General features: G+C 72.6%; 39 protein-coding genes. 17 read left to right on the forward strand and 22 right to left on the reverse strand.

Features of this window, described 5'->3' with window-relative positions:
* Positions 1-98 precede the first annotated feature (98 nt).
* Complete coding sequence (locus DW297_RS13175) at positions 99-1,568, reverse strand: MFS transporter (RefSeq protein ID WP_136033114.1); 1,470 nt, start codon at positions 1,566-1,568, stop codon at positions 99-101.
* 61 nt (positions 1,569-1,629) lie between these two features.
* On the opposite strand from DW297_RS13175, the gene DW297_RS13180 reads away from it, so the two are divergent.
* The gene (locus DW297_RS13180; protein ID WP_136033116.1) at positions 1,630-2,697 is read left to right on the forward strand and encodes a threonine aldolase family protein; all 1,068 of its coding nucleotides are present in this window, start codon (positions 1,630-1,632) and stop codon (positions 2,695-2,697) included.
* Positions 2,698-2,703: 6 nt separating this feature from the next.
* Here the strand turns inward: DW297_RS13180 and DW297_RS13185 are convergent, their stop codons facing one another.
* The 7 genes from DW297_RS13185 to DW297_RS13215 all read right to left on the reverse strand — a co-directional run bounded on the left by DW297_RS13185 (position 2,704) and on the right by DW297_RS13215 (position 10,084).
* Positions 2,704-3,426, reverse strand: coding sequence for a FadR/GntR family transcriptional regulator (locus DW297_RS13185; RefSeq protein WP_136033118.1), 723 nt, complete (start codon positions 3,424-3,426; stop codon positions 2,704-2,706).
* 14 nt (positions 3,427-3,440) lie between these two features.
* Positions 3,441-4,883, reverse strand: a complete 1,443-nt coding sequence (locus DW297_RS13190) for an aldehyde dehydrogenase family protein (RefSeq protein WP_136033120.1) — start codon at positions 4,881-4,883, stop codon at positions 3,441-3,443.
* A 1-nt stretch (position 4,884) separates the two neighbouring features.
* Positions 4,885-6,270 carry a glutamine synthetase family protein gene (locus DW297_RS13195; protein WP_168442862.1) on the reverse strand — a complete coding sequence of 462 codons (1,386 nt, stop codon included), beginning with the start codon at positions 6,268-6,270 and terminating at the stop codon, positions 4,885-4,887.
* The gene (locus DW297_RS13200) at positions 6,255-7,019 is read right to left on the reverse strand and encodes an SDR family NAD(P)-dependent oxidoreductase (protein WP_136033124.1); all 765 of its coding nucleotides are present in this window, start codon (positions 7,017-7,019) and stop codon (positions 6,255-6,257) included. The genes DW297_RS13195 and DW297_RS13200 overlap by 16 nt, the downstream gene beginning before the upstream one ends.
* 32 nt (positions 7,020-7,051) lie before the next feature.
* Positions 7,052-7,825, reverse strand: coding sequence for a gamma-glutamyl-gamma-aminobutyrate hydrolase family protein (locus DW297_RS13205; RefSeq protein WP_136033126.1), 774 nt, complete (start codon positions 7,823-7,825; stop codon positions 7,052-7,054).
* A gap of 14 nt (positions 7,826-7,839) precedes the next feature.
* Positions 7,840-9,324, reverse strand: coding sequence for an APC family permease (locus tag DW297_RS13210; RefSeq protein WP_136033128.1), 1,485 nt, complete (start codon positions 9,322-9,324; stop codon positions 7,840-7,842).
* 154 nt (positions 9,325-9,478) lie between these two features.
* Positions 9,479-10,084: a DUF4916 domain-containing protein gene (locus DW297_RS13215; RefSeq protein ID WP_136033130.1), complete on the reverse strand. Its 606-nt coding sequence runs from the start codon at positions 10,082-10,084 to the stop codon at positions 9,479-9,481.
* Positions 10,085-10,156: 72 nt separating this feature from the next.
* Here DW297_RS13215 and DW297_RS13220 point away from each other — a divergent pair, with 72 nt between their 5' ends.
* Positions 10,157-10,837, forward strand: a complete 681-nt coding sequence (locus tag DW297_RS13220) for an alpha/beta hydrolase (RefSeq protein WP_136033132.1) — start codon at positions 10,157-10,159, stop codon at positions 10,835-10,837.
* Here DW297_RS13220 and DW297_RS19110 read toward each other — a convergent pair.
* A complete protein-coding gene (locus tag DW297_RS19110) occupies positions 10,810-11,157 on the reverse strand; it encodes a hypothetical protein (RefSeq protein WP_205828297.1) in 348 nt (115 codons plus the stop codon). The genes DW297_RS13220 and DW297_RS19110 overlap by 28 nt on opposite strands.
* Positions 11,158-11,441: 284 nt before the next feature.
* Here DW297_RS19110 and DW297_RS13230 point away from each other — a divergent pair, with 284 nt between their 5' ends.
* A complete protein-coding gene (locus DW297_RS13230; RefSeq protein ID WP_136033134.1) occupies positions 11,442-13,136 on the forward strand; it encodes an ABC-F family ATP-binding cassette domain-containing protein in 1,695 nt (564 codons plus the stop codon).
* A gap of 49 nt (positions 13,137-13,185) precedes the next feature.
* Here the strand turns inward: DW297_RS13230 and DW297_RS13235 are convergent, their stop codons facing one another.
* Positions 13,186-13,881: a DUF1361 domain-containing protein gene (locus tag DW297_RS13235; RefSeq protein ID WP_136033136.1), complete on the reverse strand. Its 696-nt coding sequence runs from the start codon at positions 13,879-13,881 to the stop codon at positions 13,186-13,188.
* The gene (locus DW297_RS13240; protein ID WP_136033138.1) at positions 13,878-15,860 is read right to left on the reverse strand and encodes an acyltransferase family protein; all 1,983 of its coding nucleotides are present in this window, start codon (positions 15,858-15,860) and stop codon (positions 13,878-13,880) included. Before DW297_RS13240 ends, DW297_RS13235 begins: the two co-directional genes overlap by 4 nt.
* 126 nt (positions 15,861-15,986) lie before the next feature.
* Here DW297_RS13240 and DW297_RS13245 point away from each other — a divergent pair, with 126 nt between their 5' ends.
* The 4 genes from DW297_RS13245 (at position 15,987) to DW297_RS13260 (ending at position 22,692) form a co-directional block, all read left to right on the forward strand.
* Positions 15,987-20,564, forward strand: coding sequence for an ATP-dependent helicase (locus DW297_RS13245; protein ID WP_136033140.1), 4,578 nt, complete (start codon positions 15,987-15,989; stop codon positions 20,562-20,564).
* 56 nt (positions 20,565-20,620) lie between these two features.
* Entirely contained in the window at positions 20,621-21,430 is an 810-nt protein-coding gene (locus DW297_RS13250; protein ID WP_136033142.1) for an EI24 domain-containing protein, read from the forward strand.
* Entirely contained in the window at positions 21,430-22,203 is a 774-nt protein-coding gene (locus tag DW297_RS13255) for a DNA-formamidopyrimidine glycosylase family protein (RefSeq protein ID WP_136033144.1), read from the forward strand. The genes DW297_RS13250 and DW297_RS13255 overlap by 1 nt, the downstream gene beginning before the upstream one ends.
* A gap of 81 nt (positions 22,204-22,284) precedes the next feature.
* Positions 22,285-22,692 carry a DapH/DapD/GlmU-related protein gene (locus tag DW297_RS13260; RefSeq protein ID WP_136033147.1) on the forward strand — a complete coding sequence of 136 codons (408 nt, stop codon included), beginning with the start codon at positions 22,285-22,287 and terminating at the stop codon, positions 22,690-22,692.
* Between the two features lie 52 nt (positions 22,693-22,744).
* Here the strand turns inward: DW297_RS13260 and DW297_RS13265 are convergent, their stop codons facing one another.
* The 3 genes from DW297_RS13265 to DW297_RS13275 form a co-directional block, all read right to left on the reverse strand.
* Positions 22,745-24,313, reverse strand: a complete 1,569-nt coding sequence (locus DW297_RS13265; protein ID WP_168442863.1) for a metallophosphoesterase — start codon at positions 24,311-24,313, stop codon at positions 22,745-22,747.
* 143 nt (positions 24,314-24,456) lie between these two features.
* Positions 24,457-25,116, reverse strand: coding sequence for a LuxR C-terminal-related transcriptional regulator (locus DW297_RS13270; RefSeq protein WP_136033150.1), 660 nt, complete (start codon positions 25,114-25,116; stop codon positions 24,457-24,459).
* Complete coding sequence (locus DW297_RS13275) at positions 25,109-26,341, reverse strand: ATP-binding protein (RefSeq protein ID WP_136033152.1); 1,233 nt, start codon at positions 26,339-26,341, stop codon at positions 25,109-25,111. The genes DW297_RS13270 and DW297_RS13275 overlap by 8 nt, the downstream gene beginning before the upstream one ends.
* Positions 26,342-26,455: 114 nt before the next feature.
* On the opposite strand from DW297_RS13275, the gene DW297_RS13280 reads away from it, so the two are divergent.
* Genes DW297_RS13280 through DW297_RS13295 form a run of 4 tightly spaced genes read left to right on the forward strand, consistent with a single transcriptional unit; the run spans position 26,456 to position 29,867 of the window.
* Positions 26,456-28,039: a PspC domain-containing protein gene (locus DW297_RS13280; RefSeq protein ID WP_136033154.1), complete on the forward strand. Its 1,584-nt coding sequence runs from the start codon at positions 26,456-26,458 to the stop codon at positions 28,037-28,039.
* Positions 28,036-28,347 carry a hypothetical protein gene (locus tag DW297_RS13285; protein WP_136033156.1) on the forward strand — a complete coding sequence of 104 codons (312 nt, stop codon included), beginning with the start codon at positions 28,036-28,038 and terminating at the stop codon, positions 28,345-28,347. The genes DW297_RS13280 and DW297_RS13285 overlap by 4 nt, the downstream gene beginning before the upstream one ends.
* 10 nt (positions 28,348-28,357) lie before the next feature.
* The gene (locus DW297_RS13290) at positions 28,358-29,110 is read left to right on the forward strand and encodes a LysR family substrate-binding domain-containing protein (RefSeq protein WP_136033158.1); all 753 of its coding nucleotides are present in this window, start codon (positions 28,358-28,360) and stop codon (positions 29,108-29,110) included.
* A gap of 40 nt (positions 29,111-29,150) precedes the next feature.
* A complete protein-coding gene (locus DW297_RS13295) occupies positions 29,151-29,867 on the forward strand; it encodes a glutamine amidotransferase-related protein (protein ID WP_136033159.1) in 717 nt (238 codons plus the stop codon).
* A gap of 15 nt (positions 29,868-29,882) precedes the next feature.
* Here the strand turns inward: DW297_RS13295 and DW297_RS13300 are convergent, their stop codons facing one another.
* A complete protein-coding gene (locus DW297_RS13300; RefSeq protein WP_136033161.1) occupies positions 29,883-30,353 on the reverse strand; it encodes a glutaminase in 471 nt (156 codons plus the stop codon).
* Complete coding sequence (locus DW297_RS13305; protein WP_240744622.1) at positions 30,350-31,564, reverse strand: cation:proton antiporter; 1,215 nt, start codon at positions 31,562-31,564, stop codon at positions 30,350-30,352. Before DW297_RS13305 ends, DW297_RS13300 begins: the two co-directional genes overlap by 4 nt.
* A gap of 84 nt (positions 31,565-31,648) precedes the next feature.
* Between DW297_RS13305 and purU the strand changes: the two genes are divergently transcribed.
* Together purU and DW297_RS13315 are read left to right on the forward strand one after the other, a co-directional pair.
* A complete protein-coding gene (gene purU / locus DW297_RS13310; RefSeq protein WP_136033165.1) occupies positions 31,649-32,500 on the forward strand; it encodes a formyltetrahydrofolate deformylase in 852 nt (283 codons plus the stop codon).
* Between the two features lie 314 nt (positions 32,501-32,814).
* Entirely contained in the window at positions 32,815-33,681 is an 867-nt protein-coding gene (locus DW297_RS13315) for a hypothetical protein (protein WP_136033167.1), read from the forward strand.
* A 226-nt stretch (positions 33,682-33,907) separates the two neighbouring features.
* Here the strand turns inward: DW297_RS13315 and DW297_RS13320 are convergent, their stop codons facing one another.
* The gene (locus DW297_RS13320) at positions 33,908-35,056 is read right to left on the reverse strand and encodes an NAD(P)H-dependent flavin oxidoreductase (protein ID WP_136033169.1); all 1,149 of its coding nucleotides are present in this window, start codon (positions 35,054-35,056) and stop codon (positions 33,908-33,910) included.
* 84 nt (positions 35,057-35,140) lie between these two features.
* On the opposite strand from DW297_RS13320, the gene DW297_RS13325 reads away from it, so the two are divergent.
* Both DW297_RS13325 and DW297_RS13330 read left to right on the forward strand, forming a co-directional pair.
* On the forward strand, positions 35,141-35,413 hold the full coding sequence (locus DW297_RS13325; RefSeq protein WP_136033171.1) for a DUF6412 domain-containing protein: 273 nt from the start codon (positions 35,141-35,143) through the stop codon (positions 35,411-35,413).
* Between the two features lie 61 nt (positions 35,414-35,474).
* Positions 35,475-36,239 (forward strand): YidC/Oxa1 family membrane protein insertase, encoded by a 765-nt coding sequence (locus DW297_RS13330; RefSeq protein WP_136033173.1) that lies wholly within the window; start codon positions 35,475-35,477, stop codon positions 36,237-36,239.
* A gap of 8 nt (positions 36,240-36,247) precedes the next feature.
* Here the strand turns inward: DW297_RS13330 and DW297_RS13335 are convergent, their stop codons facing one another.
* From DW297_RS13335 to DW297_RS13345, 3 genes are all read right to left on the reverse strand, one after another.
* Positions 36,248-37,168, reverse strand: a complete 921-nt coding sequence (locus DW297_RS13335; RefSeq protein WP_240744623.1) for an EamA family transporter — start codon at positions 37,166-37,168, stop codon at positions 36,248-36,250.
* Positions 37,169-37,224: 56 nt separating this feature from the next.
* Positions 37,225-38,124, reverse strand: a complete 900-nt coding sequence (locus DW297_RS13340; protein ID WP_136033175.1) for an SDR family oxidoreductase — start codon at positions 38,122-38,124, stop codon at positions 37,225-37,227.
* Between the two features lie 88 nt (positions 38,125-38,212).
* Positions 38,213-38,557, reverse strand: coding sequence for a DUF7882 family protein (locus tag DW297_RS13345; protein ID WP_136033177.1), 345 nt, complete (start codon positions 38,555-38,557; stop codon positions 38,213-38,215).
* Positions 38,558-38,741: 184 nt separating this feature from the next.
* Between DW297_RS13345 and DW297_RS13350 the strand changes: the two genes are divergently transcribed.
* On the forward strand, positions 38,742-39,275 hold the full coding sequence (locus DW297_RS13350) for an FHA domain-containing protein (RefSeq protein ID WP_240744624.1): 534 nt from the start codon (positions 38,742-38,744) through the stop codon (positions 39,273-39,275).
* On the opposite strand, the gene DW297_RS13355 is transcribed toward DW297_RS13350, so the two are convergent.
* A complete protein-coding gene (locus DW297_RS13355) occupies positions 39,248-39,931 on the reverse strand; it encodes a site-specific recombinase (protein ID WP_168442864.1) in 684 nt (227 codons plus the stop codon). The two genes, DW297_RS13350 and DW297_RS13355, sit on opposite strands and share 28 nt — an antisense overlap.
* Before the next feature lie 319 nt (positions 39,932-40,250).
* On the opposite strand from DW297_RS13355, the gene DW297_RS13360 reads away from it, so the two are divergent.
* On the forward strand, positions 40,251-40,766 hold the full coding sequence (locus tag DW297_RS13360) for a CinA family protein (protein WP_136033179.1): 516 nt from the start codon (positions 40,251-40,253) through the stop codon (positions 40,764-40,766).
* Here the strand turns inward: DW297_RS13360 and DW297_RS13365 are convergent.
* The coding region (locus DW297_RS13365) for a zinc-binding dehydrogenase (RefSeq protein ID WP_168442865.1) at positions 40,763-41,186 on the reverse strand (424 nt) is incomplete at its 5' end. The genes DW297_RS13360 and DW297_RS13365 overlap by 4 nt on opposite strands.

Raw genomic sequence — 41,186 nt, forward strand, 5'->3', positions numbered from 1 at the left:
GCGGGCTGCGGACGCGCGGGCTGCGGACGGCGGGCTGCGGACGGCGGACGGGCGGGCTGCGGGCGGGCGGGCTCCGGGCGGGGCTGCGTCCGTGTGGGTCAGCGGGACTCGGGCGGGATGCCGCGGACGACCGGGGGCGCATCGGGGTGATGGCCGTGCGCGCGGCCGTCGCGCGCGTCGCCCGTCTCCTGCCGCTCACCGAGAGGATCGTGTGCCGCGGGGTCGGTGCCCTCGTCCGTCGCGTCGGGTGCCTGATCCGGCGCCGTCGCGTACAGCTCGGTGAGGTGACGGTACGACCGCGTGAAGAACGCCAGCGTCGCCGCGACGACCATGATCAGTCCGGCGAACAGGCAGATGAGGGCGATGCCGCGCGCCTCGCCCTCGCCGAGCAGCCACTCCCACTGCCGCTGCCCCTCGGCGGTGTCCATGTAAGGGATCACGACGTACTCCGCGATCGGCGCGATGAGGAAGGCCGTGATCGGGGCGGCCGCGGCCTCCATCGCCGCCGCCGTGCCGAACACCCGCCCCTGTCGCGTGAACGGCACGACCTTCTGGATGACCGTCTGCTCGGCGGCCTCGACCGGAGGGACCAGCGCCATGTACACCCACATGCCCAGCACGTACAGCGGCCACCACTCGCGCAGCATGAAGATCGCGCCGAGGAGCCCCATCGCGATCACCACGAGCAGCATCGTGCGCACCGGTTTCTTGCCGAGGCCGAACTTCGCGACCAGCCCGCCGCCGATGAGGAAGCCGGTGGAGGAGAACGCGAGCGCGAAGCCCCACATCTGCGCATCGAACAGCGTGAGACCGTACGGGTCCATGAGCGCCATGTAGACGCCGCCGATGAGGTTGTTGAACGTGGAGAACACGATGAGGGCGAACAGCCCGGGCGCCTGCCGGATGGCCTGCACGCTGCCGCGGAAGTCGACCGCGCTCTTCGCCTCGGGGTCGACCTCCGGCTCGGACTCCGGGATGCGGATGAACAGCAGGTGCGCGAAGGTGAGCGCCATCGCCACGATCGCGATCCCCAGCGTCCACCCCATGCCGAGGAACCCGATCGACAGGCCGGAGAACACGCTCGTGACCAGGAACGCGATGCCCTGCACCGTGCCCACCAGGCCGTTCGCGTTGGCCCGCTTCTCCTCGGGCACCAGCAGTGTCACCGTGGTGGACAGCGCGATGTTGCGCAGCTGCTCGATCACGCCGCCGAACAGGATGATGCCCGAGAACAGCCAGAACCACGGGCCGCCCAGGTCGAGCAGCGCCGCCTCGGGCTGCCACACGTAGAGCACGCCCGCGATCAGGAACGCCACCGCCGAGATGACGCTCGACAGCAGCATGACCCGGTGCTTGCGGTGCCGGTCGACGATCGTGCCGAAGAACATCGCGAAGAACGCGACGAACAGCATGTAGGCGCCGCCGATGATCCCGGTGGCCAGCACCGACCGCGTCTCGATGTACACCCAGAACGTGAGGGCGAACCAGAGGAAGCTCGTCGTCACGTTGGCGATCAACGTGTTGACGAGGACGTTCGCGAAGGCCGTCTTCGCCGCGGTGCGCTCCATGGGTTCGAGGGTAGGGCGGGGCTCGGACATCCGGTAGGGGAACCGCGATTAGGCTTGACCGGTGAGCATCCCCCATGACCCCGCTCTGCGGGGCTTTGCCAGCGACAACTACTCCGGCATCCACCCCGAGGTCCTCGCCGCGATCGCCGCCGCGAACGGTGGCCACCAGGTGGCGTACGGCGAAGACGCCTACACCGCCCGCCTGCAGGAGGTCTTCCAGCAGCACTTCGGCGAGGGCGTCCAGGCGTTCCCGGTGTTCAACGGGACCGGCGCGAACGTCACCGGCCTGCAGTCGATGCTGCCGCGCTGGGGTGCCGTGATCGCCGCATCGACCGCGCACATCAACGTCGACGAGGGTGGCGCGCCCGAGAAGATCGGCGGCTTCAAGCTGCTCACCGTGCCCACCGACGACGGCAAGCTCACCACCGAGCTCATCGACCGCGAGGCGTGGGGCTGGGGCGACGAGCACCGCGCGCAGCCGCTGGTCGTGTCGATCACGCAGTCCACCGAGCTCGGCACCCTCTACACGGCCGACGAGATCCGCACGATCGCCGACCACGCGCACGAGCGGGGCATGAAGCTGCACCTCGACGGCGCCCGGCTGTCCAACGCGGCCGCCGCACTCGACCTCCCGCTGCGCGCCTTCACGCGCGACGTCGGCGTGGACGTGCTGACGTTCGGCGGCACGAAGAACGGGGCCATGCTCGGTGAGGCCATCGTGGTGCTGAACCCCGCCGCCGCCGACGGGCTGCCCTACGCCCGCAAGTTCAACATGCAGCTGTCGTCGAAGATGCGCTTCGTCTCGGCGCAGCTGATCGCGCTGCTCGAGGGCGACCTGTGGCTGCGCAACGCCCGGCACGCGAACGCCATGGCCGCCCGGCTCCGCTCCCGCATCGAGGCGGGGCTCGCCGACGGTTCCGTCGCCGGTGTCGAGTTCACCCAGCCCACCCAGGCCAACGGCGTCTTCGCGACGCTGCCCGAGGGCGTTGCCGACCGGCTGCGCGACGTGTTCCGCTTCTACGACTGGGACGCGGCCCGGCGCGAGGTGCGGTGGATGTGCGGCTTCGACACCGAGGAGTCCGACGTGGACGCCTTCGTCGACGCGCTCGGACGCCTCACCACCGCCTGAGCGGTCTCAGTCGTCGACCACGCGCGTGAACTCCTCGCGCGTGGTGCGCAGGTGCGCGCGCATCGCCGCATCGGCCGCGTCGGCGTCGCCCCGCCGCACGGCATCGAGGATGCGCTCGTGGGCGTGCCAGCTGGACTCCTTCACGAAGTCGAAGCTCATCAGGTCGACGGGCTCGAACATCCGCACGCGCGCCTCTTCCACCGCGTCGCGCACGAACGTGTTGCCCGACGCCGCGGCGAGCGCGAGATGGAAGTGCGTATCGGCGATGCGGGACTCGGCCTTGGTGGCCGCCCCCGCCAGCTCGCTCTGGGCGAGGGCCATCGCCTCCAGATCCGCCGTGCTGCGTCGCGCCGCCGCGAGCGCCGCCCCACCGGACTCGACGATCTCGCGGAACTCGGTGAGCTCGCCGATCTCGGCCGAGCGCCTGCGCACCTCGTCGCGGATGAGCCGCGGATCCAGCGCCGCGTCCTGGACGATCGCCCCGCCGGACGCTCCCCGGGTGATGACGATCTGGCCGCTCCCCTCCAGGATGCGCAGCGCCTGCCGCAGCGTCTCGCGCGAGACGCCGAGCTGCTCCGCCAGACGCCGCTCCGAAGGCAGGCGGTCGCCGGGGCGGATGCGGCCGAGCGCCATCTCCCGGCGCAGGAACCCCGCCACGGCCTGATAGCCCGACACGGGGTGCAGCACGGCGCGGGAGAAGTCGTGCGGCGCGTCGTCACGCTCGCCCATGGCCACTCCTCCGGTCAGAGGGGAAGACCGGCGCGGTCCGTGCCGACGACCTGCTTCCCCGTGAAGAAGTCAAGCACATCGTCGTCGCCGTGCCCGCCCAGGCCGCTCGCGCCGAAGAAGCTCTGCGCGGAGGCCGGCGACATGTCGAGCACACTCGTGCCGTTGACCTTCACCTCGCCCGCGACCAGGCGGGTGCCCAGCGCCGCGGCCCCCTCCTGATCCGCCCCGAACACGTAGCCGGCGAGGCCGACCTGGCCGGTGTTCGCCAGGCGCACGGCCTCGTCCTCGTCGTCGTAGCCGCCCACGAGCAGCATCGGCCCGAACACCTCGTCCGCGAGCCCCGGGCCGTCGAGCACCGCCACCGTGGGGGCGAAGAACCATCCCCGTTCCGGCACCGCGGACACGCGCAGCAGCTCGGCGCCGGCGGCCGCCAGCCGGTCCCGCTGGTCGTCGAGCTCGTCCCGTCGGGCGGCGAAGGCCACCGGACCGACCTCGGTCGCGTCGTCGAGGCTGGATCCGATGGTCCGGCGGGCGAACGCCGCGATGAGCAGACGGGCCAGCTCGTCGCGCCGGGCGCGGTCGACCAGCACACAACGCGGAGCCTCGCACCACTGCCCCGACAGCTTCAGGACGCCGTCGGCGAGCGCCTCCGCCGCCTGCTCCAGGTCGGCGTCGGCCCGCACGATCGCGGCGTTGTTCGAGCCGAGCTCCAGCTGCAGCCGGGCGAACCGGGGCGCGGCCGCGGCGGCGATGGCGCGGCCGGTCGGCGTGGAGCCGGTCATCGAGATCGCGGCGATGCGCTCGTCGGCGACCAGGGCACGGCCGACGCCGCCGCCGCCCTGCACGAGTCCGACGACACCGTCGGGAATGCCCGCCTCGTGCACGCCCTCCAGCAGCAGCTGCGCGCTCCACGGCGAGAACGACGAGGGCTTGAGCACCACGGTCGCTCCGGCGGCGAGCGCGAAGGCGGTCTTCTTCACGGCCATGGCGCTGGGCGCGTTCCACGGCAGGATGAGCGCGGTCGGTCCCCACGGCACACGGTGCAGTCGCACGCCGCCCTGCTCTGCGGGGAGCTCCGCGACGTCCCCGCGGACGGCGGCTCGGCGGCCGGCGTCACGCAGGGTCGCACCGTTGGCCCCGCCGAAGAGCCGTGTCACCGCGAGCGGCACCCCGCTGTTGAGCGCGTCGAGGCGGGCGATCTCCTCGGCACGGTCGTCCAGCCACGCGGCCAGCGCCCCTAGCCGGACCGCGCGCTCTTCGGGAGCGAGACCGCGCCAGCGGCCATCGTCGTGCGCCCGACGGGCGGCGGAGACGGCCCGGTCGACCTGCTCCAGGGAGCTGGAGGCGGTGGGCACGAGGGCCTCGCCGGTGTTCGGGTCGTGCAGCCAGGAGCCGTCGGCCTCCGGACTCTCCTCGGCGACGCCGCCGATCCAGGTGCGCAGGGCGGGGAAGGTCATCTCAGATCCGATCGAAGTAGCGGTGCAGGTCCCAGTCGGTGACGCGGGACATGAAGGTGGACCACTCGTGGTCGAGCAGGATGCGCTGATGCGAGATGAGCTCCGGCGTCAGCAGCTCCTGCACGAACGCGCTGTCGGCGAAGAGCGCTCCCGCCTGCCGCGGGTCAGCGGGCATGGCGCCGTCGCCGGGGAGGTCGTAGGCGCTGCCGCGCACCGGATCGCCGAGCTCGGCCCCCGTCCGCATCCCGTCGCGGGCCGACGCGAGGATGCCCGTGAGCGCGAAGTACGGGTTGGTGTCGGCGCCGGGCAGGCGGAACTCGAACCGGAGCGCCTGCGGCGAGTGGCCGACCACACGCACCGTGGTGGTGCGGTTGTCGAAGCCCCAGGTGCGCCCGCTGCCGGCGACGTCGGTGGAGTTGCTGCGGCGGTACGAGTTGACCGTCGGGGCGTACCACGCCATCAGCGCCGGCGCGTGCTCCAGCGCCCCGGCGATCGCCGAGCGCATGCGGGGGCTGAGGTGATCGGGGTCGGACTCGTCCCAGAACAGCGCCGTGCCCTCGTCGTCGACGAACGACACGTGCACGTGGCACGACGAGCCCGGCTGGTCGTTGAGCGGACGCGCCATGAAGGTCGCCGACATGCCCGCCCGGGCGGCGGTGTCACGCACCGCGAGCTTGTACAGCGCATGCCGGTCGGCCATCTCCAGCGGGTCGCCGTACTCGAACGTCATCTCCCACTGCCCGAGACCCCACTCGCTCTGCGCGGCCTCGACGAGGATGCCGCTCGCGCGCAGGTCGGACCGCAGCCTCTGGAAGAACGGCTCGTAGAGGTTGCCCTCGTGGATCATGAAGTCGGAGGGGGTGAGGGTCGTCGGATCGAGGTCGCGGAACCCCGAGCGGCGCAGCTCCCGCGGGTCGTTGCGGAACAGGTAGAACTCCAGCTCGGTGCCCGCGAGCGGCGTGAGACCGAGGTCGCGCAGGCGCGCCAGCTCCTGCTTCAGGATCACCCGCGGCGACAGCGGCATCGGCTCGTGCGTGTGCACGTCGACCGGGTCGGCGAGGCAGATCGCGACACCCTCCAGCCACGCCGCAGGGCGCAGGGTGTCGAGGTCGGGGAGCAGCGTGACGTCGGGCACGCCGTTGTGCATGCCGCACAGGGCGAAGCGGTTCTGGTCGATCAGCTCGAGCCCCTGATCGATGTCCCATGCCCACGCGCAGGTGCAGATGTCGACACCGTTCGCCACGACCCGGCCGAAGCCCTCGACGGGGATGCGGCGACCGACGAGCCGACCTTGGAGGTCGGGCGTCGCGACGATCACGGTGCGGATCCCCGCGGCCTCCAGTTCGTCCGGCGCCAGGCGCACGTCGTCGATCATCGCGTCAGCCACCCTCCGTCGACGGGGAGCTGGATGCCGTCGATCCAGGACGCCTCGTCGCTGAGCAGCCAGGATACGGCCGCGGCGATGTCGCTCGGCAGGCCCACCCGCGGCACGAGCAGCCGCTGCTTCATGAACTCCAGCGCCTCGGGGCTGGTGACGCTCTCGTAGTCGAAGAAGTCGGTCGCGATGGGGCCGGGGGCGACGCAGTTGACGCGGATGTTCTTGGCCGCGAGCTCGACCGCGAGCGCCTTGGTGAGCATGGGCACGCCGCCCTTGCTGGCGTTGTAGTGCGGCTGCGCGGTGCCGGTGCTGGTCACCACGACCAGTGCCTCCACGGTGGAGAGGTTGACGATGGCGCCGCCGCCCGACTCGGCGATGAGCGGCGCCACCTCCTGCGCCACGAGGAACTGGCCCTTGAGGTTGATGTCGAAGACGAAGTCCCACGCCTCCTCGGTCAGCGTCTCGAACGAGTGCTCGGTGACCACGCCGGCGTTGTTGACGAGCAGGTGCAGGGCTCCCCACGCCTGGGCGGCCTGCGCGACCGCGGCGCGGATCTGCTCGCGCGAGCGCACGTCCACCACCGCCGCGAGCGCCGTGCCGCCGGTCGCCTCGATCAGGCGCACGGTCTCGGCGGCGCCCTCGGCCGAGACGTCGGTGACGAGGATGCGTGCCCCCTCGCTCGCCAGGCGGAGGGCGGTCTCGCGGCCGATCCCGGATCCTGCGCCCGTGATGAAGGCGTTCCTGTCTGCGTGTCGCATGGTGTCTCTCCTTGTTCGTGCGTCTGCGGCGCCTAGGCGACGCTCTCGGTCGCGGGGGTGGGGGCGACCGCGGTGTGCGCGGACGCCTGATCGACGAGCCAGTCGAAGACCGGGTCACCGCCGAAGGTCTCGGGGTGCCACTGCACGCCCACCACCGGCAGCCCGTCGAGCTCGATCGCCTCGACGACGCCGTCGGGCGCCCAGCCGGTCACGGTCACCCCGGCGCCGGGGGCGTCGACCGCCTGGTGGTGGAACGAGTTCACGCGGGTGCTCTCGCCGTAGAGGCCGTGCACGACGCTGCCCTCTGCCGTGCGCACCTCGTGCACCCGGTGGGCGCGGGGGTAGGCGTACGAGCCGTGCGACTCGCCCTCGCCCGCGGCGAGGTGCTGATGCAGGGTGCCGCCGCGGACCACGTTGAGCAGCTGCGCTCCCCGGCACACCCCCAGCAGCGGCAGCGAGCGCTCGATCGCGGCGAGGATCAGCCCCGACTCGAACTCGTCGCGTTGCGGGTCGACGAGGGGCGTGAACGGGCCGGGGGTCTGCCCGTACCGGCGCGGGTCGACGTCGTCGCCGCCGACGATGACGACGCCGTCGAGCCGCGCCACGAGTTCGGCCGGGTCGGCATCCATGGGCAGGTGCACGGGCAGGCCGCCGGCGCGGAGCACCGAGGTGGCGTACTCGCTGAGGTACGCCTCCAGCGGGGCGTCGGCGAAGCCGTACGGGGCGCCGATCGCCGCGCCGCTGGTGCGACGACCGGAGATGCCGATCAGGGGCCGGGGCAGGGCGGGGAGACTGATGATGTCCATCCTTCGGTTCGGGGTCAGGCGTTCTCGTCGAAGCGCCGCACGATCTGGGCGTAGGCCGCCGGTGCGCTCGCCCGCATGATCGCCGCCTGCACCAGGCCGATCACCGGGGCGATGATCACGACGGCGACGAGGGTGATGCTGATGACGCCCCACGCCGGATTGCCGTCGGCGTCGACGTCGCTGACGAGCAGCGGGAAGTTCGCGGCGATGAGCACGGCGGACACCGCCAGCCCGAGCAGGCCGAGGCCGGGGGCGATCACGGTGTGCCAGGGGCTGCGCAGGGCGCGGGTGCGGGCGAAGTACACGATCACGGCGAGGCAGGTCACGGCCATGAGGATCACGATCGCGAGGGTGCCGATGCCGGCGAACCAGGAGAAGATGTTCTCCGGCGCGAAGCCGAGGACGGCGAGCAGGGCGATCGCGACGCCCGAGGTGGCGACCTGCACGAGCGAGGCGACGTGGGGCGATCCGTGTCGGGTGTGCACGCTGCCGACGCGGTCGGGCAGCACGCGGGCGTTGGCCATGGCGTGGTGGTAGCGGGTGAGCACGTTGTGCAGCGAGAGCACCGCCGCGAACATGCTGCCCAGGAACAGCAGGGCCACGGCGACCGAGCCGACCGGGCCGAGGTACTGCTCGGTGACGCGGGTGATGAGGGTCGTGGGGTCGGCGGCGGCTTCGTCGATCACGTCTCCCTCCCCCACGCCGACCACCACGGTCCAGGCGGCGAACGCGTAGAAGACGCCGATCACGATCGCGGAGGCGTAGGTGGCGCGCGGGATGGTGCGCTCCGGCGTGCGCACCTCGTCGCGGTACACCACCGTGGACTCGAACCCGATGAAGCTGGCGATGGCGAACATCAGCCCGAGCGCGGGTGCCCCGGAGAGCACGTTCTGCAGGACGAACGAGCCAAAGGTCACGCCGTCGGCTCCGCCGGTGACGAGGATGACGAGCCCCAGTAGGACGACGATCCCGATCTCGGCGAGCAGCACCACCACGAGCACGCGCGAGCTGAGCTCGATCTGCCGGTACCCGAGCGCACCGACCAGCGCGACCGAGACCAGGGTGAGCAGCCACCAGGGGATCTCGGGCCCGCCGAGCAGCGCGATGCTCGATGAGATGGTGGCGCCGAGGTAGGAGAACACCGCGATCTGCACGGTGGTGTAGCAGACCAGGGCGAGGTAGGCGGCGGCGAGGCCGGGGGTGCGACCGAGTCCGTGCGTGATGAACACGAAGAAGGAGCCGGCGCGGGGCAGGTAGCGGCTCATCGCGGTGAGGCCGACGGAGAAGAGCAGCAGGATCACGGTGGCCACGAGGAACATGACCGGGAAGCCGATCCCGTTGCCGAGCAGGTAGCCGATCGGCACGATGCCGCCGACCACGGTGAGGGGCGCGGCGGCGGCGATCACCATGAAGGTGACGGCCACCGCCCCGAGGTTGCCGCGGAGGTTGCGCTCGCGGGGTTGTTCTGCGGAGGGCGACGTCGTTGTCGAAGCATCCATGTCGAAGCATCCTTTGCCGATTGGATCAATGGTCTAATCTTTAGCCCATTGATCGGCGACAGCGCAAGACTTTTCCACGGACCGGCGATCATCCCCGTCCGCCGAGGCACGACGAACAGCGCGACGCCCCGCTCCCGGGGCCGTCAGCGCGCGGTCAGCGCAGCAGGCCCAGGCTCGCCAGGGCGTGCCGGATGAGCGTGCCCCGGCCACCCTCCATCTCGGCGGCGACCGCGTCGGACGCGGCAGCCTCGGGCGAGAACCAGGTGACCTCCAGCGCGTCCTGCCGCGGCTCGCACGTCCCGGTCACCGGCACCACGAACGCCAGCGACACCGCGTGCTGGCGGTCGTCGTGATAGGCACTGACCCCGGGGATCGGGAAGTACTCCGCCACCGTGAACGGCAGCGGCTGCGGGGGAAGGAGCGGGAAGGCCATGGGCCCCAGATCGTTCTCGACGTGACGGAACAGGGCGTCGCGGATCGTCTCCCCGAAGCGCACGCGACCCGACACGATGGTCCTGGTCATCTCCCCCATCGGCGTGGAGCGCAGGAGGATGCCGATCTCCGTGACCTGACCGGAGCCGTCGGTGCGGACCGGGATCGCCTCGACGTACAGCATGGGAAGGCGTCGACGCGCCTCCTCGAGTTCCACGTCGCTGAGCCAGCCGGGGTTCGCGTCCGGCGCCGGCGGAGTGACGTCGCGGAACGCGCCGAGGCCCTCGTCGTCGGGCTCCGGATCGGGATCGGGTGTGCGCACCGCCATGCGTCCTTTCTATCAGCACCCTCCGACGAGGGACACCGGCGGCGCGTCGGTGTCGCCTGGCAGGATGACGGGGTGAGTGAGATTCTGACGATCGACGACACCGCCACCCGCTGGTCGACGGCGGAGCGCGCCGGGCTCCCCCTCGTGGTCCTGCTGCACGGGTACGGCGCCGACGAGCACGACCTGTTCGGGCTCGTCCCCTACCTGCCCGGCGGACTCGCCGTCGCCTCTGTCGCCGCACCGCTCGCGCCGCCGTGGCCCCAGCCCGGACGCTCCTGGTACCCGATCGAGGGCCTGGACGGGCGCAGCTCGACCGCCGTGACGCTCGCGGCGGAGGCGTTCCTCCGCTGGCTCGACGCCGCGGCGGGCGACGCCCCGTCGGTCGCGCTGCTCGGGTTCTCGCAGGGCGCGGCCGTGTCACTGCAGGCACTGCGGCTCGCGCCGGAGCGCTTCGACGCCGTGGTCGCACTGAGCGGCTATGTCGCACCGGAGCCGCTGCCGGGCGACGACGCGCTGACGGAAATCCGGCCCCGCGTGTTCTGGGGGCGCGGCACGCACGACGACGTGATCCCTCCGGCGCTCATCGACCACACGGCCCAGTGGCTGCCGTCGCACGCCGAGCTGTCCGGCCGCGTGTACAGCGGCCTCACGCACAGCATCTCCGAGGACGAGCTCGGCGACGTGCACCGCTTCCTCACGACCTGGGTCGACGGGATCGACGCGGATCAGGCGGAGGGGTCCCGCCCGTCCTGACCGCGCTCCCCCGGGACTCCCGGGTCGACCGGAGTTCCCGGGTCCGCCGCAGCTTCCGGGCGCTCCCGCTCACCCCCGTCCACCCCGTCCTCCGGATGCCCCGGGTCTCGCTCGCCGTCCGGCCCGCTCGGGTCCGCCCGCCCGGAGCCGCGGAAAGCGACCGAGAGAGCCACGCCGATCGCCAGACCGATGCCGATGCCGAGGGCCCAGTTCTTCATCGCCATGCCGAGGGACACGCCGATCGCCACGCCGAGCGCGAGGCCGACGCCGAGGCCGGTGCGTGCCCGGAGTTCCTCCGGGCTGGGGTTCCGATCCGCCATGCCTCCCACGCTACGCATCCGTCGCGGTGCCGGCATCCCCCGTGCGACGGAGGCGCGACACGCCCGGGAGTTGCGAACGCCGACACGCCCGGGTATCGTCGTGGCGTCCTGTCCGCCGTGTCTGGAAGTCCTTTGATCTGAATCGTCGCCTCCGCGCTCCTCTTTCCGCGCGCTGACCCGACGATCGCCGACTCCCCGGCAGACCCCGCCCTCCGGGTGCGACCCGTTCGCGCCACCCCGGGCCCCGGTGTCAGTGCACCCCCGCACTCGACAGGAGACACCCCGTGTCATACCCCACCACCGTTCATCCCTCGGTCGTGCTCGACCGCCTCACCTACACGTGGCCCGACGGCTCGGTCGCACTCGACGGCGTCTCCGGAGCCTTCGGGTCCGGGCGCACCGGCCTGGTCGGACGCAACGGCGCCGGCAAGTCCACCCTGCTGCGCCTGATCGCCGGCGAGCTCACCCCCACGTCCGGATCCGTCTCCACCTCCGGCGAGGTGGCGTACCTGCCGCAGCAGTTGACGCTCGACGTCGACCGCCGCGTGGCGGAGCTGCTCGGTGTCTCCACCGCGCTCGACGCGGTGCGCGCCATCACCGCGGGCGACGTTGATCCCGCGCACTTCGACGCGGTCGGCGACGACTGGGACATCGAGGCGCGCGCGGAGGCCTCCCTTGCGGAGGCCGGACTCGCCCCCGCGTTCCTCGATCGCACCGTGGGCGAGCTGTCGGGCGGCGAAGCCGTCCTCGTCGCGATCGCCGGGATCCGCCTGCGGCGCGCGCCGATCACGCTCCTGGACGAGCCGACCAACAACCTCGACCGCGACGCCAGGGCGACGCTCGGCGCGATGGTGCAGGCGTGGAAGGGCACGCTCATCGTGGTCAGCCACGACCTGTCGTTGCTCGAGCTGATGGACGACACCGCCGAGCTCTACGGGCAGACGTTGAGCGTGTTCGGCGGGCCGTACTCCGAGTGGCGCGCGTGGCTGGACGCCGAGCAGGACGCGGCGCGGCAGGCCGAGGTCGCCGCGGCGCAGGCGCTGCGCAAGGAGAAGCGGCAGCGCATCGAGGCGGAGGTCAAGCTCGCCCACCGCGCCCGCACCGCCAAGAAGGCCGAGGTCGAGAAGCGCGTGCCGAAGATCATCGCGCACGGCAGGAAGATGGCCGCCGAGGTCTCGGCGGGCAAGCTGCGCACCGAGGTCGGGGCGAAGGAGGAGGCGGCCCGCGCCGCGCACGACGAGGCCGGGCGCCGGATCCGCTCGGACGACACCATGAAGATCGAGCTCCCCGCCCCGCAGGTCTCCCGCGCGCGCCGCATCGCCGAGCTCGGTGACGGCGAGCGCTCCTGGATCGTGCAGGGCCCCGAGCGCGTGGCACTGATCGGTCGCAACGGCGCCGGCAAGACCACCCTGCTCGAACGGCTCGTCGCCAGCGGTGTTCGCGACACAGGAGATCGCGACCCCATCGCGGCGGCTCCACCCGGTGCGGCCGATTCCGGGCCTGACCTCCCGAGGGACGACCGGCCGGAGTTGCGGGCGGAGGCGTTCACCGACCGGATCGGCTACCTTCCGCAGCGCGTGGACGGCCTCGACGAGGGCGCGTCGGTGTTCGACAACATCGCCCGCCGGGCCCCGCACGTGCCGGAGAAGGAGCTGCGCAACCGCCTGGCCCGGTTCCTCCTCCGTGGAGCGACCGTCGAGCGCCCGGTCGCGGCGCTGTCCGGGGGCGAGCGGTTCCGCGTGGCCCTGGCGGGACTCCTCCTGGCGGACCCGGCGCCCCACCTGGTGGTGCTGGACGAGCCGACCAACAACCTCGACCTGGACACGGTCGATCAGCTGGTCGAGGCGCTGCGCACCTATCGCGGCGCCGTGCTCATCGTCAGCCACGATGATGCGTTCCTGCGGCGACTCGACCTCGACCTCACCCTCGAGATCGACGCGGAGGGTGCGCTGCAGGAGACGGCGCTCCCCCCGTCGTGAACGCCCGGGTCCCGCGGCGTCGTCCGGCGGCGCGGGACCCGCACGCGACTCAGACCGACACCGCCAGAGGCAGGGCGACCACGGCGTAGAGGATGCCGAGCAGAAGGGTGTGCACGACGCAGAAGCCCACGGCCTCGGTCACTCGTCCCGGCGCCGCGAAGTGCGCGACGAGCAGCCGCGCGAACCTCATCGGGCGCGCGAGGTCCCACGAGTTGAAGCGGATGTGACGGCCGAGATAGATGCCGAACGACACGAGCACGAGAACGGCGGCGACCACCAGCCAAGAGTCCGCACGGGTGAAGGGGGCGGCGTCGTCCTCGTACCAGATCGCCACCACGAGCATCTGGACCACGAAAACGTTGACGAGCGCGTTCAACACCCCGGACATCGCCAGTGCCAGGGTCGCGACGATGTCGAACCACAGCGGCACCACCTCGCCCTCGCGGCGGTGCGTGAAGTTGAGCTCCGTGATCAGGTAGGCCGAGTTCGGCAGGAGCAGTAGCCACACCACGGCCCCGATCACCAGGATGATCCAGGGGACGGGCGACGAGGCGCGGGCATCGACGGCGACCTCGATGGCGAGGGTGGCCGCCAGAACCAGGGCCGGCGCGGCAGACAGCGCCAGGTTCAGCACCATAGGCCGATACAGCGGAACGCGATACACCGGCGCGCGCAGCAGGACCAGGGCGAGTGCGTACAGGTTCAGGGCGACCACCCCCGCCCCCATCAGCAGGACCGCCGTCACGGCGTCGGCGTGGGGGTCGGGACGGCGTGCGAATCGTCGTGCTGCGTGTCATCGGGACGAGCGGTCGCCGCCGCGGGCTTCTTCGCCGCCTTCGCCGCCTCCCGGGCGGCATCGGCCGCGGCCTTCGCGGCTGCGTCGGCGGCCTGTGCCTCGTCGAGGTGCGCCTGGGCGATCGCCCCCGTGACGACCGCCGCATAGATGTCGCCGCCCGCGGGTTGCGGATGGATGCCGTCGCCGGCGAGGTCGTCAGGGTAGGGCGTGATGGCACCGTCCCAGTCGGCGACCGTGACGTTCGGATACGCGGCGGCGAAGTCGGCGAGCGTCGCGTTGCCGCCCGGGATCCAGCTGCGCTGCGCGTGCGCGTTCACGAACACCAGGGTGCGGTCCGGGCCGACGATCCCGAGGATGTCGGCGAGCAGGTCGGGATCGACGCCGCCGTTGGTCGCCAGGCCCACGACGACCGTCGGACGCAGGGCGCCGTCGTTCGCGAGCGACGACAGGATGCCCGTGGCCGGCCACATGCTGCGCGAGACCTGGGCGTCGATGGCGATGCCGGGCAGCGCGTTCTGCAATTCGGGCGCGGCGGCGAGCATGACCGAGTCGCCGACCGCCGTGATGTCGGTGCCGAGGATGGGCGGCGGCGTCGCCGCGGTACTGGTCGGCGAGGGCGAGGGCGTCGGACCGGAGTCGGCGCCGGAACCCGTCTGCGGCGACGAGGCCGGGGCGGGGGCGGCGTGGGCGATCGCCTCGCGGCCGCGCTCGACGAGGGCCTCGGCCGCCGAGGCGTCGTCATGGCCGATCGCGATGCCCGCGCTCGCGACCGCCAGCACCCCGACCACGAGCGCCGGCAGCACGACGTGTCGACGGGGAAGCGGCGGATGCACGCGCAGGCCGCGCCGGAAGGGTGTCTCGACGAAGGCGTAGGAGAGCGCGGCGACGAGGATGGACAGCGCCGCCGTCACGACCGCGACGAGCAGTGGCTGCGCCGCGAGCGGAGTGGCCCCCAGGATCAGCAGCAGCGGCCAGTGCCACAGGTAGACCGCGTACGAGCGCTCGCCCAGCCAGGACAGCGGGGCCGCATCCAGCACACGGCCGAGCGGCGGCACCGTCGCCGCCGACCAGATCAGGCCGAGAGCGGCGAGGCTGGCCAGCGCGAGGCCGCCGTGCGCGGCAGCGGGAGATGCGTCCGACAGCACCACGGCGAGCGCGACCAGCACGCCGAGCGAGGCGACGCCGAGAGCCGTCCGCGCCACGGCCCGCCGACCGGTGGCCATGCGCACCTCTCCCGCTCCCATCCCGACGGCGAGAGCGACGCCCAGCAGCAGTCCGAACGCGTGGGTGTCGGTGCCGAAGTAGGCGCGGGTCGGCGATCCCAGCGGCGGCGCCGACAGCAGCACCATCGCCCCCGCTGACAGCACGGCCAGCACGAGGGCGAGGACGACGACGGTGCGGCGACGCCAGCGCACGACCACCAGCAGCAGGACCAGCAGCAACGGCCAGATCAGGTAGAACTGCTCCTCGACCGCCAGCGACCACAGGTTGGTGAACAGGTCGGGCTGGTCGGCTTGGAAGTAGTCGCCGTCCGCGGCGATCGCCAGCCAGTTCGAGCTGAACGTGAGAGCGCCGATCAACTGACGCCGGATGCCCGACAACAGGTGCGGAGCGACCAGGAAGGCGAGCGGGATGCAGACGGCCAGCACGAGCGCGAGTGCGGGCAGGATGCGTCGGGCGCGCCGCGCCCAGAACGCACCGAGCGACACCCGGCCGGTGCGCGCGCGTTCGCGCAGCAGGAGTCGGGTGACGATGAAGCCGCTCACGACGAAGAAGACGTCGACGCCGATCAATCCGCCGGGCACCGCGGCGGGGAGGAGGTGGTAGCCGAGGACGGCGACGACGGCCAGGGCGCGGAGTCCGGTCAGCCCGGAGACGCGAGAGGAGGGGGACGCCGAGGCGGCAGAGGAGGAGGCGAGGAAAGGCATGAGGATGGCACTTCGATTCGGACGGTAACACGCTAGACGTTACCCGGTATTCCTGAGTGCCCTCCTGTCGCTCTGGGGCGAGCGCCCGTCGGCCCCAATGTCGGCGGCGTCCACGAAGATGGGGGGATGAGCGATGTGCTCGAACGCTTCACGCCCGCCACCCAGGACTGGTTCCGCGGCGCCTTCACCGCGCCCACTCCCGCTCAGGCGGGGGCGTGGGAGGCGATCTCGGCGGGCAAGCACGCGCTCGTGGTCGCGCCGACGGGCTCAGGCAAGACGCTGTCGGCGTTCCTCTGGGCGATCGACAGCGTGTTCCGCGAGCGCGCCGAGGCGCCCGTGGACGCAGACTCCGGGCGCACGCGCATCCTCTACATCTCCCCGCTGAAGGCGCTGGGTGTCGACGTCGAGCGCAACCTGCGGTCCCCGCTGATCGGGATCGGGCAGTCCGCGCGGCGGCTGGGGCTCGCCGCCCCCGCGGTCACGGTCGGGGTGCGCTCGGGCGACACCACCTCCAGCGACCGGCGCAAGCTCGTGTCCGACCCGCCCGACATCCTCATCACCACACCCGAGTCGCTGTACCTGATGCTCACCAGCCGCGCCGGGGAGACCCTGCGCGACGTGCACACCGTGATCATCGACGAGGTGCACGCCGTGGCAGCCACCAAGCGTGGCGCGCATCTGGCGGTCAGCCTGGAACGCCTCGACGCGCTGCGGGCCGCGCACGGCAACGAGAAGCCGGCGCAGCGGATCGGGCTGTCCGCCACCGTGCGACCCATCGACGAGGTCGCGCGGTTCCTCGGCGGAGCCGACCCGGTCGAGATCGTGGCCCCGCCGGCGTCCAAGACGTTCGAGCTGGGCGTGGTCGTGCCGATGGACGACATGACCAACCCGCCGCCGCCCCCCGGTGCGCCGCCCGAGGCACCGGGGATCGACGCGGAGTACACCGAGGTGACCGGTTCGGTGTGGCCGCACGTGGAGGAGGCGATCGTCGACCGCATCCTCCAGAACAACTCGACCATCGTGTTCGCGAACTCCCGCCGCCTCGCAGAGCGGCTGACCGGACGGCTCAACGAGATCTACTCCGAGCGGATCGGGGTCGCGCTTCCCGAGGCGTCCGTGCCCGCGGCGATGATGGCGCAGGCGGGGGCGACCGCGGGAGCGGATCCGGTGCTCGCCAAGGCCCATCACGGTTCGGTGTCGAAGGAGCAGCGGGCGCAGGTCGAGGAGGAGCTGAAGTCGGGCGTGCTGCGCTGCGTCGTCGCGACCAGCAGCCTGGAGCTGGGCATCGACATGGGCGCGGTCGACCTGGTGATCCAGGTCGAGGCTCCGCCGTCCGCCGCGTCCGGGCTCCAGCGCGTCGGGCGCGCCGGGCACCAGGTGGGCGAGATCAGTCGCGCCGCCCTGTTCCCCAAGCACCGCGGCGACGTGCTGCACACGGCGATCGTCACGGAGCGCATGCTCGCCGGCAAGATCGAGGCCATCCAGGTGCCGCGCAACCCGCTCGACATCCTCGCGCAGCAGACCGTGGCGGCGAGCGCCCTCGGCGCCATCAGCGTCGAGGAGTGGTTCGAGACCGTGCGGCGGTCCGCGCCGTTCCAGTCCCTTCCGCGCTCGGCGTACGAGGCCACGCTCGACCTGCTCGCCGGCCGCTTCCCCTCGGACGAGTTCGCCGAGCTGCGGCCGCGTCTGGTGTGGGATCGCGACGCGGGCACCCTGACCGGTCGCCCCGGGGCGCAGCGCATCGCGGTGACCAGCGGCGGCACGATCCCCGACCGCGGGCTGTTCGGGGTGTTCGTCGCGGGCGAGTCGACCGGGGCGCGGGTCGGAGAGCTCGACGAGGAGATGGTGTACGAGTCGCGCGTGGGCGACGTGTTCACGCTCGGCACCACGAGCTGGCGCATCGCCGAGATCACCCACGACCGCGTGAACGTGATCCCCGCGTACGGCCAGCCGGGCAAGGTGCCGTTCTGGCACGGTGACGGGATCGGCCGGCCGTACGAGCTCGGTGAGGCCCTCGGCGCGTTCTCCCGCGAGGTGTCGTCCGCCTCACCGGAGAAGGCGCAGCAGCGGCTGATCGAGGCCGGGCTCGACGAGCAGGCGCGCGCCAATCTGATGGCGCACCTGACCGAGCAGCGCGAGGCGACGGGCACCCTGCCGACCGACCGCACCCTCACGGTCGAACGCGGTCACGACGAGGTCGGCGACTGGCGCGTGATCCTCCATTCCCCGTACGGCATGAAGGTGCACGCGCCCTGGGCCCTCGCGATCAACGCGCGGGTGCGCGAGCGGCTGGGCGTCGAGGGCTCCGCCGTGGCGAGCGACGACGGCATCATCGTGCGCATCCCCGACGCCGAGGCCGAGCCGCCCGGCGCCGAGCTGTTCGTGTTCGACCCCGACGAGCTGGAGCAGCTGGTCACGCAGGAGGTGGGGGGTTCGGCGCTGTTCGCCTCCCGGTTCCGCGAGTGCGCGGCGCGGGCGCTGCTCATGCCCCGCACGAACCCCAACCGGCGCACGCCCCTGTGGCAGCAGCGGCAGCGGTCGGCGCAGCTGCTCGAGGTCGCCCGCCGGCACCCCACGTTCCCGGTGATCCTGGAGACACTGCGCGAGGTGCTGCAGGACGTGTACGACCTGCCGTCCCTGCGCAAGCTCGCGACCGCGATCGGCGACCGCCGCGTCCGGCTCGTGGAGACCCAGCCCGGCCAGCCCTCCCCCTACGCCCGCGACCTGCTGTTCGGGTATGTCGGCGCGTTCATGTACGAGGGCGACTCGCCGCTGGCCGAACGCCGGGCGGCCGCCCTCTCCGTCGACCCCGCACTGCTGGGCGAGCTGCTGGGCACGGTGGAGCTGCGCGAGCTGCTCGACCCCGACGTGATCGCGCAGTTCGAGCGCGAGGCGCAGCGCCTCGACCCCGAGCGGCGGGTGCGCGGTCTGGAGGGCGTGGCCGACCTGCTGCGCATGCTGGGCCCGCTCGACGCCGACGAGGTGTCGGCGCGACTCGACCCCGACTCGACCGCCGGCGCCAGCGCCGCGACGCTGCTGGACGAGCTGATCGGCGCCCGCCGTGCCATCCCGGTCACCGTGGCCGGTGTCGCCAGGGTGGCCGCGATCGAAGACGCCGGTCGGCTGCGCGACGCCCTCGGCGCGGCCCTGCCCACGGGGATCCCGGTCGCGTTCCTCGAGCCGGTCGCCGATCCCCTGGGCGACCTGGTGGCGCGGTACGCCCGGACGCACGGGCCCTTCACGACCACGGCGGTCGCGACCCGGTTCGGTCTCGGCGCCGCGGTCGCCCGGCACACGCTGCAGCGCCTGGAGACGAACGGTCGTCTGACCAGCGGCTACTTCCTGCCGACCGCGGCGGGCAGCGGCGACGACCTCGAGTGGTGCGACACCGAGGTCCTGCGGCGGCTGCGCATGCGCTCGCTCGCGGCGATCCGCGGCTCCGTCGAGCCGGTGTCGCCGGAGGCCTACGCGCGATTCCTGCCCGACTGGCAGCACCTCGGTCGGCCGCTGGAGGGCATCGACGGCGTGCTCACCGTGATCGAGCAGTTCGCGGGCGTGCCGATCCCCGCGAGCGCGTGGGAGTCGCTCGTGCTGCCGTCGCGGGTGCGCGACTACTCCCCCGCGATGCTCGACGAGCTCACGGCCGCGGGCGAGGTGATCTGGTCGGGCCACGGCACGCTTCCGGGCCGCGACGGCTGGGTGTCGCTGCACCCCGTCGACCTCGCCCCGTTCACGCTTCCCGAGCCCGACGCCGAGATCGCCGCGGACTCCCTGGAGGCCCGGCTGCTCGACGCCCTCGCCGCGGGCGGCGCGTACTTCGCGGCGCAGCTGAAGGACATGACCGGAGCCGAGAACGAGCAGTCGGTGCTCGAGGCGCTGTGGGCCCTGACCTGGTCGGGGCACGTGACGAACGACACCTTCGCGCCCATCCGCTCGCTGCTCGCGGGCGGGTCGCAGGCGCACAAGGTGAAGCGGCGTGCCCCCCGCGCGCGCACCTACCGCGGGATGTCGCTCACGCGCACGGCACCGCGGCCGACCTCGATCGGCGGACGCTGGTCTCTGCTGCCGGCGATCGAGACGGATGCCGCGCGACGCGCCACCGTGACCGCCGGGCTCCTGCTCGACCGCTACGGCGTGGTGACCCGCGGCGCGGTGCAGGCGGAGGGCGTGCCCGGCGGTTTCGCCCAGGCGTACCGCGTGCTGGCGGGCTTCGAGGAGGCGGGACACTGCCGCCGCGGTTATGTGATCGAGAAGCTCGGCGCCGCGCAGTTCGCGGCCTCGGCGACGGTCGACCGGCTGCGCACCTACGCGGGGCTCGCGGATCCGCCGCCCCGCACGGCTGTGACCCTCGCGGCCACCGACCCCGCGAACCCCTACGGCGCCGCGCTCGGCTGGCCGAAGCTCGACGGCGTGTCGCACCGGCCCGGGCGCAAGGCGGGCGGTCTCGTGGTGCTGGTCGACGGCGCGCTGGTGCTGTCGCTCGAGCGCGGCGGGCGCACGGTGCTGTGCTTCACCGACGACCCCGAGGTGCTGCGCGCCGCGACCGCCGACCTCGCGGCGACCGCCCGCGACCGCCGCCTCGACACCCTCACGGTGGAGAAGGTCAACGGCGAGGGCGTCTACGGCACCGAGCTCGCGGCCGCCCTGCAGGAGGCCGGGTTCGTGCAGACACCGCGGGGGTTCACGCTCCGCAAGGCCGTCTGAGCACTCCCGCGCGCTCGTCGCCGCCACCCCGCCCGCCCGACACCTACCCTGGAGCCATGGTCAGAGAGTTCAGCGCCGGCGTCCGCACCCTGTTCCGCGGCTTCGGTGTATGGCGCACGCGCCCGGGGCTCATGGCGCTCGGGCTGATCCCCGCGGTGATCGCCGTGATCGTGCTGGCCGCCGCGATCATCCCGCTCATTATCGGGATGCCGTCGATCTCGTCCTGGCTGACGCCGTTCGCCGACCGGTGGGACGAGCCCTGGCGCGGTCTGCTGCGCACGGCCGTCGGTCTCGTAGTGGTCGCGGCCGCCCTGGCCCTGGCCAGCTCGGTGTTCAGCGCCCTCACCCTCACGATCGGCGACCCGTTCTACCAGCGCATCTGGCACGCGGTCGAGGTCGACCTCGGCCACCCGCCCGCGACGGACGGCGGCGGGTTCTGGACCACCGTCGGCGAGGGCCTGCGGCTGGTGGTCCTCGGCATCCTGATCGCGCTGCTCGTGCTGGTGCTCGGCCTGATCCCGGCGGTCGGCGGCGCCCTGGCCCCGGTGATGGGCGTGATCCTGACCGGACGGCTGCTGGCGCGCGAGCTGACCGGGCGCGCGTTCGATGCGCGTGAGCTCAGCCCGTCCGACCGCGCTGTCCTGTTCTCCGGCAGCAGGGCGCGCGTGCTGGGCTTCGGCGTCGCGACGCAGCTGTGCTTCCTGATCCCCGGCGGCGCGATCGCGGTGATGCCCGCTGCGGTCGCCGGGAGCACGATGCTCGCCCGCGACATGATGACCCGCCGGCCCCTGCCCGCGGCGACCGCCCCGTCCGACGCCGCCGCTCCGCCCGCCGTGGCGCCGCCCTCACCGGACGGGAGGCGCTGATGCCCGAGGGCGACACCGTCTTCCGCACCGCACGGCGTCTCGACGAGGCACTGGCGGGTGCCGAGGTCACGCGCTTCGACCTGCGCGTGCCCCGCTTCGCGACGGTCGACCTGACCGGACAGCGCGTGCACGCGGCGGTGCCGCGCGGCAAGCATCTGCTGCTGCGCATCGGTGACAGCACGCTGCATTCCCATCTGCGCATGGACGGCGCCTGGTTCGTGTACCGCGCCGGCGAGAGGTGGCGGCACCCGGCCTTCAAGGTGCGCGCGATCGTGGGCACCGCCGAGCGTGAGGCCGTCGGCGTGGACATCGCGGAGGTCGAGGTCGTCCCCACCCGCGACGAGGGTGAGCTGGTGGGCTACCTCGGACCGGATCCGCTCGCCGCGGACTGGGATGCGGCCGAGGCCGTGCGACGACTCGGTGCCGACACCCGCAGCATCCACGTGGCGCTGCTCGACCAGCGAAACGTGGCCGGGTTCGGGAACGAGTACGCCGCGGAACTCCTGTTCCTGCGCGGAATCCTCCCGACGACGCCGACGGCGGACGTCGACGTGGCCGCGCTGCTCGACCTGGGTGTGCGCACCATCCGCGCGAACCGCGACCGCCGCCACCGCACCTTCACCGGCATCGATCGTCCGGGCCAGGGGACATGGGTGTACGGACGTGCCGGACGCCCGTGCCGCCGCTGCGGCACCCTCATCCGACGGGGCGAGCAGGGCGCCGATCCCACCCGCGAGCGCATCACGTTCTGGTGCCCGCGCTGCCAGCGCTGAGCCGCATCCATCCGGGGGAATGAAAACACCCCGCCCGTGGTTGTTGATATATCCGGAGAACTCCGGAACACGGGAGGAATCGTGGGCAAGAACTACGTCGACATCGAGAACGACCACGGGGCGACGCTGCGGTACCGCAAGCACGCCAACGGTCGGGGTCTCGTCGCGCACGGCGCGAAGGTGCACCCCAAGGCACACATCGAGGCGGGCGCCTACATCGAACCCGGCGCGCGCGTCGGGGCGGGAGCCATCATCGCGCGCGGGGCGTGGATCGACGAAGACGCCGTGATCGGCGAGGGCGCGTACATCGACGCGCACGCGCACGTGGGACCGGGGGCGGCGGTGGGCGACCACGCGCACGTCGGCGTCCGCACCGACATCGGCCCCGGCGCCCGCATCGTTCCCGGCGCCCGCATCGGCGACGACGAGACGGTCGCCGCCGGCCTCACGGTCGCCACGGATCAGAAGGGCCTCTGGCTGGCCGCCTGACCGCGACTCGGGCAGGGCCGGGCCGCACCGGGCGTCACCGCCCGGCGGCCGGTCACTCGCCGTCGGACGAGGATCGCCGACCCGTCATCACGAGGTCGAACGTGCTGCTGTTCGTGCCCAGGTAGTTCACGTGGACGGAGGCGGCCACGACGTTCTCGCCGTCGTGCAGCAGGCCGCGCGGCACGGTGAACGTCACGGGGTCGTCCGTGGCGTTGTCGGTTGAACGCCCGACGTCTGCGAACGTCTCACTCGTGGGCTTCTTCGACGCGAGGTGCGAGGTGCCGATCAGGGTGCCGTTGACCCAGACCGCGACGCCGTCATCGGCCCTCGTGCTCACCGTCACCGTCGACAGCTCCTCGACGTCGTCCAGCTCCACCGTCTTCCGGAACAGCATCGCCCGCGCGCGGTTCTCCGGCGGCGGGCCGAGGTCGATCGGCGTCTGCACGCCCTTGCCCCACCCGAGCGGGGCCGCGCCGGTCTGCCAGTCGTCGTCGTCGAACGCCGCGCTCTTCCACCCGCGCGGCCACGCGCCGAGCTCGTTCCACACCTTCCAGTCCGACCCGCCGCGCAACAGCACCCGGTCGTCCGTCGGCGTGAGGTCGAGCGGGAGCGCGAAGCGGCCGTCGTCGTCCTTCTCGTACTGCCGCAGCGTGGGCGAGTACGTGTGGGCATCGACCGTGCCCGCGGCCGGGTCGACGGTGTAGTACCGCAGCCACCCGTCGCCGCCGTTGGCGCGGCCCTGGTAGTTCGACAGGATCTGCGGCACGGGGCGCCCGCACGCGTTGAGGTCGCTGCGCCGCGCCTCGCCCGCGTCTCCCACCGCCCAGTGCCCGTTGACCACCATCGCGATGGAGCAGTTCTGCGAGATGAAGTCCCGCCACAGGTCGACCTCGGTCACCGGGGTCACGTCGGTGCGCTCGGTGGCGGTCGACCGCGCGCCGCCCGTGGTGATGAGACCGTGGACGGCCAGGATCACCGTCCGGTCGGGGTGCGCGTCGATCACGCGCTGCGCCCACTCCAGTGCGTACGCGGGCGTCTCGTACTCGAGGCTGAGCAGCAGCAGCTTCGTGTCGCCCACGGTCAGCAGGCTGTAGTTGTCCTTGTTCTGGCGGTCGATGCCGTCCGGTCCGAACCGGTCCTGGCCGAGGTACCCGCCGTACGACACCGTCGCGCTGTTCCAGGTCGCATCGGCGTAGCGGCTCGGCGGGAAGTACTCGTCGTACGTGCTCGACTCGCCCGTCGTCACGTCGAGGTCGTGGTTGCCCGGCAGCACGGAGCTGGGCACCCCGGCGTCGTCGAGGATCGCCATCGCGCGGCTCGCGCGCTCCCACTGGTGCACGTCGGGCCAGGAGTCGACGAGGTCGCCCACCTGGATCACGAACTTCGTGTTGAGCTGCTCACGGGTGTCGACGATCCACTGCGTCTGCGCGTTCAGGCTCTGCGCGAGCTCGTCCGAGACGGTGTACTTCTGCGTGTCGGGCAGCACCACGATCGTGAAGGGCTCCGGGCGCTCGCGCTCGTCGTTCCCGGCGCTCGTGATCGCCGCCGGGGAGGCCAGCACGAGTCCCCCGAGCACGGCGAGCACCCCGCCGAGCACCCGCACACCGCGGCTCCTGCGCATCGCAGAGCGCATCTCCCCACCCCCGTTCGCCGTCGATCCCCACGATCGACCGCCCGCCCTCTCCGTCCCACAGCGGAGGTGCATCCAGGGTCACAGGTCGGACGCCGAATGCACAACGGGCAGTATGACAGGGTCACGCCCGATCAGAGCAGTCGGCGCTCCGACGCCCACGCCGTGAGCTCGTGCCGGGACGACAGCTGGAGCTTGCGCAGCACCGACGACACGTGCGTCTCGACCGTCTTGATGGAGATGAACAGCGCGGCGGCCACCTCCTTGTAGGCGTAGCCGCGGGCGATCAGCCGCATGACCTCCTGCTCGCGCGCCGACAGCCGATCGAGCTCGTCGGTCGCGGTGGCCGTCTCCCCGGCGACCGCGCCGAAGGCATCGAGCACGAACCCGGCGAGGCGCGGCGAGAACACCGCGTCGCCCTCCGCGACCGCGTGCACGGCCGCGCTCACCTCGCCGCCCGACGAGCCCTTCGTGATGTAGCCGCGGGCCCCGGCACGGATCACCCGCACCACATCGGCGGCGGCATCCGACACGCTCAGCGCGAGGAACCGCGTGCTCGACGGCAGCGATCCGCGGATCACCGCCTCTCCCCCGGTCGCGTCGTCGCCCGCACCACCGGGAAGGTGCACGTCGAGCAGCACCACGTCGGGCTGCGTCTCGGCGATCACCGCGACCGCGGATGGCACGTCCGCCGCCTCGCCCACCACGGTCACGCTCGCGTCGAGGTCGGCGCGCAGCCCGGAGCGGAAGATCGAGTGGTCGTCGACGATCACGACGCGGATGCTGTCAGCCACGGGTCTCCTGTCCGAGCGGGGTGCGGTCCTGCGCGGGAACCGCCGGCAGGGTGAGGTGCACCTCGGTGCCGCCGTCGTCGCTGCGCACCGCGCCCGACCCGCCCACCCTGCGCATGCGGCCGATGATCGACTGGCGCACGCCCAGGCGGTCGCCGGGCACGTCGTCGAGGCGGAAGCCGCTGCCGCGGTCGCGCACGTACACGTCGACACCCCGCGCGCTGCCCTCGATGTACACCGCGACCTCGCCGCCCGCATGCCGTGCCGCGTTCAGCATCGCCTCGCGGGCGGCCGCCGCCAGCTCCCCGCTCGCCCGCTCCGCGGACAGCCCGGCCGACACCACCTCGATGCGCACCGGGTGGTCGAGCTCGAGCGCGGCAGCGTAGTCGCGCAGGTCGGTGGACAGGTCGCTGTCGGCCGGGGCGTCGCCGTCGTACAGCCAGGCGCGCAGCTCGCGCTCCTGCGCGCGGGCGAGCCGGGCGGCCTCGCTCGATGCGCCGGCGCGGTTCTGGATGAGCGCGAGCGTCTGCAGCACGGAGTCGTGCAGGTGCGCCGCCATCACGCTGCGCTGCTCCTCCCTGATGCGCCGGATGCGCTCGCCCGCCAGCTCGCGCCACCGCGGGATCAGGGCCGACGCGACCACCGCGATCAGCCCGCCGAGCGGCAGCAGCGCCAGGGCCACCCCGGAGCGGGCGATGGGCCACGACAGCAGCAGCAGCGAGACGAGCCCGAGAAGCAGCACGGCGAGGATCCGCACCCACACGGTATGCCGGGGGCCGCGGGCCGTGTCGGTGCGGTCGATCAGCGTGGCCCAGAGCCCGGCGGCGGTGGCCCCGAGGGCGGTGCCGCCGACGACCACGGCGGCGACCGAGGGCGGGATCGACCCGTCGAGCGCCTCGCTCCCACCCCGCCACACCACGATCACGAGGGCGCCCACCGCGGCCGGGGCGAGCAGCAGCCACGCGACGGGAACGCGACGGGTGGGCGCGGCCTCCCCCTCCGCCCACGGCATGAAGGCCCAGCACCACGCATACAGCAGCACGCCGGCGCCGCCACACAGCGTGAGCGCGAGGAACAGCGCCCTGACCATCCACGCGCGCACACCCAGGTGGCGCGCGAGCCCGGCGCTCACCCCGGCGACCAGGCAGTCGCGGTCGCGCGCCAACGGCGGCCGCGTCGACACGGGGACGCGACCGGCGGGCGCGGGGGCGGACGCCGAGGAGGACATACCGTCATCCAATCATCCGTCGCGCCGTCCGGGGGCTCCCCGGACGCGGAACCAGGGTCCGCTCAGGGGTTCCCCCGATGGTCGGCCGGCCGCGGCGGACGGCAGGATCGAAGCATGACGATTCCGACCGCTCCCCCGCCGCCCGCCGATCCCGACACCCCGGTCGACGGCGCCGCGCCCTCCGGACGCACCGCTCCCCGCGGCGCCGAGCGCTTCCTGCTGTGGGTCGCCGGTCTCGGGGTCGCGCGCTCCGACGGGTGGCTCGGCGGCGTCGCGGCCGGCATCGCCGCACGGCTGCGCATCGACCCGCTGATCGTGCGCGGGGTGCTCGTGGTGGCCGCGCTGTTCGGACTGCCGGTGATCTTCCTCTACGCCGTCGCCTGGGCGCTGCTGCCCGACACCGACGGCCGTGTGCACCTGCGCGACCTGCTGGAGCGCCGGTACGAGCCGGTGCAGCTGGGCATCCTCGCGATGGCGATCGTCGGCCTCCTGCCCACCGCACCGCTCACCGGGCGGCTGTTCGGGCTGGGCTACGAGAGCTGGTCGGCGCTGTCCCTCTTCAGCTGGATCGTGGGCCTGGTGCTCGCGGCCGGCCTGCTCTTCCTGATCGTGCGCGCTGCGAGCCGCACCCCGGGCGCTTCCGCGCCGGACCTGCCGATGGCTTCCGCAGGTCAGGCGGCCCCGGGCGCGTCCGCCCCCCTCGCGGGTTCGGGTCCCGCCGAGGGGGCGGACGCCACCTCCGTCCCGCCGTCGACGCTCGACTCCGCGGCGGCGACCCCCGCGGACACCGTGCCGCTCGCCGACACCGGCCTCCTCCCGCCCGCCCCTCCCGCGCCCCTGCCGCCCGGAGCGAACGACCCCGCCGCGCTGGAGGCGTGGCGCGCGCAGCACGCGGCCTGGAAGGAGCAGGACCAGGCGTGGCGGCGCCAGCAGCAGGATGCGGAGCGTGCCGCCAGGGATCAGCTGCGACGGGAGCGCCAGGCCGAGGCCGCGGTGTTCGCCGCGGAGGCCGCCGAGCGACGACGCGTCCGCCGGGCGTCGAACCCGCGTGCCGGTTTCGCCGCGGTGATGGCCGCGCTCGGACTCGCGATCGTTGTCGGTGCGGGCGTGGGGCTCGCGGTGGGCGAGGGCCTGGGCGGAGCGCTCGGGCTGCTGTCGGCCGCGCTCGTGCTCGCGGTGTCGATGATCGTCGCCGGGGCACTCCGGCGCCGCAGCGGCTTCCTCGCGTTCGCGACCATCGCGACGCTCGTCGGCGGCCTCGTCGCGGGCGGCGTCGCGGCGGTGCCCGGCACCACGCTGGGGTACGCGTCGATCTCGAACAACCAGCCCGCACAGGTGCGTCAGCCGTTCGGCGACCTGTACGTGCAGCTGCACGCGCACGACGACGGACCGCGGCCCATGCTGATCGACAAGGGCTCCGGTCGCACCGAGATCTTCGTGGACGAGGGAGTGCGCCTGGCGCTGCGCGGCACGGTCGGCGACGACGTCGAGGTGAGCTGGATCCGCGTCGACCCCGAGGCCGGCCGCATCACCGACAGCGGCACCTGGCCCCTCACGCGCGACGACGGCACCTGGACCGTGTCGGAGGACATCACGTCCGGCTCCGGTTCGCCGACCACCGTGCAACCCGTCACCATCCACCAGACCAGCGGCGTCATCGCCATCACGGTCCAGGAATCACCGGAGGACGACCGATGAGCACGGACACGATCACCACCCCGCGCACCCGCTGGGCCGCCGTCATCTGGGGCGTGGTGCTGGCCGCGATCGCCGGGGCCGCCCTGTGGGTGCTCGCCGACGACGACCGCCGCGCCGCCCTCGCCGACGGAGTGGGCACCCTCACGCCCGCCACCATCCTCACCGTGGTGCTGCTGAGCGCCGGTGCGCTGCTGCTGGTGGGCGGAGCCGCCGGGCTCGTGCGGCGGGGCCAACGCCGGCGGACGGAGGGCGTCGCGGCGTTCGCCCCCGATGCGGCCGAGGCGCCGGTCGCGCACACCGCCGAGTAGCCTGGACGGCATGGCGCACCAGGGACGACGACCCGCGAAGGGTTCCGGCAAGGGCACGCCCCCGCGCCGGAACCGGGCCGTCCCCGGTGCGCGTCCGCGCCCCGGGGCGTCGAAGAAGGCCCCGGCGCCCGCGACCCGCAAGGTCGTGTTCGACGCCGCACCCGCCGCGGCGGACGAGCCGCGCACGTTCCGGCTGGGCGCCGTGCCCGGTGCCACTCCCGGCACCTGGATCGACCGGTGGAAGCAGCGCCTCCCCGACGTGCCGCTCGAGCTCGTCCCGATCGAGGTCGCCGCGCAGCGCTCGGCTCTCGACGACCTCGACGCCGCCCTCGTCCGCCTGCCGCTCGACGACGCGTCGTTGCACGTGATCCCGCTGTACGACGAGGTGCCCGTGGTCGTGGCCGCCGCGGACTCCCACCTGATGGCCGCGGACGAGCTCACCCCGGACGACCTGGACGGCGAGGTGCTCATCGCGCTGAGCGACGACGTGTGGGGCGGCCTCGCGCTCCCCGGGACGACGGCCGCGCGGTTCGCACCCCTCGCCACGTCCGACGCGATCGCCACCGCCGCCTCGGGCGTGGGCGTGGTGATCGTGCCGATGTCGCTCGCACGCCTGCACCACCGCAAGGACGCCGACCACCGCGTGCTGGCGGGCGGCCCCGTGTCGACCGTCGCGCTGGCCTGGCGCCGCGACCGGACGACGCCCGACGTCGAGGCGTTCGTCGGGATCGTGCGCGGACGCACCGCGAACTCGTCCCGCTGAGCGCGTCGGCGCCGTCCCGGCCCCTCGTTAGAATCTCCTGATGGCCTCGCTCCTCTATGTCTGCGTGCGTCCCGAGGTCGGGGCGGCCGACGCCGAGCACGCCTCCTTCCGCCGGGCGCTCGGCGTGGACGTGGTCGACCGGCTCGACCTCCTGCATGAGCCGCTGAGCCCCGCGCATCTGGAGCGCTACCGGGGCATCGTGATCGGGGGATCGCCGTTCAACGTGAGCGACCGGGTGAAGAGCCCGACGCAGCAGCGCGTGGAGGCCGATCTGGAGACGATCGCGCACGCCGCGACCGCGGCCACCGTGGCGGCGTTCTTCACGTGCTTCAGCATCGGCGTGCTCACGCGGATGCGGGGCGGCGAGGTGGTCACGACCATGCCGGAGCCGGCGAGCGCGACCGTGATCCGCACGACGGCGGAGGGCGACGCCGACCCCGTGTTCGGGCCGAGCGGGCCCGCGCTCACGGTGTTCACCGCGCACAAGGAGAGCGCCGCGGCCGTGCCTCCGGGCGCGGTGCTGCTCGCCACGAACGACGCCTGCCCCGTGCAGGCCTACCGGGTGGGGTCGCACCTGTACGCGGCGCAGTTCCACCCGGAGCCCACGCCGCGCGACTTCGCCGACCGGATGACGTTCTACCGCACCACGGGCTACTTCGACCCCGAGCGGTTCGACGCCGTGCAGCGGGAGGTGCTCGCGGCGTCGGTGACCGAGGGGGCCGCGCTGCTGCGGCGCTTCGCGGAGACCTTCGCCTGAGCCGTCACCGCGCCCTCACGCGGTGGCGCCACCGCGCAGCAGCTCGATCCGCTCGCGGAGATACGACTCCAGGGGCATGAAGCCGCCCGCGGTGCTCCACCGCACCGACGGCACCCCGTCGACGAGGGCGAGCGGGCCCGAGGAGCCGCCCGCGTCCACCCCGGCGACGTCGATCACGCTCCAGCCCACGTGCACCACCTCGCCCTCCCGGAAGCCACCGCGCAGAGCCTCCGCTCGGCGCTCGGCGCGCGCCCGCGCCGACTCGGCCGTGTAGCCGCGGCGTCCGGGGTCGGCCGCCCGCAGCACCTCGGCGGTGGCGAGGGCGTGCGTGTCGGTGAGCAGCAGCACGCCCAGATGCCAGGCGTCCCCCACGCGCACGATGCGGCGACCCCGCCAGCGCGACTCCCGTTCCTCGCCGAGCCCCTCGCGCGGCACCCCGGCGAGCGCGGCCACCGCGTCGGTCAGCAGGGCGGAGGCGGAGGTCACAGCTCCCCCTGCCTGGTGCGGTCGGCGAGGGCGGGCCCGACCACCGGAGCGCGGTCGCCGCGGAGGGTCATGCCGATCAGCGGGTACAGCAGCACGGACAGCATGCCGGCACCGACGAGCGCCGCGGCCGTGCCCGTATCGAGCATGTCCTGATCCACGCCGATACCGGTGACGGCCACGATGATGGGCAGACCGGTCGCGGCGAGCAGGCCAAGGGCGGTGCGGTCGCGCAGGCCCGCTCCCGCCGGCGCGGACAGTTGTGCGGCCGACCCGCGGAACACCAGCAGCGCGACCAGGAACACCGGCACCAGCGCCAGTGCCGTCGGCGACGACCGCAGCGCGTCGAGGTCGAACGTGACGCCGGTGTAGAGGAAGAAGATCGGCACGAGGAAGCCGAACGCGATCGCCTCGATCTTGCTCTCGACCTCCTCGGCGTCCTTCTTCGGGGCCCGCGCCATGATGATCCGCCAGATCGCGCCGGCGACGAACGCCCCCAGCAGCATGTCGAGGTCGAGCATCACGCTGAGTCCGACCAGGGCGGCGATCAGCAGGATCACGAACCGCACCCCGAACTGGTCGGAGGTGTGCAGCGTCGCCCGCACGATGCCGTGCAGTCGCCCGTGCGGCATGCGGTGGGCGATCAGGACGGCGAGTCCGGCGAGCACCACGAAGGTCAGCAGGACCGCGGTCGCCAGGGGCGTGGTCCTGGTGCTGAGGAACAGGGAGATGGCGATCAGCGGCAGGAACTCCCCGACCGCCCCGATCGTGCTGATCGCCCGGCCGAACGGGCTGTCCAGCTCCCGCGCGTCACGGAGGATCGGCATGAGCGTGCCGAGGGCGGTGGAGCTGAGGGCGATCCCGATGACGACCATGCCCTCCCCCGGCGCGAAGAAGAACCCGAGCCCGATCCCGAGCAGCACGCTGAGCAGCCACCCGAGCGACGCCCGCGCGAGCGGCTTCCCGGCGACCGTGCGGAAGTCGATCTCGGAGCCGGCGACGAAGAACAGCACGGCCAGGCCGAAGTCGCTCAGCTTCTCCAGCAGCGGACCCGGCTCGACCCAGCCGAGCACGGCGGGGCCGACGAGGATCCCCAGCACGAGCTCGAACACGATGATCGGCACGCGTACGAGCGGCCGGACGCCCCGGGCGAGCAGAGGGGCGGCGACCGCCAGCAGGGGGATCAGCACCAGGCCGACGTCGCTCGCGTCCACGGTCTCAGGGTAGCGACGCCCCCGGCGATTCGCTCCCCGCCCGCGCGACACGGCAGAATCGAGGCACACCCTGGAGGAGCCCCCATGAGCCAGCCCGATACCGCCCGCCTGCTGATCGCCTGCGACGACCAGCCCGGCATCGTCGCCGCGGTCGCCGGCGTGCTCGCGCGGCACGGTGCGAACATCATCTCGCTCGACCAGCACTCCACCGACTCCGAGGGCGGACGCTTCTTCCAGCGCACCGTCATCCACCTCCCCGGTCTGGCCGCCGCGCGCCCCGCGCTCGAGGCCGACATCGCCGACGTCGCGGAGCGCTTCGGCATGGAGTGGTCGCTGCACGACGTGTCCCGGCGCAAGCGCGTCGCGATCTTCGTGTCGAAGTACGACCACTGCCTCATGGAGCTGCTGTGGCGCACGCAGCGCGGGCAGCTCGACATCGACATCACCATGGTCGTGTCGAACCATCCCGACCTCGCCGAGGCCGTGCGCTCGTTCGGCGTGCCGTTCGTGCACATCCCCTCGGGCGACAAGCAGGCCATGGAGGAGCGACAGCTCGAACTGCTGCAGGGCAACGTCGACCTGGTCGTGCTCGCCCGCTACATGCAGATCCTCACGGACGACTTCATCACGCGCCTCGATGCCCCCGTCATCAACATCCACCACTCGTTCCTGCCCGCGTTCATCGGCGCCAACCCGTATGCCAGGGCCAAGGAGCGCGGCGTGAAGCTGATCGGGGCGACCGCGCACTACGCCACGGCCGACCTCGACGAGGGGCCGATCATCGAGCAGGACGTCACGCGGGTGACGCACTCCGAGTCCGCCGCCGAGCTGCAGAGCCGGGGCGCCGACGTCGAGCGCCTCGTGCTCGCGCGCGCCGTGCAGTGGCACGCCGAGGACCGCGTGATCGTGCACGGCCGCTCGACCGTCATCCTCTGACCCGCTTCACTCCCCCGGGAGCCCGGCGAGCACGTCGACGGCGAGACCGTGGGACGCCGCGGTGGGGAGTGACGGTCGTACCTTCATGCCGAGTCCTATAGGAGCGGCATACAACGACTGAAGTCGGCCGCCCAGTATCACGTTACAGGTGATATGTCTGTAGGCCGAAGACCCTACATACAGTTTTTGGCTCCCGTCTAAGAATGGGAACGGAGAGTCGACCTGGCCTCCGTATCAGAAATGGGGACGAAACGATGAGGACAAAAAGAACGACGAGACTGGCGATCTATGCTGCGCTTCTCTCCGGTGCGCTCGTGGCATCCGGAGTCACGGCGGCCAGCGCGGAGGAACGTGATCCTGTAGCGGATGCCATCGCACAAGCGCCGCTGAACGCACAGGTCATCAACGATCAGCACGAGTCGGCTTCGGTCGACTTGAGCACAGGGGAGGGCGCCCTGGTGGCGGAGAACGCACACCATCAGGAAGCGAGCATTTCGTACGACCTCGACTCGGGACCGTCGCTCACGCTCACAGCTCAGGACAGCAGAAGTTCAGACGGCGCGGATACCACCGCGCAGGTGCTCTCCGATGGGAGCGCGCGGCTTCTGACGGTATTCACTGACGCTGATTCGAATCTCGTGTCCAAGTACGCTACCGAGATTCCGGAAGGGTGGGCTGCTCAGAAGCGTTCAGATGGAGGCTACGACATCGTTCCCGGCCCTGTTCTCCGTGACGCTCTGGGGAAGCACGGACTCAGCGGCGAATTCGTTCTGGCAACAATCGACGCTCCCTGGGCCGTCGATGCCAACGGCGCGGAAGTTGCAACGTCCTTCGAGCTCGTCGGGAACCAACTCCTGCAGAGAATCAAACCGGACGCGAACACCGCTTTCCCCGTGACCGCTGATCCTCGCGTCGTTGGCCACGGTTACTACTTCTCGATCTATTACAACAAGTCCGAAACCCGAAGCATGCGAGACACAGGCGCCGTTGTCGGGTTCATTCTCGCCGCGGGTGCAGCGATCGCAGCGCTGCCTGGCGGGGTAGCTGTCAGCGCCGTGCTGTACACGGTTGGTGCGGGCGCAGTTGCGGCGATCGCGACCGTGGCAGGCAACGCGTCCGGCGAAGGTCGCTGCCTCAAGCTCGACGTCCCGTCGTTTATTCCCACGAGCGTGAAGTGTTAGGTTTGCCCGCATGCTCTGGGTGATGATGTCTGCGATGTTCTTCTTGGTGGTGTTCTTCGCCATCGCGAGCAGGTCACATAAGAAGCACCGCAAGAACCGACGTACGCCGCGCGAGTAGAGCCGGCAGTGGGCGTAGTTCCGCAGCGATCGCCCGCGCTTCCGCCCGACGGAAGTGCGGGCGTTTTGCTGCACAGACCGACACGGGTGCACTGAGATCGCCAACGAATCACTCCCACGCATGCCGGTTCTCCCGAATCCGGCTATCAAGCTCAGAGGTCGCACGGGATAGTCGATCAGGCAGCCTCTCGTCCCGGATCCACTCGACGAGGACACGCCCATCGACAAGCCCGGCGGCGAGCTCGGCGAACACGTCGGCGGCGGTGGTGCCGCGGGCGAGCGGAGCCGCCTGGCCCAGCCACAGCGACTGCAGCTCGCCGAGGTTCTGCTCCCCGGCCGCCGTGCGGAAGCGCCCCGTGAGCCAGTTCTGCATCGGGAAGGGGGCGATGGTGCCGCTCGCCTCGATCGCCCGCACGGCGCGGTTGCGGGCGCCGCGCGCGAGCCGTCCGCTCATCGCCCGGGTCAAAACGGTGTCGTCCGCGGCGGTCGCGCGGATCGCGTCCCGGTGTGCCGCCGTCGCCGCGGACTCGTCCGTGGCGAGGAAGGCCGTCCCCACCTGCACGCCGGCGGCGCCGAGGGCGAGGGCGGCCGCGACGCCGCGGCGGTCCGCGATGCCGCCCGCCGCCATCACCGGCACCCCGACCGCGTCCACCACCTGCGGCACGAGCGCGAACGTCCCCACCAGAGACTCCTCGGCGGGACGCAGGAACGACACCCGGTGTCCGGCGGCCTCCGCTCCGGTCGCCACCACCGCATCCACACCGGCCTCGGCGAGCGCGACGGCCTCCGCCACCGTCGTGGCCGTGCCGACGATCCGGATGCCCCGGTCGTGAGCCTCCGCGACGACCTCGGGCGACGGCACGCCGAACACCACGCTGAGCACCGCCGGGGCGACCTCCCAGATCGCGTCGAGCTGCTCGTCGAGCGGCGGGACGTAGCGCTCCGGCCGCGTCGGCACGGCGACCCCCACGGCCTCGTAGAACGGCTGGAGCGCCTGGGCGAAGACCGTGTGCTGCGGGTTGGGCTCGACCTCGTCGCCGGTCGGCAACCAGATGTTCAGCGCGAACGGCCGGTCGGTCGCGGCGCGCAGCTCGGACCCGGTCGCCCGGATACGGTCGCCGTCGTAGCCATAGAGGCCGAACGACCCCAGGCCCCCGGCGTTGCTCACGGCCGCGGTGAGCGCGACGGACGACAGCCCGCCGAAGGGACCGAGGACGATCGGGTGCGTGATGCCGAACAGGGTGCGCAGGTCGCTCATGCTTCGACGTTACGCCCGCGGCGGACGACCGCGGGCGTAACGACGCCCCCTGCTAGCCTCGGTGGCAGAGAGCGGGGTGTGCACATGCGGCAGTGGATCGGGCAGATGCTCGGCATCGTCGCGACCGCGCTCGGGCTCGTCGCTCTTCCTGATGCCACCGCGCTCGGGCTCGCCGTGGCCCTCCTCGCGGTGACCGCGCTGACCCTCGCCGTCGTGCTGAGCGTGCGTCAGCGACCGGAGGCCGACGCCCCGCATCCCCTCCGCGCCATCGACGTCGGCACTCTGCTGCCGCAGAGCGACCCGGATGCCGCGGGGCATCCGCGTCCGCGGGCGCCGGGAGTCGCGATCGCCGCGTAGCCCGTTCCGACGGGAGCGCGCGGCCTTCGCCGACCCTTCCCGACCTCACGAACGGACACCCGTGGACATCTTCGCCTTCCCTCCCCTCGCCGCGCTCCTGAACGCGGCCTACACGGCCCTGACCGGCCTCTCCACCGCCCTCGAGCCCCTCGTCGGCCCGTCCGCCGCGGCCCTCGCCGTGGTCCTCGTCACGCTCCTGGTGCGTGCCCTCCTCATCCCCGTCGGCATCTCGCAGGCGAGGGCCGAGCAGACCAGGGCGCGCCTCGCTCCGCGGCTGCGCGAACTGCAGCGTCGGAACAAGAAGAACCCCGAGCGGCTGCAGAAGGAGATGATGGAGCTCTACCGCTCCGAGAACACCTCGCCGTTCGCCGGGATGCTCCCCGTGCTGGCCCAGGCCCCGGTCGTCGGGCTGCTCTACACGCTGTTCCTGCGACCCGAGATCGCCGGACACCCGAACGACCTGCTGGCCCACGACCTGTTCGGCGCCCCGCTGGGCACGAGCCTGGTCTCCGCACTGTTCGGCGGCACCGCGACCCCGGCGACGTTCGCGGTGTTCGGGGTGCTGCTGGCGGTGATGATCGCGGTCGCCGAGGTCACCCGGCGCGTGTTCCGCCCCGCGCCCGTCGAGGGCGACGACTCGCCGCTCAGCTCGCCCGGGGTGCTGCGGGCGATGTCGGCGCTGCACTACCTCACAGCCGTGTTCGCGGCGTTCGTCCCGCTCGCGGCCGCGCTCTACCTCACGGTCACGGTCGTGTGGACGCTCGTGCAGCGCGTGGTGCTCCGCCGGCGGTTCCCCCTGCCGGAGCCCGCCGCCGCCCGCGCGTGACCTCGGGGTCAGTCGGGCAGCGGGATCGGGGCGGTGAAGGGGCCGGACGGCTCCTCACCCCTCCGGTCCCGGCGCACGCCGAGGGTCGTCCCCACGCTCGCGGCGATCACGAGCGCGACGGCCAGCAGCCGCAGCACCGTCGCGTCCTGCCCCAGGAGGAGCCATCCGGCGAGGGTCGCGAACGCGGGCTCCAGGCTCAGCAGCACGCCGAACACCCGCTGCGGCAGGCGACGCAGCGCCGCCAGCTCGAAGCTGTACGGGATGACCGACGACAGCACGGCCGTCACCGCGGCCAGCAGCAGCAGCGACGGGTCGGCGGCGACCGTCGCGGCCGCGGGCACCCCCACGGGGATCAGCAGCACCGCCGCCACGACGAGCCCCATCGCGAGCCCGCTGCTGCCGGGGATGAGGGCTCCGACGCGGGCGCTCATCCGGATGTACATCACCCAGAAGCCGGCCGCGATCAGGATGAAAACCACGCCGAGCGGGTCGAGGGGCTCCGCGCCGATCAGGCCGTCGATGCCGAGCAGCGCCATGCCGAGCAGGGCCACCGCGACCCAGACGGCATCGGCGAGCCGCCGGGTGAGCACGGCCGCGAGCACGAGCGGGCCGAGGAACTCGATCGCCACGGCCGGCCCGAGCGGGATGCGGTCGATGGCGGCATAGAAGAAGCCGTTCATCGCGGCGAGCGACACCCCGAAGAGCACGGCCGCGAGCCACTGCTGCCGCGTCCACCCACGCACCCTCGGGCGCACGAGCACGACCAGCAGCACCGCGGCGATCGCGACCCGCAGCGAGGTCACGCCCCAGGGGCCGAGGACGGGGAAGAGCTGCGCGGCGACGGCGGCCCCGAACGGCAGCGAGAGGCACGAGCCGATGACGAGCGCGACCCCCACGAGGGTGCCGGATGCCGCGGGTTTCTGCACCATACGAGCTTAGGCGGCGGGAGCCCGTCGCCCCGCCGCCCACGCAGCTCGATGGGGCCTCAGAGGGCCTTGCCCCCGGTCACCGCGACGACCGTGCCCGAGACGTACGACGACTCCTCCGACGCGAGGAACACGTAGGCGCCGGCGAGTTCGGCCGGCTGTCCGGCGCGTCCGAGCGGGGTGTCCTGCCCGAAGGTCTCCAGGCGCTCGGGACCCCACCCGGTAGCGGGGATCAGCGGCGTCCAGATCGGCCCGGGCGCCACAGCGTTCACGCGGATACCGCGCGGGCCCGCCTCCTCGGCGAGCGCCTTCACGAACGCGACCTGCGCGGCCTTCGTCATGGCGTAGTCGATCAGTCCCGGCGAGGGCTGCGCCGACTGCACCGATGAGGTGACGATGATGCTGGCGCCGGGCTCCAGGTCGGGGAAGGCGGCGCGCGCGGAGAAGATCAGCCCGGCCAGGTTCGTGTCGAACACGCGACGCATCTTCTCGGTGTCGAGGTTCTCGAAGCCGTCGATGTCGTGCTGGTAGGCGGCGTTCAGCACCAGCACGTCGAGTCCCCCGAGCTCGGTCCGCGCCCGGTGCACCGCCTCCGTCGCGAACGCCTCGTCCCGCACGTCGCCGGGGATGCTGACGCCGGTGCGTCCGGCCTCGCGCACGAGGGCCAGCGTGTCCTCCGCGTCGTCCTGCTCCTCGGGCATGTGCACGATCGCGACGTCGGCACCCTCCCTGGCGAAGGCGATCGCGACCGCGCGACCGATGCCCGAGTCACCGCCGGTGATGAGCGCGCGTCGCCCCTCGAGCCGTCCGTGGCCCACGTACGAGGACTCGCCGTGGTCGGGTTCGGGCGTGGTGCGCTCGGTGAGTCCGGGCTGATCCTGGCTCTGCGCCGGGAAGCCCTCCTCGCGGTGCGCGTGCCGGGGGTCAGTGAGGCCGCTGTCGCGGGTGGTGTCGGTCATGTCCGCTCCTCCTGTGTCGAGTGGCTGTCGTGTCGTGCTCGGATCGAGCATCACGGCAACCGCCGACCGGGGGCAGGGGGTTGACACCTCAGAGCGGCGGTGTGACCGGGGTGTCTCCGCCCGGCTGCTCGCCCGCCTCCGCGGGCTCCGGCACCAGGTACAGGCCGCTGGGGGCGTTGGCGGTGAAGGCGAGCGCCTCGATCCAGGCGCGGTTGATCGAGGGCTGCCGGCTGCCGAAGTACTTGAAGACGAGCGAGCTGCCCGGCTGGATCCACACCGTGGTGCGTCCGCCGCCCACGCTCGCGTCCTCGCGCCAGCTGAACGGGAACGGCTCCCCCCGGCGCAGCTTCGCCGTGATCACGAGCTGCAGGTGCGTGAGGGCGCGATCCTCGATCTCGCTCTTCACGCTGCCTTCGTAGATGAACTTGCCCATCGGGTGATGCTCCTCGGTCGATCCGGTTCCCACCCGGCCACCGCCGGGATCATGCCCTGGGGGTAGCGTAAGCCCTCGCCCCGGGCGGGCCGCAACTCCGCGGGTCGAGCGGTCTGCTGGAGCGCGCGGGGGCCGGAAGTCAAGCCCCGCGCGCGGGATTCCGGAGCGGACTAGCCTCGGGGCCATGACACCCGAGGAGGGCACCGCCATGAACGCACGCCACATCGACGACCGTCCCGACGAGGGCTACACGCCCGGCACCACCCACGCCGAGCGGGGCGCCGGCAACCCGCGCCTGCGCGTGCGCCGCGACGACGAGCGCACCGAGTTCGCCCTCGACGTCGACGAGGTGCGCATCGGATCGGCGGCGGGCAACGAGCTGCGCCTCGCCGACACCGAGCCCGTGCACGCGACGGTGGTGCACGACGACCGCGACGAGTACGTGGTGACGCTGCACGCCGACGGCGAGATGAACTCGAACCCCGACGCCGACGCCACGCACCCCGGCGAGCGCACCGAGACGCTGCGCACCGGCTCGCGGTTCACGGTCGGCCCGTGGGAGCTGGTCTTCGCCCGCGACGAGTTCGCCGACCACGGGCGCCCCTACGGCGGACGCCTCGGCGGGGAGTACTCCGACCAGCCGCTGCAGCCGCCGCGCCCCGACTACGACGGCGACGGCGAGCGCGCGCCTCAGTCGGACTCCGACGCCGAGGTGTGATGCGGCGTCCCCACGGGCTTCGATTCGGCTGACCCGCGCTGACGCAGGTAGATCGCGAACGCGACCATGGTGCCGACGGCCAGGAACTCCGACTGCCAGTTCTGCAGCGTCCGATCCCAGAAGTCGGGCGAGACCACGTAGTCCAGCCAGGTGATCGCCGCCGCGCCGTGCTGCGCGTTCTCCGCGTTCATCACGACGGTCCCGGCGAGCGACTGCGCCAACCACGACAGCAGGAACACCGCCCCCATCACGATCAGCAGCGAGTTGCCGAACACGGCGGCGCGCCACCCGCCCGCCCTGGCCCATCGTGGGGAGTCAGGGCGGGCGTGGCGTCCCACCAGCTGATCCGCGTCGCTCCCCGGACCCTCGTCTCCCGGCTTCTTCGACTCGGGTGAACCGCGCTGCACGAACCAGATCGTCGCGGCGATGAACAGGAAGAACTGCAGGAACTCGGACTGCCAGTTCTCGGCCACGTCGACCGCGAAGTCCGACGACCACACGAAGTCGAGGAAGCCGATCGTGGCCCGTCCGTGCTCCGCGAGCTCGTCGTTGTTGCGCAGGTATCCGGCGATCGACTGGCCGATCAGCGCCGCCGCGAACAGCGCGAGGAAGAACAGGCTGAGGGCGTGATCCCTGATCCGGCTCCGCACGGTCATCGACCTCCCAGCGGCAGCGCGATCATGATCGCCAGCCCGACCGCGATGATGCCCGCCCACGTCCTGAAGACCGCGCGCATCCCCGCGGTGTCCCGCGTCTGCTCTCCCGCGTCCGCCTCCTCGCGACGTCCGATGGACCGACCCTCGCCGGACCGGACGACCACTGGCAGGGGCTTGACGCCGTCGCTCTCCTTGTCAATCCCCTGCGTCCGTGTCGCCCCGTCCCCTACCGTCGGATCAGGCGCCGCGGCGGGACGCGTGGCGCGACGACCGAGATGAGAGGATCGCCCATGACGCGCACGTCCGAGAGCAGCGAGCGATGACCGCGCCGAACGAGACGCCCGAGCTGGAGCGGCTGAGCGAGCTCGCCCGCACCCGCGGTCTGCGGGTGAGCGTGGCGGAGTCGCTCACGTCCGGGCGGCTCGCGAACACCATCGGCGCCGGGGAGAGCGCGTCCGACTGGTTCGCGGGCGGCATCGTGGCCTACTTCACCGAGGTCAAGGAGCGGGTGCTCGGTCTCACGCCGGGAACCGACCCCACCTCCGCGGCGTGCGCCGAGCAGCTCGCCACCGGGGCCCTGCGGCTGTTCGAGGCGGACATCTGCGTCTCGACCACGGGTGTCGGTGGCCCGGGCCCCGAGGGCGGCCACCCCGCCGGCACCGTGTACCTCGGCTGGGCGACCGCGGAGGACTCGGGCCACCGGCGGCTCGCGCTCACGGGCGACCCCGACGAGGTGCTGTCGGCGAGCGTCGACGCCGCGGTGCGGCTGCTCGCGTTCCACGCCGAGGGCCTGCACCCCGCGGGGCCCCGCCGCGGGTCGGGCGGCGAGGACTAGCGGCCCGGCACGAGGCCGATGCGCAGCGGGGCTCCGGGGGCCGCCGCTTCGGTGAGGGCCGCGTCGATGTCGAGCAGCGAGCGCACGGCGCCGACCGCGTCCGCGAAGGGGTAGGCGCGGCCGCGACCGGCGAGGAACGCGACCGCGTCGGCGAGGTCCTGCGACGTGTAGTTGTGCATCCCGGTCACGGTGACCAGGCGCCGCACCACGGCCTCGGCATCCACGGGCACCGGCTCGGCGGGGAACACGCTGCCGACCAGCACGACCGTGCCACCCACCGCGACCCCGGCCAGTGCCTCCGCGACCGCGTGCCCCGACGCCTCGATCACGACGTCGGGCTCCCGGTCGAGCGCGGTGGCCCCGAAGCGCGCGGCGAGGGCCCGTCGCGCGGGGTCGGGGTCGCGCACCTCCACCACCGCC

It is taken from the genome of Microbacterium sp. PF5 (assembly GCF_004794315.1).
GTDB classification, from domain to species: Bacteria; Actinomycetota; Actinomycetes; order Actinomycetales; family Microbacteriaceae; genus Microbacterium; species Microbacterium sufflavum.

What these genes read in the sequence shown, in the direction of transcription:
- DW297_RS13275 (WP_136033152.1), bottom strand. Translation starts at nt 26,341, where the DNA reads ATGTCCTCCTCGGCGTCCGCCCCCGCGCCCGCCGGTCGCGTCCCCGTG.
- DW297_RS13325 (WP_136033171.1), top strand. Translation starts at nt 35,141, where the DNA reads ATGCGGCAGTGGATCGGGCAGATGCTCGGCATCGTCGCGACCGCGCTC.
- DW297_RS13280 (WP_136033154.1), top strand. Translation starts at nt 26,456, where the DNA reads ATGACGATTCCGACCGCTCCCCCGCCGCCCGCCGATCCCGACACCCCG.
- DW297_RS13320 (WP_136033169.1), bottom strand. Translation starts at nt 35,056, where the DNA reads ATGAGCGACCTGCGCACCCTGTTCGGCATCACGCACCCGATCGTCCTC.
- DW297_RS13265 (WP_168442863.1), bottom strand. Translation starts at nt 24,313, where the DNA reads ATGCGCAGGAGCCGCGGTGTGCGGGTGCTCGGCGGGGTGCTCGCCGTG.
- DW297_RS13295 (WP_136033159.1), top strand. Translation starts at nt 29,151, where the DNA reads ATGGCCTCGCTCCTCTATGTCTGCGTGCGTCCCGAGGTCGGGGCGGCC.
- purU (WP_136033165.1), top strand. Translation starts at nt 31,649, where the DNA reads ATGAGCCAGCCCGATACCGCCCGCCTGCTGATCGCCTGCGACGACCAG.
- DW297_RS13210 (WP_136033128.1), bottom strand. Translation starts at nt 9,324, where the DNA reads ATGGATGCTTCGACAACGACGTCGCCCTCCGCAGAACAACCCCGCGAG.
- DW297_RS13290 (WP_136033158.1), top strand. Translation starts at nt 28,358, where the DNA reads ATGGCGCACCAGGGACGACGACCCGCGAAGGGTTCCGGCAAGGGCACG.
- DW297_RS19110 (WP_205828297.1), bottom strand. Translation starts at nt 11,157, where the DNA reads ATGGCGGATCGGAACCCCAGCCCGGAGGAACTCCGGGCACGCACCGGC.
- DW297_RS13345 (WP_136033177.1), bottom strand. Translation starts at nt 38,557, where the DNA reads ATGGGCAAGTTCATCTACGAAGGCAGCGTGAAGAGCGAGATCGAGGAT.
- DW297_RS13190 (WP_136033120.1), bottom strand. Translation starts at nt 4,883, where the DNA reads ATGACCTTCCCCGCCCTGCGCACCTGGATCGGCGGCGTCGCCGAGGAG.
- DW297_RS13215 (WP_136033130.1), bottom strand. Translation starts at nt 10,084, where the DNA reads ATGGCGGTGCGCACACCCGATCCCGATCCGGAGCCCGACGACGAGGGC.
- DW297_RS13250 (WP_136033142.1), top strand. Translation starts at nt 20,621, where the DNA reads ATGGTCAGAGAGTTCAGCGCCGGCGTCCGCACCCTGTTCCGCGGCTTC.
- DW297_RS13245 (WP_136033140.1), top strand. Translation starts at nt 15,987, where the DNA reads ATGAGCGATGTGCTCGAACGCTTCACGCCCGCCACCCAGGACTGGTTC.
- DW297_RS13350 (WP_240744624.1), top strand. Translation starts at nt 38,742, where the DNA reads ATGACACCCGAGGAGGGCACCGCCATGAACGCACGCCACATCGACGAC.
- DW297_RS13335 (WP_240744623.1), bottom strand. Translation starts at nt 37,168, where the DNA reads ATGGTGCAGAAACCCGCGGCATCCGGCACCCTCGTGGGGGTCGCGCTC.
- DW297_RS13285 (WP_136033156.1), top strand. Translation starts at nt 28,036, where the DNA reads ATGAGCACGGACACGATCACCACCCCGCGCACCCGCTGGGCCGCCGTC.
- DW297_RS13205 (WP_136033126.1), bottom strand. Translation starts at nt 7,825, where the DNA reads ATGGACATCATCAGTCTCCCCGCCCTGCCCCGGCCCCTGATCGGCATC.
- DW297_RS13340 (WP_136033175.1), bottom strand. Translation starts at nt 38,124, where the DNA reads ATGACCGACACCACCCGCGACAGCGGCCTCACTGACCCCCGGCACGCG.
- DW297_RS13200 (WP_136033124.1), bottom strand. Translation starts at nt 7,019, where the DNA reads ATGCGACACGCAGACAGGAACGCCTTCATCACGGGCGCAGGATCCGGG.
- DW297_RS13185 (WP_136033118.1), bottom strand. Translation starts at nt 3,426, where the DNA reads ATGGGCGAGCGTGACGACGCGCCGCACGACTTCTCCCGCGCCGTGCTG.
- DW297_RS13175 (WP_136033114.1), bottom strand. Translation starts at nt 1,568, where the DNA reads ATGGAGCGCACCGCGGCGAAGACGGCCTTCGCGAACGTCCTCGTCAAC.
- DW297_RS13240 (WP_136033138.1), bottom strand. Translation starts at nt 15,860, where the DNA reads ATGCCTTTCCTCGCCTCCTCCTCTGCCGCCTCGGCGTCCCCCTCCTCT.
- DW297_RS13255 (WP_136033144.1), top strand. Translation starts at nt 21,430, where the DNA reads ATGCCCGAGGGCGACACCGTCTTCCGCACCGCACGGCGTCTCGACGAG.
- DW297_RS13360 (WP_136033179.1), top strand. Translation starts at nt 40,251, where the DNA reads ATGACCGCGCCGAACGAGACGCCCGAGCTGGAGCGGCTGAGCGAGCTC.
- DW297_RS13355 (WP_168442864.1), bottom strand. Translation starts at nt 39,931, where the DNA reads ATGACCGTGCGGAGCCGGATCAGGGATCACGCCCTCAGCCTGTTCTTC.